At 68.4% G+C, this 54,657-nt stretch carries 56 protein-coding genes (1 of these 56 running past the window's edge); 33 read left to right on the top strand and 23 right to left on the bottom strand.

Going from position 1 to position 54,657, the window contains the following annotated elements; genetic code table 11:
• The first annotated feature begins 67 nt into the window (after nt 1-67).
• Nucleotides 68-1,411: a M20/M25/M40 family metallo-hydrolase gene (locus ACTJKH_RS07865; protein WP_440736441.1), complete on the top strand. Its 1,344-nt coding sequence runs from the start codon at nt 68-70 to the stop codon at nt 1,409-1,411.
• Nucleotides 1,412-1,469: 58 nt separating this feature from the next.
• Nucleotides 1,470-2,924: an MFS transporter gene (locus ACTJKH_RS07860; protein WP_440736433.1), complete on the top strand. Its 1,455-nt coding sequence runs from the start codon at nt 1,470-1,472 to the stop codon at nt 2,922-2,924.
• 2 nt (nt 2,925-2,926) lie between these two features.
• Here the strand turns inward: ACTJKH_RS07860 and ACTJKH_RS07855 are convergent, their stop codons facing one another.
• From ACTJKH_RS07855 to ACTJKH_RS07830, 6 genes are all read right to left on the bottom strand, one after another.
• Nucleotides 2,927-3,184: a hypothetical protein gene (locus ACTJKH_RS07855; RefSeq protein ID WP_245340737.1), complete on the bottom strand. Its 258-nt coding sequence runs from the start codon at nt 3,182-3,184 to the stop codon at nt 2,927-2,929.
• Between the two features lie 152 nt (nt 3,185-3,336).
• A complete protein-coding gene (locus ACTJKH_RS07850; RefSeq protein ID WP_440736432.1) occupies nt 3,337-4,506 on the bottom strand; it encodes an RtcB family protein in 1,170 nt (389 codons plus the stop codon).
• A 276-nt stretch (nt 4,507-4,782) separates the two neighbouring features.
• Nucleotides 4,783-5,190 (bottom strand): VOC family protein, encoded by a 408-nt coding sequence (locus ACTJKH_RS07845; RefSeq protein WP_440736431.1) that lies wholly within the window; start codon nt 5,188-5,190, stop codon nt 4,783-4,785.
• A 20-nt stretch (nt 5,191-5,210) separates the two neighbouring features.
• Entirely contained in the window at nt 5,211-5,408 is a 198-nt protein-coding gene (locus tag ACTJKH_RS07840; RefSeq protein WP_210097090.1) for a hypothetical protein, read from the bottom strand.
• 38 nt (nt 5,409-5,446) lie between these two features.
• Nucleotides 5,447-6,406, bottom strand: a complete 960-nt coding sequence (locus tag ACTJKH_RS07835) for a DNA-3-methyladenine glycosylase family protein (RefSeq protein ID WP_440736430.1) — start codon at nt 6,404-6,406, stop codon at nt 5,447-5,449.
• Between the two features lie 34 nt (nt 6,407-6,440).
• Nucleotides 6,441-7,142, bottom strand: coding sequence for a winged helix-turn-helix domain-containing protein (locus ACTJKH_RS07830; RefSeq protein ID WP_434332705.1), 702 nt, complete (start codon nt 7,140-7,142; stop codon nt 6,441-6,443).
• A gap of 330 nt (nt 7,143-7,472) precedes the next feature.
• Between ACTJKH_RS07830 and ACTJKH_RS07825 the strand changes: the two genes are divergently transcribed.
• From ACTJKH_RS07825 to ACTJKH_RS07805, 5 genes are all read left to right on the top strand, one after another.
• On the top strand, nt 7,473-7,781 hold the full coding sequence (locus ACTJKH_RS07825) for a GNAT family N-acetyltransferase (RefSeq protein ID WP_440736429.1): 309 nt from the start codon (nt 7,473-7,475) through the stop codon (nt 7,779-7,781).
• Between the two features lie 52 nt (nt 7,782-7,833).
• Nucleotides 7,834-8,301, top strand: coding sequence for a DIP1984 family protein (locus tag ACTJKH_RS07820; RefSeq protein ID WP_440736428.1), 468 nt, complete (start codon nt 7,834-7,836; stop codon nt 8,299-8,301).
• Nucleotides 8,302-8,630: 329 nt separating this feature from the next.
• On the top strand, nt 8,631-10,076 hold the full coding sequence (locus ACTJKH_RS07815) for an MFS transporter (protein WP_440736427.1): 1,446 nt from the start codon (nt 8,631-8,633) through the stop codon (nt 10,074-10,076).
• 109 nt (nt 10,077-10,185) lie between these two features.
• Nucleotides 10,186-11,340, top strand: a complete 1,155-nt coding sequence (locus ACTJKH_RS07810) for an exonuclease SbcCD subunit D (RefSeq protein ID WP_440736426.1) — start codon at nt 10,186-10,188, stop codon at nt 11,338-11,340.
• A gap of 51 nt (nt 11,341-11,391) precedes the next feature.
• Nucleotides 11,392-14,388, top strand: coding sequence for an AAA family ATPase (locus ACTJKH_RS07805; RefSeq protein ID WP_440736425.1), 2,997 nt, complete (start codon nt 11,392-11,394; stop codon nt 14,386-14,388).
• 47 nt (nt 14,389-14,435) lie between these two features.
• On the opposite strand, the gene ACTJKH_RS07800 is transcribed toward ACTJKH_RS07805, so the two are convergent.
• On the bottom strand, nt 14,436-14,993 hold the full coding sequence (locus ACTJKH_RS07800) for a phosphorylase family protein (RefSeq protein ID WP_311244902.1): 558 nt from the start codon (nt 14,991-14,993) through the stop codon (nt 14,436-14,438).
• 112 nt (nt 14,994-15,105) lie between these two features.
• Here ACTJKH_RS07800 and nadE point away from each other — a divergent pair, with 112 nt between their 5' ends.
• The 3 genes from nadE to ACTJKH_RS07785 all read left to right on the top strand — a co-directional run bounded on the left by nadE (nt 15,106) and on the right by ACTJKH_RS07785 (nt 20,264).
• Entirely contained in the window at nt 15,106-15,924 is an 819-nt protein-coding gene (nadE, locus tag ACTJKH_RS07795) for an ammonia-dependent NAD(+) synthetase (protein ID WP_210097098.1), read from the top strand.
• A 71-nt stretch (nt 15,925-15,995) separates the two neighbouring features.
• Nucleotides 15,996-19,466, top strand: a complete 3,471-nt coding sequence (locus ACTJKH_RS07790; protein WP_440736424.1) for a TM0106 family RecB-like putative nuclease — start codon at nt 15,996-15,998, stop codon at nt 19,464-19,466.
• Nucleotides 19,467-19,496: 30 nt separating this feature from the next.
• The gene (locus ACTJKH_RS07785; RefSeq protein ID WP_440736423.1) at nt 19,497-20,264 is read left to right on the top strand and encodes a hypothetical protein; all 768 of its coding nucleotides are present in this window, start codon (nt 19,497-19,499) and stop codon (nt 20,262-20,264) included.
• A 43-nt stretch (nt 20,265-20,307) separates the two neighbouring features.
• On the opposite strand, the gene upp is transcribed toward ACTJKH_RS07785, so the two are convergent.
• Nucleotides 20,308-20,940, bottom strand: a complete 633-nt coding sequence (gene upp, locus ACTJKH_RS07780) for a uracil phosphoribosyltransferase (protein ID WP_056515754.1) — start codon at nt 20,938-20,940, stop codon at nt 20,308-20,310.
• 93 nt (nt 20,941-21,033) lie between these two features.
• Here upp and tadA point away from each other — a divergent pair, with 93 nt between their 5' ends.
• Nucleotides 21,034-21,489, top strand: coding sequence for a tRNA adenosine(34) deaminase TadA (tadA, locus tag ACTJKH_RS07775; protein WP_440736422.1), 456 nt, complete (start codon nt 21,034-21,036; stop codon nt 21,487-21,489).
• 16 nt (nt 21,490-21,505) lie between these two features.
• Here tadA and ACTJKH_RS07770 read toward each other — a convergent pair whose 3' ends face one another.
• Nucleotides 21,506-22,477 carry a cation diffusion facilitator family transporter gene (locus ACTJKH_RS07770; RefSeq protein WP_210097103.1) on the bottom strand — a complete coding sequence of 324 codons (972 nt, stop codon included), beginning with the start codon at nt 22,475-22,477 and terminating at the stop codon, nt 21,506-21,508.
• A 60-nt stretch (nt 22,478-22,537) separates the two neighbouring features.
• On the opposite strand from ACTJKH_RS07770, the gene proC reads away from it, so the two are divergent.
• Together proC and ACTJKH_RS07760 are read left to right on the top strand one after the other, a co-directional pair.
• Nucleotides 22,538-23,377 carry a pyrroline-5-carboxylate reductase gene (proC, locus tag ACTJKH_RS07765; protein ID WP_440736421.1) on the top strand — a complete coding sequence of 280 codons (840 nt, stop codon included), beginning with the start codon at nt 22,538-22,540 and terminating at the stop codon, nt 23,375-23,377.
• Nucleotide 23,378: 1 nt separating this feature from the next.
• Complete coding sequence (locus tag ACTJKH_RS07760; protein ID WP_259160325.1) at nt 23,379-23,666, top strand: DUF1905 domain-containing protein; 288 nt, start codon at nt 23,379-23,381, stop codon at nt 23,664-23,666.
• Between the two features lie 18 nt (nt 23,667-23,684).
• Here the strand turns inward: ACTJKH_RS07760 and ACTJKH_RS07755 are convergent, their stop codons facing one another.
• Nucleotides 23,685-24,356: a potassium channel family protein gene (locus tag ACTJKH_RS07755; protein WP_047520565.1), complete on the bottom strand. Its 672-nt coding sequence runs from the start codon at nt 24,354-24,356 to the stop codon at nt 23,685-23,687.
• Complete coding sequence (locus ACTJKH_RS07750; protein WP_259160324.1) at nt 24,349-25,779, bottom strand: TrkH family potassium uptake protein; 1,431 nt, start codon at nt 25,777-25,779, stop codon at nt 24,349-24,351. Before ACTJKH_RS07750 ends, ACTJKH_RS07755 begins: the two co-directional genes overlap by 8 nt.
• A gap of 103 nt (nt 25,780-25,882) precedes the next feature.
• On the opposite strand from ACTJKH_RS07750, the gene ACTJKH_RS07745 reads away from it, so the two are divergent.
• The 9 genes from ACTJKH_RS07745 to ACTJKH_RS07705 all read left to right on the top strand — a co-directional run bounded on the left by ACTJKH_RS07745 (nt 25,883) and on the right by ACTJKH_RS07705 (nt 30,519).
• A complete protein-coding gene (locus tag ACTJKH_RS07745) occupies nt 25,883-26,299 on the top strand; it encodes an ArsR/SmtB family transcription factor (protein WP_210097107.1) in 417 nt (138 codons plus the stop codon).
• A gap of 267 nt (nt 26,300-26,566) precedes the next feature.
• On the top strand, nt 26,567-26,758 hold the full coding sequence (locus ACTJKH_RS07740) for a helix-turn-helix domain-containing protein (RefSeq protein ID WP_042538977.1): 192 nt from the start codon (nt 26,567-26,569) through the stop codon (nt 26,756-26,758).
• A gap of 146 nt (nt 26,759-26,904) precedes the next feature.
• On the top strand, nt 26,905-27,003 hold the full coding sequence (locus ACTJKH_RS07735; protein ID WP_003792170.1) for a 30S ribosomal protein bS22: 99 nt from the start codon (nt 26,905-26,907) through the stop codon (nt 27,001-27,003).
• An 81-nt stretch (nt 27,004-27,084) separates the two neighbouring features.
• A complete protein-coding gene (locus ACTJKH_RS07730) occupies nt 27,085-27,387 on the top strand; it encodes a rhodanese-like domain-containing protein (protein WP_440736420.1) in 303 nt (100 codons plus the stop codon).
• Nucleotides 27,384-27,674, top strand: a complete 291-nt coding sequence (locus tag ACTJKH_RS07725; RefSeq protein ID WP_440736419.1) for a glutaredoxin family protein — start codon at nt 27,384-27,386, stop codon at nt 27,672-27,674. The genes ACTJKH_RS07730 and ACTJKH_RS07725 overlap by 4 nt, the downstream gene beginning before the upstream one ends.
• A complete protein-coding gene (locus ACTJKH_RS07720; RefSeq protein WP_440736418.1) occupies nt 27,671-27,970 on the top strand; it encodes a Dabb family protein in 300 nt (99 codons plus the stop codon). The genes ACTJKH_RS07725 and ACTJKH_RS07720 overlap by 4 nt, the downstream gene beginning before the upstream one ends.
• 149 nt (nt 27,971-28,119) lie before the next feature.
• Entirely contained in the window at nt 28,120-28,935 is an 816-nt protein-coding gene (locus tag ACTJKH_RS07715) for a basic amino acid ABC transporter substrate-binding protein (protein WP_259160316.1), read from the top strand.
• 34 nt (nt 28,936-28,969) lie between these two features.
• Nucleotides 28,970-29,767: an amino acid ABC transporter permease gene (locus ACTJKH_RS07710; RefSeq protein ID WP_259160315.1), complete on the top strand. Its 798-nt coding sequence runs from the start codon at nt 28,970-28,972 to the stop codon at nt 29,765-29,767.
• The gene (locus tag ACTJKH_RS07705) at nt 29,764-30,519 is read left to right on the top strand and encodes an amino acid ABC transporter ATP-binding protein (protein WP_259160314.1); all 756 of its coding nucleotides are present in this window, start codon (nt 29,764-29,766) and stop codon (nt 30,517-30,519) included. Before ACTJKH_RS07710 ends, ACTJKH_RS07705 begins: the two co-directional genes overlap by 4 nt.
• Nucleotides 30,520-30,600: 81 nt before the next feature.
• On the opposite strand, the gene ACTJKH_RS07700 is transcribed toward ACTJKH_RS07705, so the two are convergent.
• From ACTJKH_RS07700 to ACTJKH_RS07675, 6 genes are all read right to left on the bottom strand, one after another.
• Nucleotides 30,601-30,777 (bottom strand): YegP family protein, encoded by a 177-nt coding sequence (locus ACTJKH_RS07700; protein WP_259160313.1) that lies wholly within the window; start codon nt 30,775-30,777, stop codon nt 30,601-30,603.
• An 86-nt stretch (nt 30,778-30,863) separates the two neighbouring features.
• On the bottom strand, nt 30,864-31,943 hold the full coding sequence (locus tag ACTJKH_RS07695; RefSeq protein WP_210097113.1) for an ABC transporter ATP-binding protein: 1,080 nt from the start codon (nt 31,941-31,943) through the stop codon (nt 30,864-30,866).
• Nucleotides 31,940-32,734 (bottom strand): ABC transporter permease, encoded by a 795-nt coding sequence (locus ACTJKH_RS07690; RefSeq protein WP_210097114.1) that lies wholly within the window; start codon nt 32,732-32,734, stop codon nt 31,940-31,942. Before ACTJKH_RS07690 ends, ACTJKH_RS07695 begins: the two co-directional genes overlap by 4 nt.
• A complete protein-coding gene (locus tag ACTJKH_RS07685; protein ID WP_440736417.1) occupies nt 32,731-33,615 on the bottom strand; it encodes an ABC transporter permease in 885 nt (294 codons plus the stop codon). Before ACTJKH_RS07685 ends, ACTJKH_RS07690 begins: the two co-directional genes overlap by 4 nt.
• A 24-nt stretch (nt 33,616-33,639) precedes the next feature.
• A complete protein-coding gene (locus tag ACTJKH_RS07680; RefSeq protein ID WP_440736416.1) occupies nt 33,640-34,788 on the bottom strand; it encodes an ABC transporter substrate-binding protein in 1,149 nt (382 codons plus the stop codon).
• Nucleotides 34,789-34,921: 133 nt separating this feature from the next.
• Nucleotides 34,922-35,437: a GNAT family N-acetyltransferase gene (locus tag ACTJKH_RS07675; protein WP_440736415.1), complete on the bottom strand. Its 516-nt coding sequence runs from the start codon at nt 35,435-35,437 to the stop codon at nt 34,922-34,924.
• 25 nt (nt 35,438-35,462) lie between these two features.
• Between ACTJKH_RS07675 and ACTJKH_RS07670 the strand changes: the two genes are divergently transcribed.
• Nucleotides 35,463-36,290, top strand: coding sequence for a sulfite exporter TauE/SafE family protein (locus ACTJKH_RS07670; RefSeq protein WP_440736414.1), 828 nt, complete (start codon nt 35,463-35,465; stop codon nt 36,288-36,290).
• 76 nt (nt 36,291-36,366) lie between these two features.
• Here ACTJKH_RS07670 and aspS read toward each other — a convergent pair whose 3' ends face one another.
• Complete coding sequence (gene aspS / locus ACTJKH_RS07665; RefSeq protein WP_440736413.1) at nt 36,367-38,148, bottom strand: aspartate--tRNA ligase; 1,782 nt, start codon at nt 38,146-38,148, stop codon at nt 36,367-36,369.
• Nucleotides 38,149-38,278: 130 nt separating this feature from the next.
• On the opposite strand from aspS, the gene ACTJKH_RS07660 reads away from it, so the two are divergent.
• Both ACTJKH_RS07660 and ACTJKH_RS07655 read left to right on the top strand, forming a co-directional pair.
• Complete coding sequence (locus tag ACTJKH_RS07660; RefSeq protein WP_440736412.1) at nt 38,279-38,653, top strand: DUF5684 domain-containing protein; 375 nt, start codon at nt 38,279-38,281, stop codon at nt 38,651-38,653.
• 1 nt (nt 38,654) lies between these two features.
• Nucleotides 38,655-39,284 (top strand): histidine phosphatase family protein, encoded by a 630-nt coding sequence (locus tag ACTJKH_RS07655; RefSeq protein ID WP_259160306.1) that lies wholly within the window; start codon nt 38,655-38,657, stop codon nt 39,282-39,284.
• A gap of 96 nt (nt 39,285-39,380) precedes the next feature.
• Here ACTJKH_RS07655 and ACTJKH_RS07650 read toward each other — a convergent pair whose 3' ends face one another.
• Entirely contained in the window at nt 39,381-40,277 is an 897-nt protein-coding gene (locus tag ACTJKH_RS07650) for an NAD(P)/FAD-dependent oxidoreductase (protein ID WP_440736411.1), read from the bottom strand.
• Nucleotides 40,278-40,338: 61 nt separating this feature from the next.
• On the opposite strand from ACTJKH_RS07650, the gene ACTJKH_RS07645 reads away from it, so the two are divergent.
• The 5 genes from ACTJKH_RS07645 to ccsB all read left to right on the top strand — a co-directional run bounded on the left by ACTJKH_RS07645 (nt 40,339) and on the right by ccsB (nt 45,167).
• Nucleotides 40,339-40,743: a MerR family transcriptional regulator gene (locus ACTJKH_RS07645; protein ID WP_259160304.1), complete on the top strand. Its 405-nt coding sequence runs from the start codon at nt 40,339-40,341 to the stop codon at nt 40,741-40,743.
• Nucleotides 40,744-40,862: 119 nt separating this feature from the next.
• Nucleotides 40,863-41,516, top strand: a complete 654-nt coding sequence (locus ACTJKH_RS07640) for a TlpA family protein disulfide reductase (protein ID WP_440736410.1) — start codon at nt 40,863-40,865, stop codon at nt 41,514-41,516.
• Between the two features lie 16 nt (nt 41,517-41,532).
• Nucleotides 41,533-42,312: a cytochrome c biogenesis CcdA family protein gene (locus tag ACTJKH_RS07635; RefSeq protein WP_440736409.1), complete on the top strand. Its 780-nt coding sequence runs from the start codon at nt 41,533-41,535 to the stop codon at nt 42,310-42,312.
• Between the two features lie 28 nt (nt 42,313-42,340).
• Nucleotides 42,341-44,167, top strand: coding sequence for a cytochrome c biogenesis protein ResB (resB, locus tag ACTJKH_RS07630; RefSeq protein ID WP_440736408.1), 1,827 nt, complete (start codon nt 42,341-42,343; stop codon nt 44,165-44,167).
• Nucleotides 44,168-44,171: 4 nt separating this feature from the next.
• Entirely contained in the window at nt 44,172-45,167 is a 996-nt protein-coding gene (ccsB, locus tag ACTJKH_RS07625; protein ID WP_440736407.1) for a c-type cytochrome biogenesis protein CcsB, read from the top strand.
• Nucleotides 45,168-45,182: 15 nt separating this feature from the next.
• Here ccsB and ACTJKH_RS07620 read toward each other — a convergent pair whose 3' ends face one another.
• The 3 genes from ACTJKH_RS07620 to ACTJKH_RS07610 all read right to left on the bottom strand — a co-directional run bounded on the left by ACTJKH_RS07620 (nt 45,183) and on the right by ACTJKH_RS07610 (nt 50,616).
• Entirely contained in the window at nt 45,183-45,779 is a 597-nt protein-coding gene (locus ACTJKH_RS07620; RefSeq protein ID WP_440736406.1) for a 2'-5' RNA ligase family protein, read from the bottom strand.
• Between the two features lie 83 nt (nt 45,780-45,862).
• Nucleotides 45,863-47,830, bottom strand: a complete 1,968-nt coding sequence (locus ACTJKH_RS07615) for a YhgE/Pip domain-containing protein (RefSeq protein ID WP_440736405.1) — start codon at nt 47,828-47,830, stop codon at nt 45,863-45,865.
• Entirely contained in the window at nt 47,827-50,616 is a 2,790-nt protein-coding gene (locus ACTJKH_RS07610) for an MMPL family transporter (RefSeq protein ID WP_440736404.1), read from the bottom strand. Before ACTJKH_RS07610 ends, ACTJKH_RS07615 begins: the two co-directional genes overlap by 4 nt.
• Before the next feature lie 121 nt (nt 50,617-50,737).
• Here ACTJKH_RS07610 and ACTJKH_RS07605 point away from each other — a divergent pair, with 121 nt between their 5' ends.
• Nucleotides 50,738-51,361 carry a TetR/AcrR family transcriptional regulator gene (locus ACTJKH_RS07605; protein ID WP_210097138.1) on the top strand — a complete coding sequence of 208 codons (624 nt, stop codon included), beginning with the start codon at nt 50,738-50,740 and terminating at the stop codon, nt 51,359-51,361.
• A 96-nt stretch (nt 51,362-51,457) separates the two neighbouring features.
• Here ACTJKH_RS07605 and ACTJKH_RS07600 read toward each other — a convergent pair whose 3' ends face one another.
• Nucleotides 51,458-52,435 (bottom strand): o-succinylbenzoate synthase, encoded by a 978-nt coding sequence (locus tag ACTJKH_RS07600; RefSeq protein WP_440736403.1) that lies wholly within the window; start codon nt 52,433-52,435, stop codon nt 51,458-51,460.
• A gap of 171 nt (nt 52,436-52,606) precedes the next feature.
• Between ACTJKH_RS07600 and ACTJKH_RS07595 the strand changes: the two genes are divergently transcribed.
• Both ACTJKH_RS07595 and ACTJKH_RS07590 read left to right on the top strand, forming a co-directional pair.
• Nucleotides 52,607-53,518: a 1,4-dihydroxy-2-naphthoyl-CoA synthase gene (locus tag ACTJKH_RS07595; protein ID WP_056515875.1), complete on the top strand. Its 912-nt coding sequence runs from the start codon at nt 52,607-52,609 to the stop codon at nt 53,516-53,518.
• Nucleotides 53,519-53,551: 33 nt separating this feature from the next.
• A protein-coding gene (locus tag ACTJKH_RS07590; RefSeq protein WP_440736402.1) for an AMP-binding protein crosses the window boundary here: on the top strand, nt 53,552-54,657 show its 5' portion. Its footprint extends 55 nt past the window's final position; the window shows 1,106 of its 1,161 coding nt (coding positions 1-1,106); it begins with the start codon at nt 53,552-53,554; its stop codon lies off the right edge, out of view.

Raw genomic sequence — 54,657 nt, 5'->3', positions numbered from 1 at the left:
CCGGCGGCGCACGGCACGAACTGCGACCGGAGCGCCCCCGCGGATGCGTCGGAGGGCCGGCGATACGATGGCCGACGTGACCGAACCTCGCCCCGGAATCGCCGAGCGCCTCTCGCAGATGATCCAGTTGCCGACGGTCTCGGCCGAGCTCGAGGAGTGCGGACCCGGGCCGTTCGAGGACTTCGTCGCGCTGATCGCCGACCTCTACCCGCTCGTGCACGAGAAGCTGACGCTCGAGCGGCACACCGACTTCGGGCTGCTGTTCCACTGGGCGGGCAGCGGTCCCGCATCCGACGGGCCCGTCGTGCTGATGGCGCACTATGACGTGGTGCCGGTCGACGAGAGCGACGCGTGGACGCATCCGCCGTTCGCCGGGGTCATCTCCGGCGGCGTCGTGTACGGCCGCGGGGCGCTCGATGACAAAGGGCCGCTGATCGTCGTGCTCGAGGCGGTCGAGAACCTGCTCGCCGACGGCTTCGTCCCGGCTCGCGACGTCTATCTGTCCTTCGGCGGGAACGAGGAGACCTACGGGCGAGCGGCGGAGGAGATCGCGCGGGTGCTCCGCGACCGCGGCATCGTCCCGTGGCTGGTCGTCGATGAGGGCGGTGCGGTCGTCGATGCTCCGTTGACTTTCGTCCCCGGACGCGCCGCCATGATCGGCGTGGGGGAGAAGGGTGTCATGACGCTCACGCTCTCGGCGCGCGGCGAGGGAGGGCACGCATCGGCGCCCCCGGCGCTGACCGCGGTGCGCCGAGTGGCACGGGCCGTCGACCGGCTCGGCCCCACCACGTTCCGTCCTCGGGCCTCCAAAGCCATCGGACGGATGCTGTCCCAGCTCGGCGCTCAGACCCCCGGGCCCGCTCGGCACCTTCTCCGTCTGCTCGGATCCGCGCCGTTCCTCACCGGGCAGGTCTTCGCGGCGCTCGGCGGCGAGCCGGCCGCACTGGTGCGCACGACCGTCGCGCCCACGATGCAGTCGGGGGGAACGGCGGCGAACGTCCTGCCCTCGCAGGCGACGGCGACCGTGAACCTGCGGATCGCGCTGGGCGAGACGACGCAGCAGACCGTGCTCCGGGTGCGCAGACGCATCCGGGATCCGCTCGTGAGCGTGATCGTCGAGGAGGCGAGCGAACCGTCTCCCGAGTCCTCGACTGACAACGTCCAGTTCGCTCTGCTCGCGGACGCGCTCGCGGTCTCGCACCCCGGCGTCCCCGCAGTGCCGTACGTGATGATGGCGGCGACGGATTCGCGTCATTTCCACCGGTTCGCGCCCGCCGTCTATCGCTTCGCGCCGCTCGACATGTCGAACGCGCAACGGGCGTCGATCCACGGCGTCGACGAGAACGTCGAGATCGCCGCCCTCGAGCGGGGGGAGCGGTTCCATCGCGCTCTCCTCGAGCGGCTAGGGTGATCTCACCGTTCTCCGGGCGCCTCAACGCTCGGATCAGCCTTTTTCTCGAGGAGCCGCGATGACGCGCAGTCGGACTCTGGGCACCCTGGCGACGGTGGTGGGATTCCTGGCCTTCGTCGAGTTCACCAGCGGTGTGCTGCAGGGCTACTACACGCCCATGCTCACCGACATCGCGCGGCACCTCGGCATCCACGATGCTGACGTCAACTGGCTCGAGGGCACGCAGCTCATGCTGTCGGCGCTCGTCGTGCCCGCGTTCGCGAAGCTCGGCGACATGGTCGGCCACAAGCGGATGCTGTTGATCTCGACCGCGTTGACCGCTGCGGCGGCGCTCGTCCTCCCCTTCACCGACTCGTTCCCTGTGTTCCTCATCGGCTGGACGCTGATGGGCTTCTACGTCGTGTGGCTGCCGCTCGAGATCGCCCTGATCTGGTCGCGCTCGCGTCGCATGGAAGGGCGCTCGTCGATCACGGCGAAGGCCGCGGGGCTCCTGGTGGCGGCGCTCGAGGGCGGAGCGATCATCGGCGCTCTGGTGGGTGGCGCGCTCATCGATGTGCTGCCCCTCACGGTCGTGCTCCTGATCCCCGCCGTGCTCATCGTCGTGTGCTTCTTCGTGATCCTGTTCGGGGTCAAGGAGTCGCCCGATCCGACCGGTGGAGTCTTCGACACGGTCGGTGTCGTCCTCATCTCGCTGGCGCTCATCTGCTTCACCGGTGGACTCAGCCTGCTGCGCCTCGAGGGCGGGCTGGTCAACCCATGGTCGTGGGCCGTCGTCGTCCTCGGTCTTCTGCTCGTCATCCCGTTCGTGCTCTGGGAGCTCCGCTGCGACGACCCGCTGATCGACGTGCGCATGTTCCGGTCACCGGCGCTCGGCCCCGTGTTCCTCACCGCGGGCCTCTTCGGGGTGAGCGTACTGGGAGCCCAAGCGCCGCTGTCGACCTTCGCTCGCACCGACCCGGGCGTGTACGGCTACGGACTCGGCACCACAGGCTTCGCCACCTCGTTGATCATCGGCCTGTACCTGATCGCGATGATCGCGGGTGCGCTGCTCTTCCCGGTGTTCGCCCGCGTCCTCACTCCACGGATCACGCTGATGGGCGCATCCCTGCTGGTGGGCATCGGGTTCCTGCTGTTCCTTCCTTTCCACGACTCGTACCTGCAGGTCGTGACGAACATGGTCGTCGTCGGACTCGGATCCGGGGCACTCGTAGCGGCTCTTCCGGCCGCCGCGGCCTCGGCGGCTCCCGCCACGCAGACGGGTGTCGCGACCGGACTCACGAACTCCGTGAAGACGGTCGGTGGGGCGATCGCTTCGTGCGTCTTCGGGATCGCGCTCCTGAACGGCGCGAGCGGCGCAGTCGAGGGCACCGCCGGATCGTTCGCGGGGTACATCACCGTCTGGGTGGTCTGCGGCGTCACCGCACTCGTCGCGGCCGCCATTCTCGTCTTCGTGCCGAAGGAGGCGTTCACCGACCGGACGGATGCCGAGGCGGTGACCGCCCCGGTGGTCTGACGTCAGTCGCGGTCGAGGCCGAAGGTGCGCTTGACGACGGCCTGCATGTCGCGGTCGAGTCCGTCGATGCGCGTGTTCACGGTGTCGAAGCGAGCGTTCATCTCTCCTCGGAGACCGCCGATCTGGGCGTTCATCTCGTTGCGGAGGCCGCCGATCTCGGTGCGGACGACGCGGATGAACAGGGTCGAGACGACGGTCATCATGCTGAGCATGAGCGCAATGAAAGAGCCGATCATCGTCCAGATCTGAGCGTCGTTCATGAGGTGCACCGTGTCATTCTCGCATCCTTCCAGGGAGGAAACCCGAATCGGTCGGCTGTATGCCGCCATCCCGTCGTGCGGGGAAAACTCTCGCGACGGGACGGAGGTGCAGGAGGAGCCGACGGACATGGTCCGCCGGCTCCTCCCTCCGCTCAATCGCCCTTGACGTTGACGAGCTGACGCAGGGTGTGCCTGATCTCGACCAGGCTCGCGGCATCCGCCATCACCTGATCGATCGGCTTGTACGCCTGCGGGATCTCGTCGATGAAGGCGCTCGTGTCGCGGAACTCGATCCCCGTCATGGCCTCGCGCAGCTGCTCGTGAGAGAACGTGCGCCGTGCCGCAGACCTCGAGTACTCACGCCCGGCGCCGTGCGGCGACGAGTTCAGCGACTGCGGGTCGCCGAGCCCCTCGACCACGTACGACGCGGTTCCCATCGAGCCGGGGATGAGCCCAGGGCGACCGGCATCCGCCTGGATCGCACCCTTCCGCGACACCCACACCTGCTTGCCGAAGTGCTTCTCGGACTCGGTGAAGTTGTGGTGGCAGTTGATGCGCTCCTGCTCGTCCACCGGCGTTCCGAGGAACTCCGACAGCTGCCGAGCGACCCGATCCATCATCTCCTCGCGGTTGAGCAGAGCGAAGCGCTGTGCCCACCGCAGTTCGCGGATGTAACGGGTGAACTCGGGAGTGCCCTCGACGAGGTACGCCAGGTCGGGGTCGGGCAGCTCGATCCACCACTGCTTCGCCAGTCTCTGCGCGACGGTGATGTGGTGGCCGGCGATCTTGTTGCCGACGCCCCGCGATCCGGAGTGCAGGAACAGCCACACCCGGTCGAGCTCGTCCACCGAGACCTCGATGAAGTGGTTTCCCGAGCCGAGGGTCCCGAGCTGCAGTCGCCAGTTCTTCGCGTACGACTCCGGGTCGAAACCGTTCGTCTCTGCGAGCGCCTCGAGCTCCGCGATGCGGGGCTCGGCGGTCGCGACCACCTTGTTGTTGTAACGTCCGGCCGACAGCGGGATCGCGCGCTCGATCTGCTCGCGCAGCTCGGCGAGATCGCGACCCGCGAGGTCGTCCTTCGTGAACTGGGTGCGGACGGCGATCATGCCGCAGCCGATGTCGACGCCGACGGCGGCGGGGATGATCGCGCCGAGCGTCGGGATGACCGAGCCGACCGTCGCTCCCTTGCCGAGATGCGCATCAGGCATGAGCGCCAGGTGCGGGTGGATGAACGGCATACGCGCGGTGGTGAGCGCCTGATCGAGCGTCTTCTCGTCGATCAGCGACGCCCACGAGAGCAGCCGTGTGGAGAGCCTCTCCATGATTCCTTTCCTTGTGTGATGTTCAGCCACAGGTCGGGAATCTCGTGAGAAACAGAAATGCCCCGAACCTGACGGTGCGGGGCATGAGGACAGCGGATGCTGTCACACGGCGCGCGCCGGAGGGTACGACTCGTAGCGGTCATTGCGCTTCGACTGAAGCGGCAAGACCGCGGTGAAGGGGAAGTTCCGCAGGGCGGGCATCCGTCGTCTCCTCGGCGTGAAAGCTGTGCGCGATCGGCACAGCTTTGCCACACTAGGGCGCGACACGCCCGGGAGTCAAGTTCGGGCGCGCGGCGGGTTGTGCATGAATTCGACCCGGATGCCGCTGTCTTCCTCGACGAACGAGGCGTAATAGTTCTCGCTGAACCGCTCGTAGATCTTGGGCTCGCGCACCACGGTCCACCCCGCGGCGACCGCGACGGCGTGCAGGCGGTCGACCTCGTCGCGGGACCCGACCGCGAACGCGAGGTGCTGCCATCCGACGCGACCGTGCACGTGCGGACCGCCGCCGTCTTCGCGCGGGGCGAAGACGATGATCTCCGTCTCCTCACCGTGGTGCCACGAGATCCCGCCCTCGGCTTCGGACCCGAACTCGTACCCGAGCGCCGTCAGCACGGGGTGGAACTGCGCTCGCCCCCGCTCCAGGTCGCCGACGGTGATGCCCAGGTGATCGAGAAGCGCCATGCGATCAGTCTCGCATCCGCTCAGAGCTCGATGCCGTGGTCCTCGTCGTTGACACCGGCGTTGCGGCCGCGGCGGGATTCGTAGCCGATGAACCAGCCGAGCCAGACGATCGCGGCCAGCAGGATGCCGAGCCACACGTTCTGGAAGATGAGGCCGATCACGATGCCGAGGATGAGAAGCCCGGCGGTGACGAGGAAGCGGAGGGTGCGGCGGGACATGGCCTCAGCCTAGAGGCGATCCTGTTCCGGCGCGCGGGTCAGCGACCGCGGTGGTCCTCAGGGGAGAGGCGCGGTCCGCGGCGCGGCTCGCTGACTCCGCTCGCGAAGATCAGCCGGATCACCCGTTGCCGGTGCCCGGCCCACGGCTCGAGGAGTTCGAGCATCCCGTCGTCGTCGGTGCGGTGGCCGGTGAGCGCGTAGCCGACCTCGTGGGCGAGGTGGTAGTCGCCGACGCTCACGGCATCCGGATCGCCGAGCGCGCGGATGCGGGTCTCGGCCGAGGTCCACAGCCCCACCCCGGGGAAGCTCGTCAGGACGAGGTCTCGGTCGTCGCCAGTGGACGCGGCCAACAGGGCACGGGAAATGCTGTCGGCGCGTTCGGCCACTCGCACGATCGTCTTCGACTGCGGTGGCTGCACCGCGACGCGATGCCAGTCCCAGGAGGGGATGCGGCGCCACTCCGCCGCCGTGGGCGCGGTGTACATCGGTCTCGGCGTCGGCCCCGGCGCACGTTCGCCGAACTTCGTGACGAGCTGTCGCCAGGCGCGGAAGGCCTCGAGACCCGTGACCTTCTGCTCGATGATCGCGCAGGCGAGAGCGTCGAAGACGACACCTGTGCGGGCGAGACGCAGCCCGCGCGTGCGGCGGGCCACCTCGGCGATGAACGGATGAGGGGACGGGTCGAAACCCGAGGGGTCGTCGTCGGCACCGCAGAGGGCGGGCACGCTGTCGAGAGCATGCTCGGCTCCTGCTCCCCACGCGGTCGCCCTGATCTCGTCGCCGTGCGCGCGGAGCGCGAGCGTCGTCGGACCCAGGGGTGTGCGCAACGCGCGCCAGATGACCGGGCCGTCTCGGACCATGGTCGGGTCACCGGGACCACGGCGAAGCATCCCCACCGTGGCGCGCAGATCGACCGGCGCGTCCGGGCGGTAGACGGTCTCCCGCGGAGGGCTCTGCGAAGCCGCGTCGGCGGCTCCGGCATCCGCGGTCAGGGTCATGCGCCCACCATACGTGGCGGGGCTGACACTCGGATCAGAAGCGGTCGGGCGAGGGAGTGCCGTGGCCGTAGCGGATGACGACGTCGGCGTGACGGTCGAAGCGGTAGCCGATGCCGCGCACGGTGCGCACGATGTCCTCGTAGCGGCCGAGCTTGGCGCGAAGGCGACGCACGTGCACGTCGATAGTGCGCTCACCCGGGGTCTCGTCGTCCTGCGCCTGCCACAGCGCCGAGACGAGCTCGCTGCGCTCGATCGTGCGTCCCTCGCGGAGCACGAGGTACTGCAGCAGCTCGAACTCCTTGTAGGTGAAGGCCGCAGACTCCCCGTCGATCAGGACGCGCTTGCGCGAGATGTCGACGACGACGCCACCCTCTTCGTCGGTGGTCTCCTCCTCGGCCGCGGCCTTGGTGCGGGCGATCGCGCCGGGCTCGTGCAGTGCGAGGCGGACGACGTCGAGGTCGCGGCCTCCGGACCCGTGCGGTGCGAGGGCGACGGTGGCGTGGGTCTCCGCACCGGGCGCCAGTTCGGCGAGGGTGCGACGCAGAGCGTCGACGAGAAGCGGAAGGCTGACGCCGGCCTCGGCCGCCTTGATCTCGTCGAGTCCGACGTAGAGCGCGAAGCCGCGGGGCGAGCGGACGGCGGGAAGATCAGCATCGAGCGGTGCGGTCGTGGGGGCTGACGCGGTGCGGACAGCGGCGGAGACGGCGGGACGCTCGAGAAGTGCGATGTTCGACATGATGATGAAGTCCTCAGGACGTGAGCCGGAGAGAGGCTCTGATGCGTTGCATGAATGACCGGGCGAGCCGGAAGAGCGAGCAAAGGGTGGATGCTCGAAGACCTGTACCTCGCAGATCGCGAGAAGTCAGGTCAGACGGAGTGGCTGTTCGTTCAGCGACACATTCGGCAACACATGCCAACGCGACCGGGCATCATCATCCCGGCAGTCCTGTTCGCCTCCTGGGCGGACAAAGGGCTTGCGTTGGTAGTCATGGGGGGATTATGTCGGAAGAAGTCCGCGCGTGTCAAAACGGCCGTCGGTGCCGAGTGCGGGCGTAACGTGGTTCGGGTGACCACCTCGACCCTCGCCTCCGGCTTCATCCTCACCGACGAGAAGGACGCATCGCGGTACACGCTGACGCGAGACGGGCAGCTCGTCAGCGTGCTCGACTACCGTGACGACGGACGCACGATCGCGCTCACGAGAGCGTTCACAATCCCGACTTTCCGCGGCCACGGCTATGCCGGCACGGTCGTCGAGGGTGCTGTCGCCGACATCGAGGCGCGGGGCGATCGCAAGGTCGACGCCGTCTGCTGGTACGTCTCGGACTGGTTCTCGGCACACCCCGAACACGCGTCGCTCCTCCGTTCGCGCTGATCCGTGCCGTGTGACGCTGTGTTACGGAGCGGCGTCCTGCCAGGATGAAGGCATGAAACTCGCAGAGGCCCTCACCGCCCGCGCCGATCTGCAGCGTCGCATCGAGCAGTTGCGCGCGCGCATCACCGCGAACGCCCGCTATCAGGAAGGCGAGGAACCGGCGGAGGACGCGTCGGCTCTGCTCGTCGAAGCTGACGCCGCCCTGGAGCAGCTCCGCGACCTGATCAGACGGATCAACGCGACCAACTCCCGGCTCGACCTCGGCGCCGACGGGACGATGACGGATGCGCTCGCCGCGCGTGACGTGCTCCGTCTGCAGCATTCTCTGCTCGCGGACGCCGCCGCCGCGGCATCCGGCGCGAACGACCAGTTCCTCCGTCAGATGCGCTCGGAACTGCGGCAGATCTCCGCGCTCCCCGTGGCCGAGCTGCGCTCGCGCGCGGATGCGGTCGCGCAGGAGCTGCGCGAACTCGACAATCGGATCCAGCAGGCGAACTGGCTACACGACCTGAAGGAGTGAAGAGCGGAAGTCGGTAGTCACGACGAGGCGGGCACAACCCCAGCCGGAGGGGCAATTCCGGCACATGTCGGGCGGAGGGCAGCCCAGATTCGCATCGCGCAGCCCCGCACCCCGCACATGTGATCGCGCATCGCGCATCTCGCATCACCACGTGCCGATCATCGTGACGAGGGTGGGTCAGGGGACCTTCCGCTCGTACTCACACAGCCTCACCTCGGGTACTACGGATCTTCTGCTCAGCCCCGTCGGCTGAGGTGGTCAGGCGCTCTCAGCGCGCTGGTCCGAGGCTCGAAACCTCCGGCATCGTTCCCGACACCGGAGGTTCTTCCATGTCATCGTCCTTGCGCGCCCGCCCCCAGGCCAAGTGGTGGGCGCTCGCCGTCATCTCTCTCACGCAGCTGATCGTCGTCCTCGACGGCACCATCGTCAGCATCGCTCTCCCGAGCGCGCAGGCTGCCCTCGGCCTCAGCGACGGCCAACGACAGTGGGTCGTCACCGCCTACGCCCTCGCGTTCGGCGCGCTGCTGCTGCTCGGCGGTCGCATCGCCGACTACGTCGGTCGCAAGCGCACCTTCATGATCGGCATGGTCGGTTTCGGCGCGGCCTCCCTCTTCGGCGGGCTCGCACAGCAGGGGTGGGAGCTCATCCTCGCGCGCGGTCTGCAGGGCGGCTTCGCCGCGCTTCTCGCGCCGGCTGCCCTCGCCCTGCTGACGGTGGCCTTCCCGTCGGGACGCGAGCGGAACACCGCGTTCGCGGTCTTCGGAACCGTCGCCGGAACCGGCGCCGCGATCGGACTGCTGCTCGGCGGTTTCCTCACCGAGTTCGCCGACTGGCGCTGGTGTCTGCTGGTCAACCTCTTCTTCGTGGCCGTCGGTCTCGTCGGCGGTGCGCTCTTCCTCACCGAGAGCCGCGCCGAGGGCGACAACCGCTACGACGTGTGGGGTGCGATCACCGTGACCCTCGGACTCGGTGCGCTCGTCTACGGATTCAGCCTGGCCGAGAACGGCTGGGGCGACCCGCTGACCATCGGGTTCCTCGCACTCGGTGTCGTGCTGCTCGGTGCGTTCGTATGGGTCGAGAGCCGGGTGGCCCAGCCGCTGCTGCCGCTGCGCGTCGTCGCCGATCGCGTCCGCGGGGGCGCCTTCCTGATCCAGGCCATCGCCGGCGCGATCATGATCGGGGCCACGCTCTACCTGACCTTCCACCTCCAGTTCGTGCTCGGGATGGGCGCGCTCCCGGCGGGTGCAGCGACACTTCCGCTGCCGATCGCCACGATGATCATCGCGCCCATCGCGACGAAGCTCCTCACCGTCATCGGACCGCGGCCGATGCTCGTCGTCAAGCCGCTGATCGCGGCGGCCGGTCTGTTCCTGCTGTCGGGCATCACCCCGGACGGGGCATACATCGTGCAGATCGCCCCGGCGCTCGTGCTCCTCGGGATCGGCATGGGCTTCGTGTTCATCCCGCTGCAGAACCTCGCCCTCACGGGAGTCGCGCCGCACGACGCGGGGGTCGCATCGGCCGTTGCCAACTCCACGATGCAGATCGGCGGATCGATCGGGCTGTCGGTGTTCACGGCCGTGTACGCGGCTTCGGTGGGCGGGCATGCGCAGGCGGACCTCACGCCATGGCAGCTCACCGAGGCGTACGGCTGGATCTTCATCGTCGCGTCGATCCTCATGGTCGTGGCCGCCGTGATCGCCGCCATCATGGTGCGCGGCACGAAGGACGAACTGATGCCGGCGCAGCCGGGAATGGCGGTCGGCGCGCACTGAGGCGCTCGCGGCGTCCGTCCCGCTCGGGATCCGGTCGGATCCGGTGTCAGGAACGGATGCCGCGGCACGCCTCGGACCGAATGTCGGTGGGGCTTCGTACCGTGTGAGTATGCGCATCCTGCACACCTCCGACTGGCACATCGGCCGCACCTTCCATGGCAACTCGACCATGGACGCGCTGGCCGAGGTGCTCGGGGCGCTCACCGAGCAGGTGCGGGAGAACGCTGTCGACGTCGTGATCGTCGCGGGTGACGTCTTCGACTCCGCGACGCCGGCGGGCGCTGCGTACACGCTGCTCGGCGACGCCCTGGTCGCGCTGCACGAGACGGGCGCGCGAGTGATCGTCACGAGCGGCAACCATGACTCCGCCGCTCGGCTCGGATTCCAGGCGCGTCTGCTGCGCGACGGCATCCATGTCCTCACCGACCCGCTCGCGATCGGCACACCGGTGACGCTGGCGGATGCCGACGGGCCGGTGCACTTCTACGGCATCCCGTACCTCGAGCCCGCGATCGTGCGTCAGCACTGGAGCGGGGTCGAGCTGCGCACCCAGGCGCAGACGCTCGCGCACGCGATGGATCTCGTCCGTGCCGGGATGGGGGAGCACCCCGGTCGATCCGTCGCGATCGCACACTGCTTCGCAGCGGGGGTCGACGCGACTCTGGGCCTGGAGCGCGAGGTCCGCCAGGGCGGGCTCGACGTCGTCCCGCTGTCGGTCTTCGACGGTCCGGACTACGTCGCCCTCGGCCACATCCACGGGCGACAGCAGATCAGCGACCGCGTGCGCTATTCGGGCGCACCCCTGCACTACAGCTTCGGCGAGCAGAGCAAGCCGCGCGGATCATGGCTCGTCGAGCTCGACGCGGCGGGGCTCGCCTCGGTCGACTGGCTCGACCTGCCCGTCCCTCGTCGGCTGGTCACGCTCACCGGCACGCTCGACGAGATCCTGTCCGACGAGAACGTGGCGGCGCACGCAGGCGACTGGGTGTGCGCGGTGTACACCGACGCCCTCGCTCAGACCGAGCCGATGCGTCGACTGCGCGACCGGTATCCGCACTGCGCGATGGTGCAGCACCAGCCGTCCGAGACGGCGGAGCGGATCGAACGCTCCTACGTCGAGCGACTCCGCGGTGCGGTCACCGACCCCGAGCGCATTGAAGCCTTCCTCGAACATGTCCGATCAGGGCACGGTCCGAGTGCGCGCGAGGGCGAGCTGATCCGCGAGGTGCTCGACGACCGCGTGCGCGCAGAAGCGCTGATCTAGTCCGGTGATGATTCGACATGGCCACGCTCTGACAGCGAAGACGGTGCGCTGATGCAGCTGCACCGACTCCAGGTCGAGGGATTCGGCCCCTTCCGTGACCGTCAAGTCGTGGATTTCGACGCATTCGCCGACGACGGCATCTTCCTGATCGCCGGGCGCACCGGCGCCGGAAAATCGAGCATCCTCGATGCCGTGTGCTTCGGACTCTACGGCGGGGTGCCGCGATACGAGGGGGGCGAGAAGAGGCTCCGCAGCGATCACTGCGAACCCGACGATGTGACGGAGGTCGTGGTCGAGTTCAGCACCTCGGCAGGACGCTACCGTGTCACTCGGTCGCCCGAGTACGAGCGGCCCAAGAAGCGCGGCGGAGGCCTGACGGTGCAGCCCGCCGCCGTGCAGCTCGACACGCTCGTCGGTGGGGAATGGGTGGGGCTGGCCGCGAAGGAGCGCGAAGCCGCCTACGAGCTCGATGAGATCCTGCAGCTGAGTCGTGAGCAGTTCCTCCAGGTCATCCTGCTCGCTCAGAACCGCTTCTCGGAGTTCCTGCTCGCGGGAAGCAAAGATCGGCAGGCGCTGCTGCGGCGTCTGTTCGGTACGGAGCGCTTCGAAGACGTGCAGGCTCGATTCGATGAGCGACGCAAGGCCGCGGAACACTCGCTGGGCGCACGACTGGCGACCGTCTCGGCGAGGCTCGACGAGGGCGAGCGGCTCGTGTCGAAGGCCGAGCTCGGTCCTGGCGCCGTCGACTCGCCCGACGGCGAGATCGGCACCGAAGAGCCGGGTGCGGTGGCGACCACCGACGAGCGTCTCGAAGGCTTGAGACAGGCGAAGGCGCGCGCGGACTATCGCGCCGAGCGGCGGGCGGCTGAGCGCCTCGACGCCGAGAGACTCTCCGTCGAGGCCGATGCGGCGCTTGCGACGCTGCGTGACGAGCAGCGCGCGCAGGTCGAGCGAGACCGCGCCAGACTCGCACTCGCGCGACTCGAGGCCGAGGAGCCGTCGATCCGCGACGCACGCGTGGAGTGGGAGAACGCCAGAGCGGCCGAGGTGCTGCGCGGCCCGATCGACGCGGCGGTCAAGGCGAGTGCCGCGCTCGACGCCGCGGTCGCGGCGGAGACACGGGCCCGAGCCGCCTGGGAAACGCACGGCATCGAGGTCGGTGACCTTGCCGTCTGGGCTGCCGAACGCACGAAGCTGACGGGGGCATGGGAGCGGGCGGCGGAGCTGGAGAGGTCGGCCCCAGGGCTCGACGCGGAGCTCGCCGCAGCCGTCGATGCGCTGACGGAGGCGAAGATCCGCGTCGAGGCGGGCGCGGCCGAGCGTGCGGCGCTTCCCGCGCAGCTCGACGAGCTCACTCGTGAGCGCGACGACGCGCGCCGGGTCGCCGACCGCACGAACGACCTGGCCACTGCGCGAGACGCCGCAGCCGCACGCCATGCGGCTGCGCTCGAGGTGGCCCGACTCGAGGTCGACCGCATCACGGCGGAGCGGGCGCTCGCCGACGCGAGCGCCTCGCTGGCCTCCGCACAGTCGCTGCTCGCGCGACTGCGACAGCGTCGACTCGACGGTTTCGCCGGTGAGCTGGCCACCGCCTTGCGCGAGGGCGACGCGTGTCCGGTCTGCGGTTCGCGCGAGCATCCGGCGCCGGCCGTCCATGCAGATCCCGTCTCCGCGGATGACATCGATGAGGCGGAGTCCGAACGCGACCGCCTCGCCCGGGGCGAACGAGCGGCGGCGGAGCTCGTGTCGACGTTGCGCGCCGAGCTCGCCGCGGCCGTGACGAGGGCAGACGGCAAGGATGCCGAGTCCGCGGCTGCTGAGCTCTCGCTCGCGACGGAAGAGCATGCGCAGGGCATCGCCGCGATCGAGCGGATGCGAAACCTTGACGAGGTGCGCGACACGCTGATCGAGCGCATCCACCGACTCGACGCCGAACACGACGCCGACGCCACGGCTCTCGCCACGGCCCGCGAGACACAGGTGCTGCTCGCGCAGCGGGTCGCCGAGACGCACGCGGCGGTCGCCGAAGCCCGGGGCGAGTTCTCGTCGGTGGCAGACCGACTGGCCGCGACGACCGCCGAGATCGCTGCGGCCGTCGCGCTGGTCGAGACGTCTGCGGAAACGGTGCGCAGAGCCGAGACCGCGACGGCGGCGAGGGCCGAACAGGACGCCGCGCTCGAGGCATCGGTCTTCGACGACGCCGCGGGTGCAGAGGCAGCCCTCCGATCCGCCGCCGCGATGACCGCCCTCGAGAACCGGATCACCAGGCACGCGGTGCAGCGAGAGAAGGAGCGGGCGATCCTGCTCGATCTCGAGCTCCGCACGCTTCCCGAGGAGCCGATCGACCTCGAACCCGCGGAGCAGGAATCACGGGCCGCGCGTCAGAGGTGGACGACGGCGGTCGACGACGCGGGGAGAGCTGCGGGCGTGGCCGACCAGCTCACCGCGATCATCGATTCCGCCGCCGCCGAGCACGCGCGCGTCGCAGGCGACTCGGCCGACTTCGAGATCCTTCGAGGACTGGCCGACACCATCGCGGGCCGCGGGGCGAACACGCGCAAGATGACCCTCGAGACGTTCGTCCTCGCTGCCGAACTCGAAGAGATCGTCGACGCGGCGAACCGTCGCCTCGGTGACATGTCGACCGGGCGCTTTCAGCTCCGGCACTCCGATGCCCTCGCCGCTCGCGGAGCGGCGTCGGGCCTGGGCATCGTCGTGTTCGACGCCTTCACCGGACAGACGCGCCCGGCGCAGTCGCTCTCCGGCGGAGAGACGTTCCTCAGCTCACTCGCGCTGGCACTCGGTCTCGCCGAGGTCGTCACGGCGCGTGCGGGCGGCATCCGTCTCGACACGCTGTTCATCGACGAGGGGTTCGGTTCCCTCGACGGCGACACGCTCGACATCGCGATGCGCACGCTCGACGAGCTCAGGCAGGGCGGCCGCACGGTGGGCGTGATCAGCCACGTCGAGGCGATGCAGGAGCAGATCCCGGCGCAGCTCCGAGTGCGTGCGACGTCGGAGGGACCGAGCGTCATCGAATCGCGCTGAGGTCCGCGCCATCCTCGCCGGACCCGTCGGTCAGCGGAGCATCATCCTCAGACGCCGTACTCCCGGCGGATCACCTCTCGCAGTTGCACGCTGCACCGCGCGATCGCCTCGCGGAAGTCGACCAGTGCGCCGTCTTCGGCCCGGTCGGAGATCGCACGGAACGCGCGGATCGGCACACCGAACTGCTGCGCGACCCAGATGTACGCGTAGGTCTCCATGTCGACCAGGCCTGCGCCGGACGGTCGGATGACGGCGGTGATCCCGGCATCTCCGACGAAACTGTCGCCGGTCGCGATCAGCACGCCCTCGCGGCCGGTCGACACGCGAGCGGGCAGAGACACGTGCTGACCTGCGACACCGTCGAGGTCGAACACGTCGTGCTGCAGTGCGCTGCCGATCTCATGCGCGGTCGCTTCGAGTTCAGGGTCGATGCCGCCGGCGGTTCCGACGACCACCACCTCGGAATACTCCTTGGCATCGAGCGCACGGGTCAGCGCGAACACGGCCTGCATCTTGCCCTCGCCGGTCACGAGCTGATCGAACCCCTCGAGCTCCTCGGGGAACGCTGCGAGTTCGGAGGCCATGGCTGCGACGAGAAGTTTCACCCAGCCATCCTCTCAGGTGGATCGGCCGCCGCGGAGCCGCCCGCGCGCCGTCGACGTCATCTCGATGTAACACTGGGGGAGGATACTGACGTCGGGCAGACCGGAGGAAGACATGACCCTGCAGCAGCAGATCTCTGAAGCACTCGGTGTGAAGTCCGAGATCGACCCCGAAGTCGAGGTGGAGCGCCGTGTGGGGTTCCTCGTCGACTATCTGCGCACGACGGGAGCGAAGGGCTTCGTGCTCGGGATCTCCGGCGGGCAGGACTCGACCCTCGCCGGTCGCCTGGCGCAGCTCGCCGTCGAGCGTGTGCGCGCCGAGGGCGGAGAGGCGAAGTTCCTCGCCGTGCGTCTGCCGTACCGGGTGCAGAAGGATGCGGCGGATGCCGAGGCCGCGCTCGAGTTCATCGCACCGGACGCCTCGGTCGAGGTGAACATCCAGAACGGCGTCGACGGCGTCGAGGAGGACATCGAGTTCGCCGTCACGAGCGACATCAGCGACTTCAACCGCGGAAACATCAAGGCGCGCGTGCGCATGGTGACGCAGTACGCGCTCGCCGGGCACGACGGTCTCATCGTCATCGGCACCGACCATGCCGCGGAGGCGGTCACGGGCTTCTACACGAAGTTCGGTGACGGCGCGGCCGACATCCTTCCGCTGTCGGGCCTCAGCAAGCGCCAGGGGCGCTCGCTGCTCCTCCTGCTCGGAGCGCCCGATCGACTCGCGTACAAGGTGCCGACGGCCGACCTCCTCGACGGTCAGCCCGGCCGAGCCGACGAGGACGAGCTGGGGCTCACGTACGAGCAGATCGACGACTTCCTCGAGGGGCGATCCGTCGACCCCGAGGTCGCGGGGCGCATCGAATCGCGCTACCTCGCGACCCAGCACAAGCGTCACCTTCCGGTCACTCCCGACGACACCTGGTGGCGCTGACACGGCCTGCACGGTGAGCCCGTGTCGGATGCCGCGGCTAGTGTCGAAGCATCCGAGAGAACGGGAGCATCGTGCGGATCGACACCCAGGCGCAGCGCGTCATCTGGAGCGCCAGCGACCTCAAGGCCGCCGCCGAATGCGAGTTCGCCTGGTGCCGCGCGATCGACGCCAAGCTCGGCCGGGTGCCGGCCGTCTACGAGCCTGAAGACGCGACTCTCGCGCGCGCCGCGCTGCTCGGAGACGTCCACGAGCAGAACGTCCTCGCGCGGTACATCGACGACCTGGGCGACGATCGGGTGCACCGCATCGAGAAGGTGTCGTCCGTCGATGCCGAGGCCCTCGCGTCCGCTGTCGACGAGACGGTGCGCGCACTGGAGTCCGACGCGGTGGTCGTGTTCCAGGCGGCATTCGCGACACCCGAGTTCGTCGGGTTCGCCGACTTCCTGAAGCGAGACGACGACGGGCGCTGGCGGGTGCAGGACTCCAAGCTCGCGCGCAAGGCTCGGGTCACGGCTCTCATGCAGCTCGCGGCATACGTCGATCAGCTCGACCGACTGGCGATCCCTCGCTCCGACGAGGTCGACCTCATCCTCGGCGACGGCTCGATCAGCACGCATGCCGTCAACGACCTGCTTCCCCTCTTCCAGGTCAGGAGGGCACGGCTGCGCGCACTCATCGCCGACCGCAGGATCGATGACCCGTCGCCCGATGCCGCCCTCGCGTGGGGTGACGATCGCGGTGACCTCGAGATCGTGGCGTGCGGTCGCTGCGCCACCTGTGAGGAGCAGGTGATCGCCCACCGTGATCTGCTCATGGTCGCGCGCATGCGGCCCGTGCAGCGCGCTCGGCTGCGCGCGGCCGGCATCGAGACGATCGACGCGCTGGCCGCCGCAGCGTTTGCGCCGGAGGGCATGAACGTCGACACCTTCGAGACGCTGCGCGCGCAGGCGCAGCTGCAGCTGAGGGCGGATGCCGAGGGCGCCACGACCTACGACGTGCACTACGCGGCGGCGATCCATACGCTGCCGGTTCCGAGTCACGGCGACATCTTCTTCGACTTCGAGGGCGACCCGCTCTACACCGAGCCCGCGCCGGACGGCGCCGCGCATTGGGGGATCGACTACCTGTTCGGATGGGTCGACAACGCCGACCAGTACACCGCGCTCTGGGCGCACGACTTCGCCGCCGAGCGCGAGGCGTTCGAGCGGTTCCTCGACTTCGTCGCGGTGCGGCGCGCCGCTCATCCGGGCATGCACATCTACCACTACGCGCCCTACGAGACCTCGCATCTGGTCGCGATGGCCGCTCGGCACGGAGTGCGCGAGGGGGAGATCGATCGGCTGCTGCGCGAGGGCGTGTTCGTCGACCTGTATCCGCTGGTGCTGCGCACCGTGCGGGTGGGGTCGAGGTCGTACTCGATCAAGAAGCTCGAGCCGCTCTACATGGGCGACGATGTGCGCACGAGCGATGTGCAGAAGGGCGATGACTCGATCGTCCAGTACGTCGCCGCGAAGGAACTGGCCGCAGCGGGGGAGCAGGCCGAGGCTGATGCGGTGTTCGCCGACCTCGCCGACTACAACCGGTACGACTGCGTGTCGACGAGGCGCTTGCGCAACTGGCTGATCGAGATCGCGAAGAAGGAGGGGGTGAACCCCGCGCCGCCCGATCAGGCCGACGAGGTGATCTACGAGCCGTCGCCGCGGTCGGTCGCGCTGCTCGCCGATGCCGAGCGTGCCGTCGATGCAGGCGGAGACGGGCAGGTGCATCGCATCGCGGCCGCGGCGATCGACTACTTCCCTCGCGAGGCGAAGAGCTTCTGGGTGTCGCACTTCCAGCGGCTGCGTGAGCCCGTGACGATGTGGGACGCCACGCGTGACGTGGTCCGGATCGACAGCACCACGTCGACCGTTCGGCGCGAGTGGAGCGTCGCGGAGGGGCGTCGTGTGATGTCACGCGACATCGAGGTGCGCGGTGAGGTGTCGCCGGGCACCACGCTCGGTGCCGGTTCTCAGCCGTTCGCGCTCTATGCGGTGCCCGCCCCGTTCGACACCGAGGTTCCCTCGCGTGCCGTGCACGTGCCGCACACGGTGACGGTCGCCGACGTGCTCGACGACGGCTACCTGATCACCGAGACGGCGATTCAGGGGCAGACCTGGGACGAGCTGCCGCTCGCCCTGACACCCGCCGCACCTCCGCGCGTCGTCTCGCTGCAGGGCGCGATCGACGAGTGGGCCGACACCGTTCACGCCGCAGCACCCGGCTTCCCGCATGACGCCGCGACCGACATCCTGCGTCGTATCCCGCCGAGCACGATATCGGGCGATGCGCTTCCGGCGAACGACGACGACACGATCGACGCGATCGTGCGCGGCATCCTCGACCTCGATCGCAGCTATCTCGCGGTGCAGGGCCCTCCGGGCACGGGCAAGACCTACACGGGCTCCCAGGTGATCGCACGCCTCGTCAACGACCACGGCTTCACCGTCGGTGTGGTGGCGCAATCGCACGCGATCATCGAGAACCTGCTCGAGCGGGTGGTCGCAGACGGCGTGCCGGCGGCGCAGGTGGCGAAAGCGCCGAAGGACCCCTCGATCGACCCGTCGTACACGGTGATACCCAAGAACGGCATGGCGTCCTTCCTCGGCGAGCATGCCGAGCACGGCGCGGTCGTCGGAGGAACCGCCTGGGACTTCAGCAACACGTCGCGCGTCGACCGCGCCGGCCTCGACCTGCTCGTGATCGACGAGGCCGGGCAGTTCTCCCTCGCCTCGACCATCGCCGTCGCGGCCGGTGCGAAGCGCCTGCTGCTGCTCGGCGACCCGCAGCAGCTTCCGCAGGTGAGCCAGGGTGCGCACCCCGAACCCGTCGACACCTCGGCCCTGGGGTGGGTCATGGACGGCGATGCGGTCGTCAAGCCTGATCACGGCTACTTCCTGGCGCGTTCGTGGCGCATGCACCCGTTCGTCGCGGCACCGGTGTCGACACTCGCCTACGCCGGCCAGCTGGCGTCAGCGCCGGGAACCGAGCTGAGGTCGCTCGAGGGAATCGACCCGGGATTGCATGTCGTCCCCCTGCGTCATCGCGGCAACGCCACGCAGTCTCCCGAGGAGGCGGCGGAGGTCGTGTCGCTGGTGCGAGACCTCGTCGGCCGACCCTTCACCGACAACGACGCGGATGCCACGACACGGCCGCTCGCTCAGAGCGACATCATCGTCGTCGCGCCCTACAACGCGCAGCGTCAGTTGGTTCTCGACGCACTCGCGGCAGCAGGGTTCCCGGATGTGCCGGTCGGCACCGTCGACAACTTCCAGGGCAAGGAGGCGGTGGTCTCGATCACCTCGCTCGCCGCGTCCAGCGGCCGAGACGCCCCGCGCGGCCCCGAGTTCCTGCTGCTTCAGAACCGGCTGAACGTCGCGATCTCGAGAGCGCAGGTCGCGGCCTACCTGATCCACTCGCCGGCGCTCCTCGACGACCTGCCTCGCACCCCTGAGGGCGTGGCGCGTCTCAGCGCCTTCGCCCGACTGGTCGGCGCCGCAGGCTGAACCGGGCGCCGCGTGACGGAAAGGAAGACGGTGCACACGACGGACGAGATCCTCCGTGGCTCGGCCGCGTGGGTGTGGTTCCCTCGCGACAGCGAGCACGAGAAGGCCGATCTGCAGCTGGTGCGTTACCCCGAACGATTCGGTGGGGGCGTGCGAGGATCGCAGGTCGACTCCGACGCCGATGCGGTCGCCGTCGTGGAGCGAGCCGTCGAACGCACACGTTCGTGGGGAGAATCCGAGCTGCGGTTCTGGACCAACGCCTCGGACACACCCGACCTCGAAGACGCTCTTCGTCGTCGCGGAGCCGAGCACGTCGACACGGTGGCGGTGTTCGCGCGCTCGATCGACGCTCTCTCGGTGGAGATCCCCGACGCCGTGACGGCAGAGGTCGTGCGCACGCTCGATCAGGTGCGTGAGGTCGACGCGATCAACGTCCCCGTGTGGCAGCAGCAGCCACTCGACGACGAAGGGCTGAGGACGGAGCTCGACGAGGTGACCTCGACGCTCCACGCCGGAACACAGGCCCGTGTGCTCGCTCGCCTCGACGGTCGGGCGGTGAGCACCGGAGGGTGCACGGTCGTCGACGGATTCTCTCGACTCTGGGGCGCCGCCACCCTCGAAAACGCCCGTGGTCGAGGCGCCTATCGCGCCGTCCTCGCCGAGCGCCTTCGCGTGAGCGCGTCATTCGGGGCGACCACCGCGCTGGTCAAAGGACGCACAGCGACGTCTGCGCCGATCCTCGCTCGGGCCGGCTTCACGCATTACGGAGACGAACGCGCCTACCTGCTGAAGGTGTGAGCGTGGCTGGGGGACTCCGGTCGCGAACGACGGTGCAAGACCGTCAGACCGTGCCGTACAGGCGGTCTCCGGCGTCGCCGAGACCCGGGACGATGTAGCCCTTCTCGTTCAGGCGCTCGTCGAGAGCACCGAGCACGAGTGTGACATCGCGGTCGCCGACGAGCGCCTCGATCGCGGCGACACCCTCGGGCGTGCCCAGCAGGCAGATCGCCGTGACGTCCTTGGCTCCTCGGTCGAAGAGGAACTGGATCGCAGCGGCGAGCGAGCCGCCGGTCGCGAGCATCGGGTCGATCGCGAAGCACTGGCGGTCGCTCAGGTCATCGGGAAGGCGCTCGGCGTACGTCGTCGGCTCGAAGGTCGTCTCGTCTCGGACCATCCCGAGGAACCCGACCTCTGCGGTCGGCAGCAGCTTCACGAGGCCCTCGAGCATGCCGAGTCCCGCGCGCAGGATGGGCACCACGATCGGTCGAGGCTCGGAGATCTTCACACCCATCGTCGTGGTCACCGGTGTGGTGATCTCGATGGGGCTGACCTTCACGTTGCGGGTCGCCTCGTACGCGAGGAGGGTCACGAGCTCCTCGGTCAGCTGACGGAAGACGGGCGACGGTGTGCGGTGGTCGCGCAGGACCGAGAGCTTGTGAGTGACGAGAGGGTGGTCGGCGACGTGGACACGCATGGATACAGGCTAATGCGCCGGACGCCCTCGCACGACATCGGATCCGCGGGAGGCCCCCGTGGCGACGCGGCCGCGCTGTCGTAGGCTCGACCCATGACCGCTGCCGACCGCACCGCGATGGCGCGCGCACTCGAGCTCGCGGCAGATGCCGCGGCGGCATCCGAGATCCCCGTCGGTGCGGTCGTGCTCGACGCGGATGGACGCATCGTCGCCGAGGGGCGCAACAACCGCGAGGCGACGCACGACCCGACAGGTCACGCCGAGGTCGAGGCGCTGCGAGCAGCAGCGGCATCCGTCGGTTCGTGGAATCTCGACGGCCACACTCTGGTCGTGACTCTCGAGCCCTGCCTCATGTGCGCGGGGGCGATCCTGCAAGCGCGCATCGGTCGAGTCGTGTTCGGGGCATGGGACGACAAAGCAGGTGCTGCGGGATCCATGTACGACGTGCTTCGCGACAGGCGACTGCCGTATCGGGCCGAGGTCATCGGTGGCGTCGAGGCGGATGCCGCCACGGCGCTGCTGCGGGACTTCTTCGAACAGCGCCGGTGAGCAGGCGGGACGAGCGTCAGTCCGAGGACTTGAGCACGAAGACGTCGGTCGAGGGCTCCGGGTCGAGTGACGGTCGGTACACGTCCGGCTCGATGTAGATGACCCGCGCGATCGGCAGCGCCTCACGGATCCGTGCCTCGATCGCGTCGATGTCCACCGCCGCCTCACGCAGGGGCTTGTCGGCGTTCAGAGCGATTTTCGCCGCGACCATCAGCTCATCGGGTCCGAGGTAGAGGGTCTTCATGTGGATGATCTTCTCGATCTCGTCGCCGGCGTTGATCGCGTCGACGATGCGGTCGTGATCGGCCGAGGTCGCTCCCTCGCCCACGAGGAGGCTCTTGGTCTCGACCCCGAGCACGATCGCGATGACCACGAGCAGGATGCCGATCATCAGCGTGCCGAGTGCATCGAAGACCGGGTTTCCGGTGATCACGGTCAGGCCCACGCCGAGCAGTGCGAACGTGAGTCCGGTGAGGGCCCCGACGTCCTCGAGCAGCACGACCGGCAGCTCGGGCGCCTTCGCGCGCCGGACGAACGACACCCAGGACTGGTCCTTGTCGCGGACCAGGTTGCTCTCCTTCACCGCGGTACGCAGCGAGAACGACTCCAGGCCGATCGCGACCACCAGCACGACGATCGGGAGCCACCACCACGTCTTGTCGAGCTCGTGGGGGTGGGTGAGCTTGTCGATCGCCTCGTAGATCGCGAACAGGCCGCCGACCGAGAACAGGATGATCGAGACCACGAACGCGTAGACATAGCGCTCGCGTCCGTAGCCGAACGGGTGAGCTCGATCGGCCTCTCGCTTCGCCTTCCGCCCGCCCAGCATGAGCAGCAGCTGGTTTCCGGAGTCGGCGACCGAGTGGATCGCCTCGGCGAGCATGGATGCCGACCCCGAGAGCGCCCATGCGAGGAACTTCGCCAGCGCGATGCCCAGGTTCGCCAGGAATGCCGCGATGATCGCCTTGCTGCCGCCCGATGCACTCATGCGACGAGTCTAGATCGACTACCCCGCTGACGCCGGGTACGCCCGCCGTAGGATGACGACATGGCTGTCTCTCTCCCCGCTCTCGCGTTCCTCGGTGCCGGTTCGATGGGCGGTGCGATCCTCCGAGGGGTGGTCGCATCCGGCATCCGCGTCGACGGAGGCATCACGGCGACGAACCGCACCCCCGAGAAGGCCGCGGCGTTCGCGGACCTCGACGGCGTGACGAGCATCGCCCTCTCGGAGGCCACCGACGGCAACGCCGATGCGGTCTCGAAGGCTCGCATCGTGCTCGTCGGGGTGAAGCCGGCGATGGTGCCGGACCTGCTCCGCGAGATCGCCCCGCACCTCGCCGACGATGCGATCGTCGTGAGCCTCGCGGCCGGCGTCACCCTCCAGACCTTCGCCGACAACCTCGGCGCCGACGTCCGGGTCATCCGATCGATGCCGAACACGCCGTCGACGGTGGGCAAGGGAGTCACCGGTCTCGCGGCCGGTGCGGCGGCATCCGCTGAAGATCTCGCACTGGTGCACTCTCTGTTCGAGACGGTCGGAGCGGTCGTCGAGGTGCCGGAGTCGCAGATCGACGCGCTCTCGACCATCTCGGGTTCGGGCCCCGCCTACGTCTACCTGCTGATCGAGGAGCTCACCAAGGCCGCCGTCGGGATGGGCTTCAGCGAGACCGACGCCCGGACGATGGTCGAGCAGACCTTCATCGGAGCCACCGCACTTCTCGACGCATCGGGGGAGGAGCCCTCAGAGCTCCGTCGCCGTGTCACGAGCCCGAAGGGCACCACGGAGCGGGCCGTCGCGGTTCTGCAGGAGGCGCACCTCGAGCGCACGTTCGCGGATGCTGCGGCCGCGGCGCTCGCTCGGGCGAAGGAACTGGCGGCCGGAGCCTGACATGCAGCTGCGGTTCTCGGGAGAGATCTGGTTCTGGCGCGGTCCCGCGCCGTTCCACTTCGTCACCGTGCCGCCCGCCGAGAGCGAGATGATCGGCGACGTCGCGAGCGTCGTCACCTACGGGTGGGGCATGATCCCCGCGTCCGTGACGATCGGGACCACGACGCTGACGACCGCGCTCTGGCCGAAGGACGGCGGGTACATCGTGCCGATCAAGAAGGCCCTGCAGGACCGCGAGGGCGTCACGATCGACGACGTCGTCGAGATCACCCTCGACATCGACGCCTGACGCGCGAGCGGATGCCGCTCAGCGGTCGAGGGCGGCGAAACGCTCGATGTCGCTGTTGGTGCCCGACACGATGATCAGGTCGTGGTTGGTGACGATCGTGTTCGCCTCGGCGTAGCGGAACGGCTTGCCGGGGCTCTTCACGCCGACGACCGTGACCTTGTACTTGCTGCGCACGCCCGACTCGTTCAGGCCGACGCCGCGGATGAACTTCGGCGGGTACATCTTGGCCAGCACGAAGTCGTCGTCGAAGCGGATGAAGTCGAGCATCCGACCCGAGACGAGGTGCGCGACGCGCTCGCCGGCCTCGCGTTCGGGGTAGATCACGTGGTTCGCACCCACACGGGCGAGGATCTTGCCGTGCGACTGCGAGACGGCCTTCGCCCAGATCTGCGGGACCTTGAGGTCGACGAGGTTCGCAGTGATCAGCACCGATGCCTCGATCGAGGAGCCGACGGCGACGACGGCCACCTGGAAGTCCTGCGCGCCGATCTGGCGCAGCGCGTCGATGTTCTTGGCGTCGGCCTGCACGGTGTGCGTGACACGATCCGACCACTTCTGCACGAGCTCGAGGTTGTCGTCGATCGCGAGCACCTCGCGGTCGAGGCGGTCGAGTTCGCCTGCACAGGCGGCGCCGAACCGGCCGAGACCGATGACGAGGACGGGCGCGTCGCCCCGGAGGACTTCAACCAACGATCGGCCTTTCCACGGGCAGTGAGTAGTACTGCGTTCGCGATGTCGCGGCGACGGCCGCGGCGAGAGTCACTGTACCAACGCGCCCCATGAAGATGGTGGTCGCGAGCACGTACGAGGCGGAGTCGGGGAGCTCTGCGGTGAGGCCTGTCGAGAGTCCGACGGTGCCGAAGGCCGAGATCACGTCGAAGAGCACGTGACTGATGTCGGCCTTGGTGATCTGGGAGATGATGATGGTCGACAGCGCGACGATGGTCGCGCCCCACGCCACGACGCTGAGGGCGACGCGCTGCACGTCGCTCGGGATGCGGCGGCCGAACGCCTCGACCGACTGGCGCCCCTTCGCCTCCGACCACACGGCGATGGCGAGCACGGCGAGCGTCGTGACCTTGATTCCACCGGCGGTGGATGCCGAGCCGCCGCCGACGAACATCAGCATGCTGGCGGCGAGCAGCGACGATCCGTTGAGGTCGTCCATCTCGATGACGTTGAAGCCGCCGGATCGTGTCATCGCCGAGAGGAAGAAGGCCTGGAACGTGGTGTCCGCGGCATCCATCGATCCGAACGTCTTCGGGTTGGCGTACTCGAGGATCAGGAAGACGGCGGCTCCGAGTACGAACAGGAGAACGGTGGTGACGAGCGTGAGCTTGGTGTGCAGCGACCACTTCTTCACGTGCCAGACGTGCTTGGCGAGGGTGTAGATCACCGGGAAGCCGATGCTGCCGAGGAACACTCCGACCATCAGCAGCGACAGGACGAGGTAGTCGTCGGCGAACACGGCCACGCCGCCGGCATTGGGAGCGAAACCCGTGTTCGTGAAGGCCATCGCGGCGAAGTACGGCGCCTCCCACAGGGCGGCGATGGGCTCGACCCCGGCCATCACGAGGGCGGGGTAGAGGAGGATCGCGAGGGCGCCCTCGATGATGAGGGCCGAGACGGCCACCGTCGTGAGGAGCTGGCCGACCTCGCCGAGGCGCACGGTCTGGCTCTCGTTGACCACGCCGCCGTGGGCCCGCATCGGGTTCGTGTCGCCGGCGGCCATGAGCTTCGCTCGAAGACCCAGTCGCTTGGAGATCAGCATGCCCATGAGCGATGCGAGGGTGAGCACGCCGAGGGCGCCGATGTTTACGCCGACGAAGATCAGCACGTGACCGAACGGCGACCAGTGCGTGGCCATGTCGACGGTGGAGAGGCCCGTGACACAGATCGTGGACACCGCGGTGAACAGCGCATCGGCGAGGGGAGTGACCGTGCGGTCGGCGGAGGCGATCGGCAGCGACAGCAGCACGGTGAAGACGAGGATGAGGAGCGCGAAGATGACGATCGCGAACCGTGAGGGCGATGACGTGATGATGTGCTTGCCCCAGGAGGCGGCGTTCTGGAGCCGCTGTCGAGGAGACGACGCCGAAACGATGCCCGACATCGCGTCCCCCTTCGTTCTCCTGCCGCGCGATCCGCGGACGCACGACGCCGATCGCCGAGCCTTCGTCATGGTACTCCGTGCCGGGGACGACTACCCTGATCACATGACGGACATCTTCGACGTGATCGCAGACGGTACGAGGCGAGACATCCTCCAGCTCCTCCTGCGTCGCACCACCGAAGGGGATGCCGGCACCAGCGTCAGCCACATCGTCGCCGACCTGGGCATCAGCCAGCCCACCGTCTCGAAGCACCTGAAGGTGCTGCGCGAGGCAGAGCTCGTCAGCGTGCGTGAGGATGGCCAGCGCCGTTTCTACAGTCTCGCCGTGGAGCCTCTCGAGGTCGTGGACGATTGGCTCGTGCCGTTCCTGATGGACGCGTACGGCGACGACGCGCCCGACATCGACTACCCCGGGCAGCCGCTGCCCGACGGCGCTGCGCACGCCGCAGAGGTCGTGGGTCGCGCCGCGGCATCCGCGAAGCACGTCGTGGCGAACGCTCTCAAGCGCCTCGGGGGCTGACTCCGAACCCGGACACACGTCGCCCCTGACGATCGGGGGGCTCTCGTCAGGGGCGAAGCCGCGGGCCCCAGCCCGCGTCGACTCGGATGGTGCCATCGTGAGTCGTGGGTTCACCTTCTCAGAGCATTCTGAGCGGATGCGGCATACATCCTATGTCTCCGCTGGGACTCCCGTCGCGGATGCTCACTGATCACACAGGCCACATGGGTTTACACGCGTCCCAGGTTCCCCATAGAGTGTGCTCAAATCCAGAAAGGGGTACGTGGGATGCCCGAGGTTCCTGATGTCCGGTTCCTGACGGTGGCTGAGGTCGCCGAACTCATGCGCGTGTCCAAGATGACCGTGTATCGGATGGTGCACGCTGGGGAGTTGCCCGCCATCCGCTTCGGTCGCAGTTTCCGGGTGCCGGAGTCCGCGGTCGCCGACGCACTGCAGCGTCCCATCGCCGACGTGGGTTAGCTCTGCGATGTGCGTGCCTCGCACTTCACCGGTACGGTGACAGAGAGGCTCGTTCAGTTTGCTAGACTGATCCGAGGCATTTTTCCGTGCCCGTACCCGGGTGTCCGTCACCGACGACACCCAGCCACTGACTTAGTGAGGTTTCCGTGGGTTCTGTCATCAAGAAGCGCCGCAAGCGCATGGCGAAGAAGAAGCACCGCAAGCTGCTTCGTAAGACTCGCCACCAGCGTCGCAACAAGAAGTAAGCGACCAGACACGAGCGCCTGTCTCCGGACGGGCGCTTTGTGTCTCTACCCCCGGATTCCCCCTCGTCGCAGGAGCACGCCATGAAGTCGATCACCGTCACCGAGCTCGCCGAGCGCGCGAACACCCCGCTCATCGATGTGCGCGAGGTGAGTGAGTTCGAAGCGGGCCACGTGCCCGGAGCCGTCAACATCCCGATGTCCGAGATCGGCAACCGTCTGGAAGAGCTTCCGGCCGAGTCGTTCGACGTGATCTGCCAGGCCGGCGGCCGCTCGGCCCGCGTCGTCGAGGCGCTGGAGTCGCGTGGGTACGACGCGACGAACGTCGAGGGCGGCACCGGAGAGTGGATCGCCCAGGGGCGCGCTGTCGAGGTGCCGTCGGCGTGACCACGCTGACCCTCATCGGCAAGCCCGACTGCCATCTGTGCGACGTGGCATCCGAGATCATCGACGCGGTCGTCGCCGAGATGCCGGATGCCGCGGCAGAGCGCATCGAGATCGTCGAGGCGTCGATCCAGGACGACCCCGCTCTGTATGAGCTGTGGTGGGAGAAGATCCCCGTCGTGCTGATCGACGGAGACCTGCACGCGCACTGGCGTCTGTCGGCCGACCGCCTGCGCGAAGCGCTCGACGCGGCCGTGCTCGACGATGCACGGAAGAAGGAACAAGGATGATCCGTCACGTCGTCACCTGGAAGCTCGCCGCAGAAGATGCCGACGAGCGCGCCGAGCAGGCCGCCGAGGTCGCCCGTCGGCTGAACGCGCTCGACGGCGTCGTGCCGCAGTTGCGATCGATCTCTGCCGGTGCGAACGTCGCCTATCCCGATGCCAACTGGGACGTCACCCTCGTCGCGGACGTCGACTCCATCGCCGCGCTGGAGGAGTACCAGGTGCACCCCGCACATGAAGAGGTCGTCGGATACGTGCGTTCCGTGGTCGCCTCACGGGTGGCCGTCGACTTCGAGGTCTGACCTGTAACACGGCCGTCATATTCGGTCACACTTGCAACACAAATGTGATCCGCGGAGGGCCGCCCACGGCCTGTTCGGCCGGTGGACGCATGTTTAGATGTTCTCCTACCCGTCCGTGGGGATCACACCCTCGTCCTTCAGGAGCTGACATGCAGCGTCGCAACATCATCGCCGGGATCGCGCTCGCCGCGACCGCCACCCTCGCTCTCGCGGGCTGTGCAGGCGGAGCAGGAAGCGGCGGATCCGGTGAGCCGGCGGCCGGCGACGAGTACGACCTCGTCGAGGCGGGCACCCTGACGGTCTGCTCCGACATCCCTTACGCTCCGTTCGAGTTCGAGGGCGGCGACAACGGCACGGGCTACACCGGCTTCGACATCGATCTGCTCGACGCGATCGCGAAGGAGCTCGACCTCAAGCTCTCCGTGCAGGACGTCGGCTTCGACGCGCTGCAGTCTGGGACCACGCTCGCCGCAGGCACCTGCGACGTGGGCGCATCCGCGATGACGATCACCGACGAGCGCAAGGCGAACATCGACTTCTCCGACCCGTACTACGAGTCGCTGCAGTCGCTCCTCGTGCGCACGGACTCGGGCATCAAGTCGATCGACGACCTGTCGGGCAAGAACGTCGGCGTGCAGCAGGGCACCACGGGTGAGGCCTACGCGACCGAGAACGCCAAGGGCGCCGAGCTCGTGCAGTACCCGTCCGACGGCGAACTGTGGCCCGCGATGCAGGCCGGTCAGATCGATGCGATCCTGCAGGACCAGCCGGTGAACCTCGAGCATGAGAAGGCCGACAGCGCCTACAAGATCGTCGAGGAGTACGAGACCGGCGAGTCCTACGGCTTCGCATTCGCGAAGGGTGAGAAGGACACGCTGCGCGAGGCGATCGACGGCGCGCTGCAGGATCTGCGCGACAGCGGCGACTACCAGACCATCTACGACAACTACTTCACCGCGAAGTAATCGGCGAGCGACGTAGAGCAGGGAGACCTTGACAATGGCGTTGAGGCGCACCACGAAGAGCAAGATCTATCGGTACACCGTCTATGCGGTGCTGATCGCCATCGTCGTCTGGGCGGCGGTCAGCACCGACTGGGCGAAGATCGGTCCGCTGTTCTTCAACCCCGAGATCGCGGCGAAGATGTTCCCCGGGATCATCACGACCGCACTCGTCAACACGCTGTGGTTCACTGCGGTCGCATTCCTGGCAGGTCTGCTGCTGGGAGTCGTGCTCGCGCTGCTCAAGCTGTCGAGCATCGGACCGTTCCGATGGATCGCCACGGCCTGGATCGAGCTGTTCCGCGGACTTCCCGCGATCCTCACGATCTTCGGTGTGGCGTTCATCCTCCCGATCGCGCTGGGCATCTCGGGGCGCGACCTCGGCGGCCCGGTCGTGCTCGGGCTCATCGGTCTCATCCTGGTGGCGTCGGCCTACATGGCCGAGACGATCAGGGCAGGCATCCAGGCGGTTCCCAAGGGGCAGACGGAGGCGGCTCGTTCGCTCGGCATGTCTCCGATGAAGACCACGTTCTGGATCATCGTGCCGCAGGGGTTCCGCATCATCATCCCGCCGCTCACGAACGAGTTCGTGCTGCTGCTGAAGGACACCTCGCTGCTGTTCGTCGCCGGAACGTTCATCTGGTCGAAGGAGCTCACCAACTTCGCCCGTGACGCCGCGACGCAGAACACGAACGCGACGCCGCTGATCATGGCGGCGATCCTGTACCTGATCGTGACGATCCCCCTCACGCGCTTCAGCGCGTACCTGGAACGACGGATGGCGAAGCAGCGATGATCACGGATCTGATTGATGTCCACGCTCCTGCGATCGATCTGCAGGGGCTCGTGAAGAGCTTCGGTGACAACGAGGTGCTCAAGGGCATCGACCTCACCGTCACCGCCGGCGAGGTCGTCTGCATCATCGGACCCTCGGGATCGGGCAAGTCGACGCTGCTGCGTTCGGTGAACCTGCTCGAGGAGCCGACGGGCGGCAAGGTGCTCATCGAGGGCATCGACATCACCGACCCCGACGTCGACATCGACCGGGTGCGCACGCGCATCGGCATGGTGTTCCAGAGCTTCAACCTCTTCCCGCACCTCGACGTGATGGGCAACCTCATGATCGCGCAGCAGCGCGTGAAGAAGCGCTCCAAGGCCGAGGCCGAGCGGATCGCGAAGGAGATGCTGGGTCGTGTCGGGCTCGCCGAGAAGGCGGATGCCTTCCCGGGCCACCTGTCCGGCGGCCAGCAGCAGCGCGTCGCGATCGCGCGCGCACTCTGCATGAACCCCGACATGATGCTGTTCGACGAGCCCACCTCGGCGCTCGACCCCGAACTCGTCGGCGAGGTGCTGCAGGTCATGCGCTCGCTCGCGGACGAGGGCATGACCATGCTCGTCGTCACGCACGAGATGGGCTTCGCCCGCGAGGTCGGGTCGCGTCTGATCTTCATGGACGGCGGTCACATCGTCGAAGAGGGCGATCCGCGCGAGGTGCTCGCCAATCCGCAGCATCCGCGTACCCAGGACTTCCTGGCCCGCGTACTCTGATCGCCTGATCTCTTCATACGCAGACCCCCTCCCGCTGAATCAGCAGGAGGGGGTCTCTGTGTGGAGTGTCGGGTGGGGGCGTCAGGCCTCGACGACCTCGGCATCGGCGGCGTTGCGGCGCACCGATTCGATGCCGTTCAGCGCGGCGGCCTTCGAGGAGTAGCCCTCGCTGATCGCGATGACCTCGCCATTGCCGGACTTGAGGCGGAACCGGTACTCGCCGGACTTGTCGGTGTACAGCTCGAACTTGCCTGCCATGAGGCGTCCTTTCTCTCAGGAGACGAGGGAGCGACGCCCTCGGGTTCACGGTATCCCGGAGTACTGGCTCAGGGAAAGAGGGCCGTTCAGCCCCGAGGGTGCACCGCCACGGGTTCGGGCGCGACGGCGATCCGTACCCGGTCGCCGAACGCCGGATGGATGCCGGGTGCGTGCTGCAGACGCACGAGCTCGCCCGACTCGGTGCGCACGAGCGTGCGGCGCATGCTGCCCAGGAACGTGCTCTCCTGCACGAGTGCGTCGGTCGCGGCATCCGCCTCGGAGGCGAAGTGCACGTTCTCGGGGCGAAGGTAGACGTCGACGGGACCGTCAGCCGGAGACTGCAGAGGCAGGCGCTGCCCCCAGACGACGACGTGGTCGCCCTCGGCGACGCCCGACACCACGCTCGACAGGCCGACGAACGCGGCGACCCCTGCGGTCGACGGCGTCGTGTAGAGCTGCTCGGGCGTGCCGATCTGCTCGATCCGCCCGGAGTTCATCACCGCGATCCGGTCGGAGACGGCCAGCGCCTCCTCCTGGTCGTGCGTCACGAACACGGTGGTGATGCCGAGTCGCAGCTGGATGCGGCGGATCTCGTCCCGCAGCTGCACGCGCACCTTCGCGTCGAGTGCCGACAGCGGCTCGTCGAGCAGCAGCACCTTCGGCTCGGTGACCAAGGCGCGGGCGAGTGCCACACGCTGCTGTTGTCCGCCCGACAGCTGATGCGGGAAGCGGTCGGCGAAGTCGGCGAGACCCACGAGCGCGAGAGCGTCGAGTGCCCGCTTCGCCGCCTCAGCCTTGCCCACGCCGCGGCGACGCAGACCGAAAGCGGTGTTCTCCGCGACGCGCAGATGAGGGAACAGCGAGTACGACTGGAAGACCATCCCGATGTCGCGCTTGTTCGTCGGGACCCGCGAGACGTCGCCGCCGTCGAGGAGCACGGCGCCGCTGTCGAGGCCTTCGAGCCCTGCCAACACCCGAAGCAGCGTGGTCTTGCCGCATCCGGACGGGCCGAGCAGCGAGACGAACTCACCGGGCGCGATGTCGAGGTCGACACCGTGCAGCACCGTGGTGCCGGAGTAGCTCTTCACGATGTCCTGGAGCTGCACGCGCGTGCCCTCACCGGCCTCGGCGAGCAGCATGTTGTCGGCGGTCTGGGGGAGGGTCATGAGCGGGCCTTTCCGGTGCCGCGGGCGACGCGGCCGATGACGAGAAGCAGTAGGAACACGAACAGCAGCGCCAGCAGGGTGAAGATCGCGGGCGCGTACGGGTCCTGCTTCTGGACGACGACCATGGCGGTCTGGAATACCTGGCGGTTCAGGAGCGAGGCGATCGTGAACTCGCCGAGCACGACCGCGATCGAGATCAGTGAGGCCGCGAGCAGGCCCTGGCGCAGGTTCGGGGCGAGCACCTTGAGCACCACGGTCGGCCAGCTCGCCCCGAGCGAGCGTGCGGCCTCAGCGAGGGTGCGCAGGTCGGCGGCGTCGATCGACGCCTGGATCGACCGATATGCGAACGGGAGCACGGTGATGCCGTAGGCGAAGGCCAGAGTCCACGTGCCGGTGCCGAGGGAGCGACCGATCTGCAGGTAGATCGGTGCGAGGCCGACGACCAGCACGATGGCCGGGATCGAGATCGGCAGCAGCACCGCGAACTCGAAGAGCGGCTTGAGCTTCGCGAAGCGCAGGTTCACCAGGATCATGGTCGGGGCGAGCAGCAGGAGCACGATGGCGACGGTGACCACGGCGAGGATGAGCGAGTTGCCGAGACCCATCCAGATCGGCTTGATCGCTGCCGACTTCGCCGGATCGAACAGCGCGACCCAGCGCTCGAAGCCGAGGGTCCCGTCGGTCTGGCGCAGCGTGTACAGGAAGGTCGAGATCAGCGGGATCGCGAAGAATGCGCCGACCAGGATGCCGATGACCCAGCGGGTGACGGGGGAGGGGGCGAGGCGGTTCACGACTGCCACCTGGCTGCCCGGCGCTGGACGAGTGAGTACAGGGCCATGACGACTCCGACGATCACGATCATGCCGAGCGCGAGGGCACCGGCGAGATTCTCACGGCCGAGCACGGTCTCGCTCGTGAGCGCGGCGCGGATCTGCAGAGGCACGATCTGCGCACCCTGGCTGGCGAGGGCTGCGGCGGTCGCGTATGACGAGAACGCGTTCGCGAACAGCAGCAGCAGGCTCGCGAGGAACGAGGGGGCGAGCACCGGGATGCCGATGCGCAGCCAGAAGCTCGAGCGCGTGCCGCCGAGTGTGAGGTTCGCCTCGGCCCACTGGGGCTTGAGCGCGGCGAGGGCGGGCATGAAGGTGATGACCATCAGCGGGATCTGGAAGTAGATGTACGGAAGGATCAGACCGGGGAGCTCGTAGAGCCAGGTGCCGTTCGCGAAGATGTCGATGCCGAAGGTGTCCTGGAGGAACAGCTTGAGCACGCCTTGGATGCCGATCGTGGCGATGAAGGCGAATGCGAGCATGACGCCGCCGAACTGGGCGAGCACGCCGGCCGCGGCATCCACCGTCGAGCGCACAGCGCCGTCGGGATTCATGCCGAGCAGTGCGTAGCAGACGAGAGCGCCGACGATCGCGCCGATCACGGCGGTCAGCAGGGACACTCCGGCGGAGTTCGCGAAGGTGTTGAGGACGACGGGATCCCCGAGAGCGGAGACATTCGACCAGGTGAACGTCCCGTCCTTCGTGAAGAAGCCGGAGCCGATCGCGAGCACGGTCGGCACCGCGAGGAAGAGCAGCACATACGCGGCGAACGGCACGAGGCCGAGCCACGCGACGGACGGCGCGGAGCGCTGCGGGGGAGACGGGGGCGGATGCCGACGCATCCGCCCCCGCTGCGGTGGCAATGGTCACTGGACCGCCGCTGCCCACTTCTCGCCGAGAAGCGTGCCGGCGTTCGTCGACTGCTCCTCGGTCGGGACGACCGTCTCGCTCGGGACCTCGGGAAGGGCCGCTGCGAGGTCGGCGTCGATCGTGCCGGCCTCGGTCATGGCCTCCATGCGAGCCGGGCGGGCACCGCCCTTGAGCCACAGGTTCTGCACCTCGTCGCTGTACAGGAACTCCTGCCACAGGCGTGCGGCGGCCGGGTTCGGGGCATCCTTGTTGATCGCCTGGTTGTAGTAGCCGGCGTAGCCGGTGCCGTCGAGGACGACGACCTTCCAGTCCTTGTTGCCGTCGTCGCCCTGGGCGTGAGCGGCGTTCAGGTAGTCCCAGTCGAAGACGACGGGGGTCTCGCCGCTCGCGACGGTCGCCGTGGTGACGTCGACCTTGAGCAGGTTGCCCGCCTTCTGCAAGTCGGAGAAGAAGTCGATGCCCGGCTGGAAGTCGTCGAGGGACCCGTCGGACTGCACCGTGGCGAGACCGACGGCGGCGAAGGCCGCACCGGCCTGCGTCGGGTCGCCGTTGATGGCGACGGCGCCCTTGTAGGCGGCGTCCTTCAGGTCGTCGAGCGACTCGGGGGCGTCGAACTTCGAGGAGTCGTAGCCGATCGACATGTATCCGCCGTAGTCGCCGACGAAGAGCCCGGTCTTCTCCTTGAGCGCGTCGGGGATCTCGTCCCACGTCTGCACCTGGTACGGCGCGAACACGTCGGTGTTCTGCAGCGCGACGGTCAGGCCGAGGTCGAACACGTCGGGTGCCGTGTCGAGGCCCTCGTTGGTCTTCGCGGCCTGGATCTCCTCCGCGCTCGAGACGTCGGGGGAGGCCTCGTTGATCGTGATCTCGGGGTACTTCTCGGCGAACAGGTCGAGGATCTCGCCGTAGTTCGCCCAGTCGCGCGGAAGCGCGATGACGTTGAGCTGGCCTTCGGCCTTGGCGGCCTCCTCGAGATCGGCGAACGTGCCGAAGTCCTCGACCGAGGTCGCAGCGGCGGCGTCGACAGAGTCGCCGCCGGATGCCGGCGCCTCAGAACCGGTGGCGCAGGCGGTGAGGCCGAGCGCGGCGGTGGTGAACAGGGCGATGCCCGCGCCGATGCGCGCGCGGCGGTGGAAGTTCGTCATCAGGGTCCTCTCGGTGCCCGGCGCTGTGAGCCGGATTCGGGTTGCGAGAGGACACTATGAGCCGCGGGTTGCCGATGATCCCGGCGCGGGTGAACGCGAGATGTCCGGGGTGTGGCGGGTCGGCGCAGGGCACTCAGCCGTGCGGCAGGGTGTATTTGAAACCGACGTGCGAGCCGACGTATCCGAGACGTTCGTAGAACCGGTGGGCGTCGGTGCGGGCGGCATCCGAGGTGAGTTGCACCATCGCGGCGCCCAGCGCCGGCGCGGCGTGGTCGGAGACCCAGCGCATCACGGTCGACCCGATGCCTGAGGAGCGCAGGTCGCTGCGGACCCGCACGGCCTCGACGAGAAGTCGCTTCGCGCCCCGTCGGGCCATCCCGGGGATCGAGGTGAGCTGCAGGGTGCCGACGACGACTCCGTCGAGCTCGACCACGAGCAGATCGTTCGACGGCTCGGCGAGGATCTCGTCGAGCGCGGATGCATACGCAGGGCGGTCCTCGGCGGAGGCGACGTCACCCCGCGCGGCGCTGATGGGGTCATCCGACAACAGGCCGATGATGGCATCCGCATCTGCGGCCACCGCTCTGCGCAAGGACGCGGCGCCCGCTCGGGAGTCGATGGAGGAGGGCAGCGGGAGAGCGTCGAGCATGCCTTCAGTCTGACATCCTGGACGGATGGACATCGGCAGTGTGCTCGGGCTCGAGCAGCTCACCTGGGGCACGCTGATCCTCGTGGTCGTCGCGGCGTTCGCGGCGGGCTGGATCGATGCCGTCGTCGGCGGCGGAGGGCTGCTGCAGCTTCCGGCCCTGCTGCTGATCCCCGGCATCTCGCCGATCCAGGCGCTCGCGACGAACAAGCTCGCTTCCGTCTTCGGCACCGCCACGAGCAGCGTCACCTACTATCGACGCGCGAAACCCGACATCCGCACCGCTCTGCCGATGGCCGCGATCGCGCTCGTCGGATCGTTCGGCGGAGCCGCCGTCGCCACCGTGCTGCCCGCTGCCGCGTTCAAGCCGATCATCGTGGTCGCTCTGCTCGCCGTCGCGCTCTTCACCGCCTTCCGACCGCAGATGGGTGCCGCGACGCGGCTGCGCTTCAGCGGTCACAAGCATCACGTCATGGCGGGGCTGTCCGGTCTCGTGATCGGCTTTTACGACGGGCTGATCGGGCCGGGCACCGGCACTTTCCTGGTGATCTCGCTCGTCGCGCTGCTGGGCTACGACTTCCTGCAGGCGAGCGCGAAGGCGAAGATCGTGAACCTCGCCACGAACACCGGCGCTCTGCTGCTCTTCATCCCGCACGGTGCCGTGCTGTGGCTGCTCGGCGGCATCCTCGCGGTCGCGAACGTCGCGGGCAGCTATCTCGGATCGCGCATGGCGATCTCGCGGGGCACGACCTTCATCCGCGTCGTGTTCCTCATCGTCGTGGTCGCGCTGATCGCGAAGCTCGGCGTCGACGTGTGGAACGAGAACATCGCGCCGGCGCTCGCCGCCCTCCGCTGAGCATCCGTCCCGCGATCGCGCCTCCGACGCGAAGGCCCCCTCCTGCGGAGCAGGAGAGGGCCTCGTCGTGCGAGGGTCAGGCCTCGTCGTCTTCGGGCTCGAAGTCCACCCCGGCCTCGGCGCGCTGCTCCGCGGTGATGGGAGCAGGGGCCGCGGTCAGCGGGTCGAAGCCGTTGCCCGACTTCGGGAACGCGATGACGTCGCGGATCGACTCGGTCTTGGAGAGGTGCTGGAGCACGCGGTCCATGCCGAGCGCGATCCCACCGTGGGGCGGGGCGCCGAACTTGAACGCGTCGAGCAGGAAGCCGAACTGCTCCTGCGCGACCTCGTCGCTGATGCCCATGACCTCGAACACGCGCTTCTGCACGTCTTCGCGGTGGATGCGGATCGATCCGCCGCCGAGCTCCGAGCCGTTGCACACGATGTCGTACGCGTAGGCCAGGGCCGAACCGGGGTCGGTGTCGAACGTGTCCTGGAACTCCGGCTTCGGGCCGGTGAACGCGTGGTGCACGGCGGTCCAAGCGCCGGCGCCCACAGCGACGTCACCGGATGCGACGGCATCCGCCGCAGGCTCGAACATCGGTGCGTCGACGACCCACGTGAACGCGAACTCGTCGGGGTTCAGGTAACCCAGGCGGCGACCGATCTCGACGCGAGCAGCACCGAGGAGCGCACGGCTCTCCTTCGTCGACCCTGCGGCGAAGAACACGCAGTCACCCGCGGCCGCGCCGACGAACTCTGCGAGACCGGCCTGCTCAGCCTCGGACAGGTTCTTGGCGGCGGGGCCGCCGAGCGATCCGTCCTCGTTGAAGAGCACATACGCGAGGCCGCGGGCGCCGCGCTGCTTGGCCCAGTCCTGCCACGCGTCGAGCTGCTTGCGGGGCTGGCTCGCGCCACCGGGCATGACGACGGCACCGACGTACTCGGCCTGGAACACGCGGAACGGGGTGTCCGCGAAGTACTCGGTCGCCTCGACGAGCTCGAGTCCGAACCGCAGGTCGGGCTTGTCGGAGCCGTACTTGGCCATGGCGTCGGCGTAGGTCAGGCGCGGCAGCGGGGTCTGCACCTCGACGCCGATGGTCTTCCACATCGCCTGGATGAGCGACTCCATCAGCGTGATGACGTCTTCCTGGTCGACGAAGCTCATCTCGATGTCGAGCTGCGTGAACTCCGGCTGACGGTCGGCGCGGAAGTCCTCATCGCGATAGCAGCGCGCGATCTGGTAGTACTTCTCGACGCCGCCGACCATGAGCAGCTGCTTGAACAGCTGCGGCGACTGCGGCAGCGCGTACCAGCTACCGGGGTGCAGGCGAGCGGGCACGACGAAGTCGCGGGCGCCCTCGGGCGTGGAGCGCGTGAGGGTCGGCGTCTCGACCTCGGTGAAGTCCTCGCCGTGCAGCACGTCGCGGACGGCCTTGTAGACGTTCGACCGCAGACGCAGAGCGGATGCCGCGGCGGGGCGACGCAGGTCGAGGTAGCGGTACTTGAGGCGTGCCTCTTCACCGACCGTCTCGGTGTCGGCGACAGCTGTCGACACCTGGAACGGCAGGGGAGCGGACTCGTTCAGCACCTCGACGTCGGTCGCGATGAGCTCGATGTCGCCGGTGGGCAGGTTCGGGTTCGCGTTGCCCTCGGGGCGACGGGACACCTCGCCCGTGACCTTGAGGACGAACTCGTTGCGCAGCGGGTGCGCGACCTCTTCATCGCGGATGACGACCTGGGCGATGCCCGACGCATCCCGAAGATCGATGAACGCGACTCCTCCGTGATCACGACGGCGATCGACCCAACCCGAGAGGGTGACGGTCTGACCGATATGCTCGGCTCGCAGTGAGCCTGCCGAGTGGGTGCGAAGCACGGAGGATTCCTCCTGATCTGGGAAATGGTGAACCCGCCCATTCTACGTGGGCAGGTGCCGCCTCCTCCGCCCGCGGCATATCGCTCAGTAGGATCGCCACGACAGCCGCTCGACCAGCGAAAGGGTCACCATGGACTCCAACGGCATCTCGGATCTGTACGCCTCGATCTTCTCGGGCACGACGGGCCTCATCGCCCTCGTCTTCTACGTGCTCGTCGTCATCGGACTGTGGAAGGTGTTCACGAAGGCGGGGTACCCGGGCATCCTCGCGATCATCCCCATCGTGAACGTGGTGTTCCTCGTGAAGATCGCCGGCATGTCCGGCTGGCTCGCGCTGCTCTACCTCATCCCGATCGTCGGTTTCATCTTCGGGATCGTCGTCGCGATCAAGCTCGGCGAGCGTTTCGGCAAGGGCGGACTCTTCTCGTTCTTCCTCCTGTTCGTCTTCCCCTACATCGGGTATCTGATCATCGGCTTCGGCAGCTCCCGCTACCGTCAGATCTGACGTGGCGGCGTCTCGACTGCACCTCGTCCGTCACGGCGAGGTCCACAACCCGAAGCGCGTCCTCTACGGTCGTCTGCCGGACTATCACCTGAGCAGGGCCGGTCGGAAGATGGCGCAGGCGGCCGCCGATCACGTGGCCTCTCTCGACAGGCCGGTGGCCGCGCTGTACTCCTCTCCGTTGGAGCGCGCGCAGGAGTCGGCGGAGCCTTTCGCATCCGGCTTCGATCTGGTGCCCGAGATCGACATCCGCATCATCGAGCCGACGAACGTGTTCGAGGGCACGCAGATGCGGCGCTCGCTGATGAACCCGCTCAACTGGTGGCATCTGCGGCAGCCGGCTCTTCCCAGCTGGGGCGAGCCGTACACCTCGATCGCCGAGCGGATGCTGGGGGCCATGGGCGAGGCCTGGAAGGCGGCGGACGGCGGCGATGTCGTCATGGTGTCGCACCAGGCGCCGATCTGGATCACCCATCTTCGCGTCGCGGGTCTGCCTCTCCGACACGATCCGCGCACGCGGCGCTGCGCTCTCTCGAGTGTCACGTCGTTCGAGCTCGTCGGCGATGTGTGGCGCGAGGTCGCGTACGCGGAGCCGGCGGCGACCGGCGGCGCGATCGACGTGGGAGCGGTCTGACCGCCTCCGCGTTCGCCTCCGCCTTTCGAATCGCGCACCTGGCAGATTCTGCTTCTCGATATTTGCCAAGTGCGCGATTCGAAGCATTTCAGGGGGTCAGGTCATCAGCGACTGGATGACCCCGACCGCCGCCATCTGACCTGCCGCGGCGGCCAGCAGTACGGAGGCCATCGGACCGGGCAGGGATGCGCGGTGCGCGAGGTCTCCCGCGGCGAAGATCCCAGGCAACGACGTGCGACCGAACTCGTCGATCTCGATCGATCCGGACGGCAGCATCTGCAGACCGAGCTGATCGGCGAACGGTGCGCGGTGCCGGAGGGAGGCGGCAGCGACGAAGACGCCGGCGACGGAGTGCTCAGTGGATGCCGTGGTGACGCGCAGGCCGTCGGCATCCGGGGCGACCGCGGTCACGGGCTCCGGGCTGACCCGCGCGCCCGACTCTTCGAGCGCCCGGGCTTCGTCGGCGGTGAAGGCGGCCTCGACGGGGAAGACGGTGATGTCCGAGACGATCCGGCCGAGGAGACCGATCAGGTGCTCGGCACGGGGAGCGGGTCCGAGGATGCCGATGGACCGGCCCGCGTGCTCGTGGCCGTCGCAGAACGGGCAGCTGAAGGCCTTCGTTCCCCACAGCTCCTGCAGTCCGTCGACGGACGGAAGATCGTCGGCGACGCCCGTGGCGAGGATCACGTGGCGCGCATCGAGGGCATCCCCGTCGGCGAGTGAGACGGTGTAGCCGCCCTCGGTCGCGGTGACGGTCCGGGCGCCGACGTCGCGGACCTCGACGTCGGAGTACTCGGCGAGCTGTGCCCTGGCCGTCGCACGGAACTCCGCGGGCGGAGTGCCGTCGTTCGCGACCACGTTGTGCATGTGCAGCACGGTGCCGTTGCGGTACTCGCCGGAGTCGAGCAGCAGTGTGCTCCGGTGCATCCGCCCGAGTGTGAGTGCCGCCTGCAGGCCGGCGGGGCCTGCGCCGATCACGATCGCGTCGTACATGTGGGGTCCTTCCGAGGGGGTCGCGCTTGCGTTCGTCCCCAGTCTGTGACTTCATGTCAACATGAAGTCAAGCGTCGAGAACCCCTGGTCCGTCGGTGAGGTCGCGGGCCGTTTCGAGCTGCCCACGAACGTGCTGCGCCATTGGGAGACCGTCGGGCTGCTCGCCCCTGCTCGCGATGCCGCCGGCCGACGCCGATACGGACAGGACGACGTCGTGCGCATCGCGGTGATCCAACGCAGCAAGGCGGCGGGCATGAGCCTCGAGCAGATCGCGGTGCTCCTCGACGACGGGAGCGCGGGGCGCCACGAGGTGCTGCAGCAGCATCTCGACGACCTCGACCGGCGGATGGAGGAGATGCGCCGATCTCGCGAGATGACCGAGCACGCGATGGGATGCCGCTCGCACGACATCGCCACCTGCCCTCGGTTCCGGGCGAGCGTGGCCGACGTGCTGGCGCGCCTCTGACCCTTTCGTTCGAATCGCGCATCTGACCCGAAATCTCATCGAAATGGGGTCATTCGCGCGATTCGAGAGGGCTGCGGCGCCCGGCCCACGCATAGGAACCCCTGCGTAAACTGGGAATCGTGCCACGCGTCTCGACGGTTCTTCCGATCCGCAGCGGCCGCTCCTCCCGCATCCGGCATTCTCGCCGCGCGGTCGGTGCCGCGCTCGCCGCGGTGCTCGCCATCGGTCTGAGCGCCTGCGCTCCCGATCCTGTGAACGACTCGTTCCTCAGCGGAGACAACCCGGGCTACGTGGCGGCAGACGGAGCGATCGTCGAGATCCCTGTCGCCGATCGTGGCGAGCCCGTCGGTGAGTTCGGCGGTGTCACCGAGGACGGCGAGGACTTCAGCAGCGCCGATCTCGAGGGCAAGGTCACGGTCGTCAACTTCTGGTACGCCGGATGCGCGCCGTGCCGCGTCGAGGCGAAGGATCTCGAGAGCGTATGGCAGGACCAGGGCGGCGACGACGTCGCCTTCCTCGGCATCAACACCCGCGATCAGGCCGACACCGCCAAGGCCTTCTCCGCCGAGTTCGGCGTGACCTACCCCAGCCTCATCGACGTCGACACCGCCGAGGCGAAGCTCGCGTTCGCGGCATCGGTCCCGATCCAGGCGACGCCGACCACGCTCGTGCTCGACAAGCAGGGTCGGGTCGCGGCCCGCATCATCGGACCCATCGACGGCACCTCGATCCTCTCGACGCTCGTCAAGGACGCGCTCGCGGAGGACTCGTGAGTCTCGCGGGAGCGGCGTGAACCCCGAAGCCATCATCGGATCGGGAGCCCTGTGGCTCGCGATCCCCGTCGCGATGCTCGCAGGCCTCGTGTCTTTCCTCTCGCCCTGTGTGCTGCCGCTGGTGCCCGGTTACCTCGGGTTCCTCGGGGGAGCTGTCACTCCGCGCCGTGCCGCGACCACCACGGACGGCACCGCCGTCGCGACGGTCGACGCCCCTCCTCGCAGCCGACTCGTGCTCGGCGTCCTCCTCTTCATCCTCGGGTTCAGCCTCGTGTTCGTGTCGCTGACGGCACTCGGCGGGCTCGCCAACGTCTTCCTCCTCCAGTGGGGTGAGATGATCACGCGCATCCTCGGCGGCGTGATCATCCTGATGGGGCTGGTCTTCCTCGGCCTGTTCGGCTTCGCCCAGCGCGAGCTGCGATTCCACGTCGATTCGAAGGCCGGCCTCATCGGCGCACCGTTGCTGGGAGTCGCTCTCGGCATCGGATGGGCGCCCTGCCTCGGGCCGACCCTCACGGCGATCTTCGCCCTCTCGTTCAACGCCGGCGACCCGGTGCGCGCCGGGTTCCTGGGCCTGGCGTACTCGCTCGGCCTCGGCATCCCGTTCCTGCTCGTCGCCCTCGGCTTCGGGTGGGCGACGAAGGCGATCGGTTTCCTGCGCCGTCACATCCGCGTGGTCAACGTCATCGGCGGCGTACTGCTGATCGTGCTCGGCCTGCTGATGGTGACCGGGCTCTGGACCGACATCATGTCGAGACTGACGGCGGTGATGAACAGTGTCGTCCTCCCGCTCTGATCAGAAGAAGACGCATCGGAAGGATGACGTGAGCAGCACTACCGACAGGTCCAGCGATCCGCTCCGACCGTCAGACCACGTCGACGGAGAAGAGTCGATCACCCAGCCGCGCCTCGGGTTCGTGGGCTGGCTGCGCTGGGGATGGCGTCAGCTGACCTCGATGCGCACCGCGCTGATCCTGCTCCTCGTGCTCGCGATCGCGGCGATCCCCGGCTCGATCTTCCCGCAGCGGATGGCCGACCCCAACGGCGTCACGCAGTGGGAGCGCGACAACCCCGATCTCTTCCCCGTGCTCGACGGGCTGAAGATGTTCGACGTCTACCTGTCGCCGTGGTTCTCGGCGATCTACCTGCTGCTGTTCGCCTCGCTGGTCGGCTGCGTCATCCCGCGCATCCGTCACCATGCCAAGGCCCTGCAGGCCCGACCTCCTCGCACCCCGGCGCGCCTGAAGCGGCTCGCCGACTTCCGTGCGGTCGAGCGCACCTCGACGGATGCTCCCGCTGACGCGGCCGCGTCGATCGACATCGCCCAGAAGCAGCTCAAGGCGCTCGGATACCGGGTCGAGCGCTACGACGACAAGCGGTCGTCGTCGGTCTCGGCAGAGCGCGGCTACTGGCGCGAGACCGGCAACCTGCTCTTCCACCTGGCTCTGGTCGGCGTACTGATCACGGTCGGCGTCGGCGGCGGCTTCGCCTACACGGGCCAGCGCGTGCTGGTCGAGGGCGAGACCTTCGCCAACACCCTGCTCGACTACGACTCGATGAACCGCGGACGTTTCGTCGGCGACGGTGCCCTCGCTCCGTACTCGATGCGTCTCGACAGCTTCGACGTCACGTACCAGCCGTTCGGCGAAGCCGGATCGGGGCAGGCGGGGAACTTCTCGGCCAACGTCACCGTCCAGGAGAACGGCGAGGAGCGCACCGGGGCGGTCAAGGTGAACGAGCCTCTGGCGGTGGCCGACGACAACGTGTTCCTGCTCGGCAACGGCTACGCGCCGACCATCACCGTGCGCGACCCCGACGGCGAGGTGGTGTTCACCAACAGCACCCCGTTCCTGCCACAGGACAACAACATGACCTCGCTCGGCGTCATCAAGATCCCCGATGGTCTGAGCGAGCAGGTCGGCCTGGTCGGGTTCTTCTACCCGACCACGGCAGTGCTCGACACGGGCGCCTTCTTCTCGGGCTTCCCCGAGCTGACGAACCCCACTCTCACGCTCGACGTGTACACGGGCGACCTCGGCATCAACGAGGGCATCCCGCGGTCGGTCTACGTGCTCGACACGACCGGCATGACCAAGGTCACCGGACGCACGACTGATCTCGAGTCGATCGAGCTGACACCCGGCCAGACCGCCGACCTGCCGAACGGCATGGGCACCGTCACCTTCGACGATGAGTCGCCGGCCGGGGCCACCGACGCCTCGCAGTCGGTCAAGCGCTTCGCGTCGCTGCAGATCCACCGCGACGCCTCCGGGCCGTGGGTGCTCGGCTTCGCGCTGCTCGCCCTCGGCGGCCTGATGCTCGCCCTCTTCATCCCTCGTCGCCGCGTGTGGGTCAAGGCGACGGCTGCCGACGGAGTCGTCTCGTTCGAGTACGCCGGTCTCGCCCGCGGCGAGGACCCGACGCTCGCATCGGCCGTCGACGATCTGGTGGCGGGTCACGCGCGACTGCTCGACGCCGCCGGGGTCACCGAGGCGATACCCGAGGACGAGGATGCCGACGAGTCCGCGGCCGCTGACGTCCCCGCCGCCGATGAGCCTGGCGCCGCTGAGACCGAGCCCGACGGCACTCCTGACACCGACTCCGAGGGCGATCCCGACCGCCCCGCATCCGACATCCCGAAAGTAGACTGACATCATGTTCGACCTCGAAGTGATCTCGCCGATCCTGCTGTGGACGGCGATCGCGATCTACGCGGCGGCCTTCGTGGCCTTCGCCTTCGACCTCGCCCGCCGGTCGCAGCTGTCGGCCGATGCGGCGAGCGTCCGCGAGTTCGAACTCGTCGGTGCCGGCGCCGGCGCCGGAGCACGAGCCCGCGGGGGCAAGGCGGCCAAGGGCGCCTCGACGGCATCCGACGCCGCACCGCAGCGTTTCGTGATGGCCCGGATCGGCACCTCGCTGACCGCTCTGGCCTTCGTCTTCCACCTCGCGGCCACGCTCACGCGTGGTTTCGCCGCCGGTCGTGTGCCCTGGGCCAACCTGTACGAATTCGCGATGATGGGCACGCTCCTGATCGTCGCGGTGTTCCTCGTGGTGCTGACGCGCGTCGATCTGCGCTTCCTCGGCACGTTCATCACCGGACTCGTCGTGATCCTGCTCGGGCTCGCCGCCACGAACTTCTACGTCGACGTCTCGCCGCTGATGGACCCTCTCAAGAGCGTGTGGCTCGTCATCCACGTCTTCGTCGCGTCGCTCGGCACCGCGTTCTTCGCACTCGCCTTCTCCCTGTCGGTGATCCAGCTGATGCAGTCCCGCCGTGAGCGTCTGATCTCCGAGGGCGCCGAGAAGACCGGGCCCGGGTTCCTCCGCACTTTCCCCGGCTCCGAGCGTCTCGAGAGCATGGCCTACCGGTTCACGATCATCGGGTTCATCCTCTGGACGTTCACGCTCATCGCCGGGTCCATCTGGGCCTACTACGCCTGGAGCCGCTTCTGGGGCTTCGACGTCAAGGAGACCTGGACGTTCGTGATCTGGGTTCTCTACGCCGGATACATCCACGCCCGTGCGACCCGTGGCTGGCGCGGCAACCCGTCAGCATGGCTCGCGATCGTCGGCTTCTCGGCCGTGATGTTCAACTTCACGATCGTGAACGTCTTCTTCAAGGGTCTGCACGCCTACTCGGGCCTGAGCTAGACCGCCCGAGCACGCTCAGCGGAACGAGCGCAGTCCGAACGGGATGACCTCGGCGTGCTCGACGCCGTCTTCGTACCAGACGAACTCCGCCTCGGAGATGGTCTCTGCGGGGCGCTTGCTGAGCGATCGGCGCGACTTGTGCGACAGCTCGGTCCAGGCTGCGACCGACAGGGTCTTCGCGTAGATCACCGAGAGGTGGAACGTCCAATCGGCGGTGCTGCGCTCGTCGAGACGACGGAAGTCGGTGGTCTCGAGTGCCGTGCTGAGGTTCGCATACGCGGACACGAGGGACGACGTGCGCGTGAGCCGCAGGATGACGGTCTGCCAGGGGGTCGGGAACACGTCGACCGCCTCCGCGATGACCTCGACGGGGCGCTGCGCCACCGCCCACTCACGGATCAGCGTGAGGAGCTCTTCACGTCGCTCCGGCTCGTAGAAGGCGCGCAGCGTGACGTGCTCGGTGTGCGGGTGCGGAGCATCCATCCGCCCGAGTGCAGATCGCTGTTCCGCTCGGTAGACGTCGGAGACGGCTCTGGTCGGGCGCAGCACGAGGTACTGCTGCCCTTCCAGCGATGCGAGCTGGGCGGGCGAGGACATGAACGGGCGGCGCATCTCCTGATCGTACGTGCGTCGACAGGTGCGCGCTGACCGTGGTGTCTCGAGCGGGTACGGAATCGGAGCCGAGGTCGGGATGCTCAGGCGGTCGCGAGGGCCGCTTTCGTCGAGGTCGTGCGCCGCAGCGTGACCGCCAGCGTCGTCGCGACGAGCGACAGCACGCCCCACACGATGAGTCCGGCGGCGGCGCCTCCGTTCGCGGCGATCAGCCCGGTGAAGGCCGGAGCAGTCGGCAACGCCGCACCGATGTCGGCGAGCCACCCGGGCACCGTCGAGATCAGGCCGGTCGCGATCGCGAGCACGCCGACGAGCGCGCTGATCCAGCGTCCGATGCCGCCGAACACCGCGACCAGGGCCTGGTTCACGGCAGCGAAGACGATACCCGCGAGCACCGCGATGCCGGCGAACGCCCACCAGGTGCCGGCGTCGTAGCTCGCCACGATCTGCACGATGAGAGAGACCAGCAGACCCTGGGCCGCACCGATCGCCGCGGCGGGCGCGAACGCGCGCAGCGCGAGTCCGGCCGACGAGCGGCGTGACGTCAGTGTGCGGGCGGTGTGGGCGCGCATCACGAGGAACGAGGCGAGAGCGCCGAACCACAGCACGACGGCGGCGAGGAGCGGGATCGCGGTGGGGCCGAAGATCGTCGTGCCGTCGGCGCCCTTCGACGCGACCGGGTCGGCGATGACAGACGCGAGCGAGGTCGACTCCGAGTCGCTGAACGAGGGGAGCGAATCGGATGCCGTGCGCAGCCCACCCGCGAGGTCGCCGGTTCCCGTGGCGAGGGTGTCGAGCCCTGTCGAGAGTTCCGTGGCGCCGGTCGCGAGTTCGGTCGCACCGCTGGAGAGCTGGTCGGCTCCCGTCGACAGCGCACGCGCACCGGCGGCGGACTGGTCCAGACCGTCCGAGGCGAGCTGCCTCAGACCATCGGCGAGCGTCGTCGCACCGGCACCGGCCTGGCGGAACTGCGATGCCAGTTGTGCCGTCGCCGTCTCGTCGAATTTGGTCAGTGCGAACACGGTTCCTGCAGCGGCCCCGGAGGCTCCGGTCGCAGTGGCGGTGAGAGTGTCGGCGTCGGCGCCCGCCGCGCCGAGCTGCGTGCAGAAGTCGGGGGTCGCCGCCGTGTCGCAGTCCGCGATCAGCTGTCTCAGTTGAGCGGACACATCCGTCGCCCCTGTCACGACCTGGCCGGCGGCTGCAGCGCTTCCGTTCGCGGCGCCGTACACGGGGGCGGCGACGAGTCCGTCGGCCTGGAGCGCCGCCGCACCGTCGGTCAGGCCCTGACCGAGAGTGGATGCGCCGCCGGCGGCATCGCGTGTCTTCGAAGCGAGGATGTCGAGACCGGATGCGAGCGACGAGGCTCCCGTTCCGAGTTCGGCGGCACCCGACGCCAGCTGTGTGGCCCCGTCCGGGATGGCTGCGGCGCCCGTCGCGGCATCCCGTGCTCCGCTGGCCAGCTTCACGGCTCCGTCCGCCGCGTCGCCGATCTGGTCGCCGATCGTCGTGAAGCCCACCAGGATGTTCTCGGTCGTCGCCTCCGAGAGAAGCGTGCCCATGCTCGAGGCCGCGACGTTCGCGATCTGGCTCGTGATGAGGTCGTCGGCGACGAGCCCGTCATCGGGGGTGGTGACCTTGATGGTCGCCTGCTCGGCGTCGCCACCGCCGTCCGAGATCGCCTGACCCGCGGAGGTCGCGGCTGCCGAAAAGTCCTCGGGGATCGTGATGACCGCCTGGTAGGAGCCGTCGGCGAGTCCCTCGGCAGCGTCATCCTCGTTCGAGATCACCCAGGTGAGGTTCGAGTCGAGGTCGTCCGAGCCCTCGACGAGACCAGAGGCGAGCTGGCGTCCGAGGGGGGTGAGCTGTCCGTCGATCTCGACGGGGTCGTCGAGGTTGACGATCGCAGCGGTCATCGAGTCGAGTCGCTCGGTCGGATTCTGCAACGCGGCGACCAGGATGCCGCCGACAGCCGCGGGCAGCAGCAGGATGCCGAGGATGGTCAGCCACGTGATGGGCTTGCGTGAGCGTGCGCGCTCGATGGGGAGGGTCATGCGGTCACCTCGGTCGATTCGGAGGATTCGTCGGCGCTGTGGGGCGCGGAAGAGAGTGCGGCGGGTGCGTCGATGTCGATCACGTCGGCGGGGCCACGCCCGGCGTCCGTGAGAACGTCGAGGGCGATCTCGGGAGTGAGCGCGGTCAGCAGCACCGCGGTCGAGCGGCGCGCATCGCGCAGGCGGGCGGCGAGCTGGTCGCGCTCGGAGGGCGCCAGGCGATCGATGCCGTCGATCACGACGAGGGCGGGGCGTCCTCGCAGAGCCTCGGACAGATCGGTCGACAGATCGCCCGCATCCGTGATCATCACCGCACCGACATGCGCGCGCACCCAGGCGGCGCGGCCGGGAAGCAGGTGGCCCGCTACCCGGAGGCGACCGTCGTCGGGTGTCGCGCGGCCTGCGATGCTCAGCGACAGGGCGCGCAGCGCGCCGGGTGAGGATCCGGTCAACACCGCGGCCGCACCCGGAGCGAGGCGGACGTGGAGCCCGTCGATGCCGGCATCCGCGATCGTCAGTTCGTCGGCCGCGACGACCGAGTCGTCTCCGGGCCACGCGGCCAGATGGCGCTCGCGCTCGACCGCCTCGCCCTCGATGTCGACGCTGGGCAGGATCTTCTCCAGCCACGCCGGGATCTCCCAGGCGCGCTCACCGAGGATCGCCATCAGTGCGGGGATGAGCGTCATCCGCACGAGGAACGCGTCGATCGCGATACCGGCGGCGAGGCCCAGCGCGATCGGCTTGAGCGACGAGTCGCCCTCGGGCACGAACGCCACGAACACCGCGAACATGATGAGTCCGGCTGCCGTCACGACCTTGGCCGATCCGGTGAAGCCGCTGCGCACGGCACGCAGAGCGGCGGCGCGACGGGTCGCCCGATCGGGGCTCTTCCCCTCGGGGTCGTGCACGAAGTCCTCTCGCATGCGCGACACGAGGAAGACCTGGTAGTCCATCGCGAGGCCGAACAGCACGCCCATCAGGATGATCGGCATGAAGCTGATGATCGGCCCGACCTTCGCGACGTGCAGGAGATCGGCGAACCAGCCCCACTCGAACACCGCACCGACGACGCCGAATCCGGCGACGATCGACAGCAGATAGCCGGCGGCTGCCGTGATCGGCACCCAGAGCGAGCGGAACACGATCGTGAGCAGCACGAGCGACAGGCCGATCACGAAGATGCCGAAGGGGAGCAGGGCGTTTCCGAGCTGGTCGGAGATGTCGATGCCCACGGCGGTGAATCCGGTGACCTTCAGGTCGATGCCGAACTCGTCGAGCCACTCGTCGTGGTGCGATCGCAGCTCCCGCACGAGATCCGCGGTCGCCGGGTCGTCTGCGGCCGTCTCGGGAATGATCTGCACGATGCCGGTGTCGGCCGTCTCGTTCGGGGTCGAGAGGGCGACCTCCTTCACGCCGTCGATCTCGGCCACTGCGTCGCCGAGATCGTCCATCAGGGTCACCGGATCGGTGGACGTGACGATCGTGCCGGTCAGGATCAGCGGGCCGTTGAAACCGGGGCCGAACTCCTCGCCGACGAGGTCGTAGCTCTGACGGGCCTCGGAGTCTTTGGGGAGTACGCCGGCGTTGGGCAGGGCGAGGTTCAGGCTCAGCGCCGGCACCGCGACGATGCCGAGACCGATGACCACGGCGAGAGAGACGAGGATCGGGCGCTTGGTCACTCCGGTCACCCAGCGCTCGCTGAAGCGGCGGCGAGGGGCGGGAGCAGGCTTCCCTTCCTTCGCCTTCGGTGCCTTCCGGGGGCGCCCTGCGACGCGACCCTTCATGAAGCCGAGCAGAGCAGGAGTGAGCGTCACCGCGATCGCGACGGCGACGGCGACGGCTGCCGACGCGGCGATGCCCATGGTCGTGAGGAACGGGATGCCGGCGAAGCCGAGGCCGATCAGGGCGATGAGCACCGTGACGCCGGCGAACACGACGGCCGAGCCTGCGGTGCCCACGGCGCGGGCCGTCGACTCCTCGGGGTCGACACCCTCGCGGACCTGATCCTGATGCCTGGCCATGATGAACAGCGCATAGTCGATGCCGACCGCGAGCCCGAGCATGAGCGCGAGCAGGGGTGTGGTCGACGAGACGGTGGCGAAGGCGGTGGCCGCGAAGATGCCGGCCATCGAGATGCCCACACCGAGGATGGCGGTGAGCAGCGGCAGCCCTGCGACGACGAACGAGCGGAACGTCACGATCAGCACGAGCAGGGCGATGAGAAGACCCACCGCCTCGGTGAGGGTGACTCCGGGGATCGACGTCGCGAAGAGGTCGCCGCCGAGCGCGGTCTGGGAGCCTGCGGGGAGCTCGTCGGCGAGATCGGAGACGACCGCCCGGAGGTCGTCCTGCGTCTTGTCCGACACGTCGCTCGCCTGGCCGTCGAACTGCATGCGGATGATCCCGGCGGTCTCGTCGTCGTTGATCATGCCGCTGACCATCTCATCGAACGGCGAGGTGGCCGAGAGCACGGAGTCGTCGAGATCGGCGAGCTCGGCGACGGCATCCTCGATGTCGTTCCGATAGGCGTCGTCGGTGATGGAGTCGCCGTCAGCCGCGACCACGATGATCTGCGCACTGGTTCCGCTGACCTGAGGGAACGATCGGTTGAGCTGCTCGAGACCGGCCTGGGACTCGGTTCCGGGGATCGAGAAGGAGTTGTCGGTGCCCGCTCCGAGCACGAGTGCGCCGGCTCCGGCGATGCCGAGCGCGAGGAGCCAGGAGACGAGGACGCGCCACGGGTGGCGGTACGACCAGCGGCCGAGCGAAGACAGGAGGGTGGACACGGAACTCCTCAGGGAATGCGGGCTGGATACACAGGTGTATCCAATACATAGATGTATCGTAAGGTGATCCGAGCCCCGGAGTCTGTGTACGGGGTGTGAGAATGAGAGGCAGGAGGATTCGATGACGACGCCCGCCACCCGCAGTCGCGAGAACACGCGAGCCAGGCTTCTGGATGCCGCAGCCCAGGTCTTCGCCGAGGTCGGCCTCGACGGAGCATCCGTCGAGGCGGTCTGCGACCGCGCCGGGTTCACGCGCGGCGCGTTCTATTCGAACTTCGAGTCGAAGGACGAGCTGTTCCTGATGCTCGCCGGGAGCGTCGCCGAGCAGCGCGTCAGTGCCGTGCGCGCCCGTGTCGAGGAGATCGCCGCGGACGGCGGTCTCTCCGAAGGATGCGACCCGGTCGAGCTGGTGCAGCAGATCATGGATGCCGGCGGCGACGACCGCCTCGGCGTGATGCTCATGAGCGAGATCCGCATCCGCGCTCTGCGGGACGCGCAGTTCGGCGCCGCCTACCTCGTGCAGGAGCGCGAGATGGTCTCGAGCATCGCGACGATCATCACCGACATCGTCTCGGTGAGCTCGCTCGAGCTGAAGGTTCCTGCTGAAGAGGCCGCGCGCATGCTCATGATCATCTGGGAGGGGATGACGGTTCGTGGCGCGATGGCCGGGCAGGACTCCGATCAGCTGCGCCACTCCGGCAGCGAGGAGCTGGGCAGGCTCGTGCAGCTGCTGCTCGCCGAGTGACCCGGGGCCCGCAGATGCATGCCGAGATCACACCTGCATGCCGAAAGGGCCCGTTTCGACCTGCATCCGTGTTCTCGGCATGCAGATGAGCGTCGATCAGCGTGCGTCGAGCACGGCGTAGCACCGCGCGAGGCGTTCGAGCCACCAGTCGCGGCGGTCGCTCGATGCCGCAAGGCGGGTGAGCGCCGCCTCATCGGGCGTGACCCGCGCCGCGGGGATCGAGCCGTCGACCGGACGGAGGTCGGCGACGTCGTCGAGGAACAGCGAGGCGGTGCCGAGGCCGCAGTCGTAGTCGAGGGTCGGCAGGGCTGCAGCCAGCGCGGCGCCCTGCGAGAGCCCGATCGCGGTGTCCAGCGCGCTCGAGACGACCACGGGCAGGCCCGCGGCCGTGATGATCTGCAGTGCGTGCGTGATGCCGCCGAGCGGCTGGGCCTTGATCACGAGCAGGTCGGCGGCCTTCTCGCGAGCGACGGCGAGCGGGTCGGACGACTTGCGGATGCTCTCATCGGCGGCGACCGGGATGCCCATGTACTTCACCCGCGTGCGCAGCTCGGCGAGCTCGGGCATCGTGGCGCACGGCTGCTCGACGTACTCGAGGTCGAACTCGTTGAGCGCGTGCACCGCGTGCTCGGCCTCATCGACGTTCCACAGTCCGTTGGCGTCGACGCGGATGCGACCCTCGGGCCCCATGGCCTCGCGCACCGCTCGCACCCGTGCGATGTCGTCGGCGAGAGTCTGCCCGGGTTCGGCGACCTTGACCTTGGCGGTGCGGCAGCCGGCGAATCGCGCCAGCACCTCGGGTACCCGGGAGGCGTCGATCGCAGGAATCGTGGCGTTGACCCCGATCCGCTCGCGGAGAGGTTCGGGCTGCGGTCTCCAGGCGAAGTCGATCGCCGCGGCGAGCCAGGTCGCCGCCTCCGCATCCTCGTACTCGAGGAACGGTGAGAACTCGGCCCACCCCTGCGGTCCCTCGAAGAGCAGCGCCTCCCTGGTGTCGACGCCGCGGAATCGGGTGTGCATCGGCAGAGCGACGATCCGGGCCGAGCTGAGCAGGTCTGCGAGCGGTGGGAGCATGTGCTCATTCTGCTCTGTGCGGGCGAGCCGATGGCATCCGCCGTGCCGAAGGCAGTGAGTCAGATCGGTCGCCTCTGCAGTTCGCCGAGTCGCTCGCTCGGGCGGAACCCGAGCATCGTGTCGAGAGGCGCCGTCTCGGTCTGCAACCTGCGCAGGAATAGGCTGGATGCTGTGACCAGCGCATTCGTCTCAGACCTGTTCGACCCGGACGAATGGGTGCTCGCGCCCGGTGCCGAGGACTACACCGACATCACCGCCCACGTGAGCACCGACGGCGGAGTCGCGCGGATCGCGTTCAACCGTCCTGAGGTGCGCAACGCCTTCCGACCGCACACGGTCGACGAGCTGTACCGTGCGCTCGATGACGCGAGGCAGAACCCCCGTATCGGAGCCGTGCTGCTGACGGGCAACGGCCCGAGCCCGAAGGACGGCGGCTGGGCCTTCTGCTCCGGGGGCGACCAGCGCATCCGCGGACGCGACGGCTACAAGTACTCCGACGATGAGACGACCGTGCACGACCCGGCGCGAGCCGGCCGACTGCACATCCTCGAGGTGCAGCGGCTCATCCGCTTCATGCCCAAGGTCGTCATCGCGGTCGTCCCTGGGTGGGCGGCGGGCGGCGGACACTCGCTGCACGTCGTGTGCGATCTCACGATCGCGTCGGCCGAGGAGGCGCGGTTCAAGCAGACCGACGCCGACGTGGGCAGCTTCGACGCCGGCTACGGCTCGGCCTACATGGCGCGGCAGACGGGGCAGAAGTTCGCGCGAGAGGTGTTCTTCCTCGCCGAGGAGTACTCGGCGCAGCGTGCCTACGAGGCCGGTGCGGTGAACCGCGTCGTGCCGCACGCCGAGCTCGAGCGCGAGGCGCTGAAGATGGCGCGTACCGTGCTCACCAAATCGCCGACCGCGATCCGGATGCTGAAGTTCGCCTTCAACGCGGTCGATGACGGACTCGTCGGCCAGCAGGTGTTCGCGGGCGAGGCCACGCGTCTCGCCTACGGCACCGACGAGGCTGTGGAGGGGCGCGACTCGTTCCTCGAGAAGCGGGATCCGGACTGGACGTCCTTCCCCTGGCACTACTGAACGCCTGACACTGCGGAGCGGAACGGGAATCACATGGTCGCGTTGAGATCGACGGATGCCGAGGATCCGGCCGAGCTCCGTGACGCTCTCGAGCGCGCGCTCGACGGCGGGCCTGCGCTCGGATTCGGCATGCTCGGCGACGCCCCGAGTTGGGTTCCCGAAGGCACTGCGGTCGTGATCGCGACCTCGGGGTCGAGCGGCATCCCCAAGCGGGTCGCCCTGAGTGGCGAGGCTCTGCGCGCGAGCGCGGATGCCACGGCAGCGAGGATCGGCGCCGGCCGCTGGCTGCTCGCTCTGCCCGCGGGCTACGTCGCGGGGCTCCAGGTCATCGTACGGTCGCTGGTCGCGGGCACGCATCCGGTCGCGCTGAGCGGCCGGTTCTCACCCGCATCCTTCGCAGAGTCGACCCTGTCGATGCTCCGTCCGTCGTCCGCGGCATCAGGCTCGATCCCCGACCTCTACACGTCTCTCGTCCCCGCGCAGCTCTCGACCCTGCTCGATGCGGCGGATGACGGCCCTGTGCTCGCCGCCCTGAGGGCGTACCGTGCGATCCTCGTCGGAGGGCAGGCGCTGCCGGAGCCGTTGCGCGATCGTGCCGCAGATCTCGGAGTCCGCCTCGTGCGTACGTACGGATCCACGGAGACCAGCGGAGGATGCGTGTACGACGGCGTGCCGCTCGACACCGTCGGCGTGCGCACCGTCGACGGCGAGCTGCGCATCGCGGGCCCGATGCTCGCCGACGGGTACCTGGGCGACGGAGAGCTCACGGCGAAGAACTTCTCGCGCGACGAGCACGGCATCCGCTGGTACCACACGGGTGATCTCGGGCTTCTCGACGACGGTGTGGTGCGGGTGCACGGTCGCGCGGACAACGTGATCGTCTCCGGCGGCATCAACGTCTCCCTCGACCGGGTCGAGAGGCTCGTGCGCCGGATCCCCGGTCTCACGGGAGCGGTCGTGGTGGGTGTCGAGGACGAGCGCTGGGGCGAGGCATCGGTGATCGTGGCGCCTCGGGGCGAAGCGCTGCGGCGCAGCGAGTCCGAGCAGCTGTCGCACGCGCGTGACGTGGTCGCGGAAGAGCTGGGCAAGCACGCCCGACCCGCGCGGCTGATCCTCGTCGACGAGCTCGACGTGCTCTC

Origin of the sequence: Microbacterium sp. 22215, assembly GCF_052045655.1 — a bacterium.
GTDB classification, from domain to species: Bacteria; Actinomycetota; Actinomycetes; order Actinomycetales; family Microbacteriaceae; genus Microbacterium; species Microbacterium phyllosphaerae.
Note: the sequence above shows the minus strand (reverse complement) of the source record. Positions and strands in the feature narration are given on the sequence as shown.

What these genes read in the sequence shown, in the direction of transcription:
- ACTJKH_RS07860 (WP_440736433.1), top strand. Translation starts at nt 1,470, where the DNA reads ATGACGCGCAGTCGGACTCTGGGCACCCTGGCGACGGTGGTGGGATTC.
- ACTJKH_RS07605 (WP_210097138.1), top strand. Translation starts at nt 50,738, where the DNA reads ATGACGACGCCCGCCACCCGCAGTCGCGAGAACACGCGAGCCAGGCTT.
- ACTJKH_RS07720 (WP_440736418.1), top strand. Translation starts at nt 27,671, where the DNA reads ATGATCCGTCACGTCGTCACCTGGAAGCTCGCCGCAGAAGATGCCGAC.
- ACTJKH_RS07840 (WP_210097090.1), bottom strand. Translation starts at nt 5,408, where the DNA reads ATGTCCCGCCGCACCCTCCGCTTCCTCGTCACCGCCGGGCTTCTCATC.
- ACTJKH_RS07770 (WP_210097103.1), bottom strand. Translation starts at nt 22,477, where the DNA reads ATGAGTGCATCGGGCGGCAGCAAGGCGATCATCGCGGCATTCCTGGCG.
- ACTJKH_RS07705 (WP_259160314.1), top strand. Translation starts at nt 29,764, where the DNA reads ATGATCACGGATCTGATTGATGTCCACGCTCCTGCGATCGATCTGCAG.
- ACTJKH_RS07700 (WP_259160313.1), bottom strand. Translation starts at nt 30,777, where the DNA reads ATGGCAGGCAAGTTCGAGCTGTACACCGACAAGTCCGGCGAGTACCGG.
- ACTJKH_RS07680 (WP_440736416.1), bottom strand. Translation starts at nt 34,788, where the DNA reads ATGACGAACTTCCACCGCCGCGCGCGCATCGGCGCGGGCATCGCCCTG.
- ACTJKH_RS07650 (WP_440736411.1), bottom strand. Translation starts at nt 40,277, where the DNA reads ATGTACGACGCGATCGTGATCGGCGCAGGCCCCGCCGGCCTGCAGGCG.
- ccsB (WP_440736407.1), top strand. Translation starts at nt 44,172, where the DNA reads ATGTTCGACCTCGAAGTGATCTCGCCGATCCTGCTGTGGACGGCGATC.
- proC (WP_440736421.1), top strand. Translation starts at nt 22,538, where the DNA reads ATGGCTGTCTCTCTCCCCGCTCTCGCGTTCCTCGGTGCCGGTTCGATG.
- ACTJKH_RS07620 (WP_440736406.1), bottom strand. Translation starts at nt 45,779, where the DNA reads ATGCGCCGCCCGTTCATGTCCTCGCCCGCCCAGCTCGCATCGCTGGAA.
- ACTJKH_RS07670 (WP_440736414.1), top strand. Translation starts at nt 35,463, where the DNA reads ATGGACATCGGCAGTGTGCTCGGGCTCGAGCAGCTCACCTGGGGCACG.
- ACTJKH_RS07730 (WP_440736420.1), top strand. Translation starts at nt 27,085, where the DNA reads ATGAAGTCGATCACCGTCACCGAGCTCGCCGAGCGCGCGAACACCCCG.
- ACTJKH_RS07745 (WP_210097107.1), top strand. Translation starts at nt 25,883, where the DNA reads ATGACGGACATCTTCGACGTGATCGCAGACGGTACGAGGCGAGACATC.
- ACTJKH_RS07845 (WP_440736431.1), bottom strand. Translation starts at nt 5,190, where the DNA reads ATGGCGCTTCTCGATCACCTGGGCATCACCGTCGGCGACCTGGAGCGG.
- ACTJKH_RS07850 (WP_440736432.1), bottom strand. Translation starts at nt 4,506, where the DNA reads ATGGAGAGGCTCTCCACACGGCTGCTCTCGTGGGCGTCGCTGATCGAC.
- ACTJKH_RS07695 (WP_210097113.1), bottom strand. Translation starts at nt 31,943, where the DNA reads ATGACCCTCCCCCAGACCGCCGACAACATGCTGCTCGCCGAGGCCGGT.
- ACTJKH_RS07855 (WP_245340737.1), bottom strand. Translation starts at nt 3,184, where the DNA reads ATGAACGACGCTCAGATCTGGACGATGATCGGCTCTTTCATTGCGCTC.
- tadA (WP_440736422.1), top strand. Translation starts at nt 21,034, where the DNA reads ATGACCGCTGCCGACCGCACCGCGATGGCGCGCGCACTCGAGCTCGCG.
- ACTJKH_RS07760 (WP_259160325.1), top strand. Translation starts at nt 23,379, where the DNA reads ATGCAGCTGCGGTTCTCGGGAGAGATCTGGTTCTGGCGCGGTCCCGCG.
- ACTJKH_RS07710 (WP_259160315.1), top strand. Translation starts at nt 28,970, where the DNA reads ATGGCGTTGAGGCGCACCACGAAGAGCAAGATCTATCGGTACACCGTC.
- ACTJKH_RS07750 (WP_259160324.1), bottom strand. Translation starts at nt 25,779, where the DNA reads ATGTCGGGCATCGTTTCGGCGTCGTCTCCTCGACAGCGGCTCCAGAAC.
- ACTJKH_RS07865 (WP_440736441.1), top strand. Translation starts at nt 68, where the DNA reads ATGGCCGACGTGACCGAACCTCGCCCCGGAATCGCCGAGCGCCTCTCG.
- ACTJKH_RS07675 (WP_440736415.1), bottom strand. Translation starts at nt 35,437, where the DNA reads ATGCTCGACGCTCTCCCGCTGCCCTCCTCCATCGACTCCCGAGCGGGC.
- ACTJKH_RS07715 (WP_259160316.1), top strand. Translation starts at nt 28,120, where the DNA reads ATGCAGCGTCGCAACATCATCGCCGGGATCGCGCTCGCCGCGACCGCC.
- ACTJKH_RS07645 (WP_259160304.1), top strand. Translation starts at nt 40,339, where the DNA reads ATGAAGTCAAGCGTCGAGAACCCCTGGTCCGTCGGTGAGGTCGCGGGC.
- ACTJKH_RS07820 (WP_440736428.1), top strand. Translation starts at nt 7,834, where the DNA reads ATGAAACTCGCAGAGGCCCTCACCGCCCGCGCCGATCTGCAGCGTCGC.
- ACTJKH_RS07740 (WP_042538977.1), top strand. Translation starts at nt 26,567, where the DNA reads ATGCCCGAGGTTCCTGATGTCCGGTTCCTGACGGTGGCTGAGGTCGCC.
- ACTJKH_RS07600 (WP_440736403.1), bottom strand. Translation starts at nt 52,435, where the DNA reads ATGCTCCCACCGCTCGCAGACCTGCTCAGCTCGGCCCGGATCGTCGCT.
- ACTJKH_RS07830 (WP_434332705.1), bottom strand. Translation starts at nt 7,142, where the DNA reads ATGTCGAACATCGCACTTCTCGAGCGTCCCGCCGTCTCCGCCGCTGTC.
- ACTJKH_RS07685 (WP_440736417.1), bottom strand. Translation starts at nt 33,615, where the DNA reads ATGCGTCGGCATCCGCCCCCGTCTCCCCCGCAGCGCTCCGCGCCGTCC.
- ACTJKH_RS07810 (WP_440736426.1), top strand. Translation starts at nt 10,186, where the DNA reads ATGCGCATCCTGCACACCTCCGACTGGCACATCGGCCGCACCTTCCAT.
- ACTJKH_RS07660 (WP_440736412.1), top strand. Translation starts at nt 38,279, where the DNA reads ATGGACTCCAACGGCATCTCGGATCTGTACGCCTCGATCTTCTCGGGC.
- upp (WP_056515754.1), bottom strand. Translation starts at nt 20,940, where the DNA reads ATGCGTGTCCACGTCGCCGACCACCCTCTCGTCACTCACAAGCTCTCG.
- ACTJKH_RS07835 (WP_440736430.1), bottom strand. Translation starts at nt 6,406, where the DNA reads ATGACCCTGACCGCGGATGCCGGAGCCGCCGACGCGGCTTCGCAGAGC.
- ACTJKH_RS07805 (WP_440736425.1), top strand. Translation starts at nt 11,392, where the DNA reads ATGCAGCTGCACCGACTCCAGGTCGAGGGATTCGGCCCCTTCCGTGAC.
- ACTJKH_RS07815 (WP_440736427.1), top strand. Translation starts at nt 8,631, where the DNA reads ATGTCATCGTCCTTGCGCGCCCGCCCCCAGGCCAAGTGGTGGGCGCTC.
- ACTJKH_RS07615 (WP_440736405.1), bottom strand. Translation starts at nt 47,830, where the DNA reads ATGACCCTCCCCATCGAGCGCGCACGCTCACGCAAGCCCATCACGTGG.
- nadE (WP_210097098.1), top strand. Translation starts at nt 15,106, where the DNA reads ATGACCCTGCAGCAGCAGATCTCTGAAGCACTCGGTGTGAAGTCCGAG.